The 57671-nt window shown below is 41.4% G+C and carries 47 protein-coding genes and 2 pseudogenes (1 of these 49 running past the window's edge); 6 read left to right on the top strand and 43 right to left on the bottom strand.

What is annotated here, in order from left to right; translation table 11 throughout:
* The 5 genes from QSE00_RS18685 to QSE00_RS18705 form a co-directional block, all read right to left on the bottom strand.
* Positions 1 to 404 (bottom strand): hypothetical protein (locus QSE00_RS18685; RefSeq protein WP_286107046.1); only part of this gene is annotated, 404 nt, incomplete at its 3' end.
* A gap of 154 nt (positions 405 to 558) precedes the next feature.
* Positions 559 to 1443, bottom strand: a complete 885-nt coding sequence (gene fabD / locus QSE00_RS18690) for an ACP S-malonyltransferase (protein WP_286107047.1) — start codon at positions 1441 to 1443, stop codon at positions 559 to 561.
* Between the two features lie 143 nt (positions 1444 to 1586).
* Positions 1587 to 2096, bottom strand: a complete 510-nt coding sequence (locus tag QSE00_RS18695; protein WP_110355557.1) for a gamma carbonic anhydrase family protein — start codon at positions 2094 to 2096, stop codon at positions 1587 to 1589.
* 100 nt (positions 2097 to 2196) lie between these two features.
* Entirely contained in the window at positions 2197 to 2928 is a 732-nt protein-coding gene (locus tag QSE00_RS18700; protein WP_286107048.1) for a LytR/AlgR family response regulator transcription factor, read from the bottom strand.
* Positions 2929 to 3001: 73 nt separating this feature from the next.
* Positions 3002 to 5203 carry a tetratricopeptide repeat protein gene (locus QSE00_RS18705; RefSeq protein WP_286107049.1) on the bottom strand — a complete coding sequence of 734 codons (2202 nt, stop codon included), beginning with the start codon at positions 5201 to 5203 and terminating at the stop codon, positions 3002 to 3004.
* Positions 5204 to 5523: 320 nt separating this feature from the next.
* On the opposite strand from QSE00_RS18705, the gene QSE00_RS18710 reads away from it, so the two are divergent.
* Entirely contained in the window at positions 5524 to 6702 is a 1179-nt protein-coding gene (locus tag QSE00_RS18710; RefSeq protein ID WP_286107050.1) for a vWA domain-containing protein, read from the top strand.
* A 192-nt stretch (positions 6703 to 6894) separates the two neighbouring features.
* Here QSE00_RS18710 and QSE00_RS18715 read toward each other — a convergent pair whose 3' ends face one another.
* Positions 6895 to 7887 carry a PorP/SprF family type IX secretion system membrane protein gene (locus QSE00_RS18715; RefSeq protein WP_110355552.1) on the bottom strand — a complete coding sequence of 331 codons (993 nt, stop codon included), beginning with the start codon at positions 7885 to 7887 and terminating at the stop codon, positions 6895 to 6897.
* Positions 7888 to 8005: 118 nt separating this feature from the next.
* Here QSE00_RS18715 and QSE00_RS18720 point away from each other — a divergent pair, with 118 nt between their 5' ends.
* The 3 genes from QSE00_RS18720 (at position 8006) to QSE00_RS18730 (ending at position 10182) form a co-directional block, all read left to right on the top strand.
* The gene (locus tag QSE00_RS18720; RefSeq protein ID WP_110355551.1) at positions 8006 to 8908 is read left to right on the top strand and encodes a NifU family protein; all 903 of its coding nucleotides are present in this window, start codon (positions 8006 to 8008) and stop codon (positions 8906 to 8908) included.
* Positions 8909 to 8977: 69 nt separating this feature from the next.
* Positions 8978 to 9178: a dodecin family protein gene (locus QSE00_RS18725; RefSeq protein ID WP_110355550.1), complete on the top strand. Its 201-nt coding sequence runs from the start codon at positions 8978 to 8980 to the stop codon at positions 9176 to 9178.
* Between the two features lie 185 nt (positions 9179 to 9363).
* The gene (locus tag QSE00_RS18730; RefSeq protein WP_110355549.1) at positions 9364 to 10182 is read left to right on the top strand and encodes a mechanosensitive ion channel family protein; all 819 of its coding nucleotides are present in this window, start codon (positions 9364 to 9366) and stop codon (positions 10180 to 10182) included.
* Here QSE00_RS18730 and tsaB read toward each other — a convergent pair.
* The 28 genes and pseudogenes from tsaB to ruvB all read right to left on the bottom strand — a co-directional run bounded on the left by tsaB (position 10179) and on the right by ruvB (position 42178).
* Entirely contained in the window at positions 10179 to 10850 is a 672-nt protein-coding gene (gene tsaB, locus QSE00_RS18735) for a tRNA (adenosine(37)-N6)-threonylcarbamoyltransferase complex dimerization subunit type 1 TsaB (RefSeq protein WP_286107051.1), read from the bottom strand. The two genes, QSE00_RS18730 and tsaB, sit on opposite strands and share 4 nt — an antisense overlap.
* 18 nt (positions 10851 to 10868) lie before the next feature.
* A complete protein-coding gene (locus QSE00_RS18740) occupies positions 10869 to 12209 on the bottom strand; it encodes a TolC family protein (protein WP_286107052.1) in 1341 nt (446 codons plus the stop codon).
* Positions 12210 to 12239: 30 nt separating this feature from the next.
* Entirely contained in the window at positions 12240 to 13388 is a 1149-nt protein-coding gene (locus QSE00_RS18745) for an efflux RND transporter periplasmic adaptor subunit (protein ID WP_110355546.1), read from the bottom strand.
* A gap of 30 nt (positions 13389 to 13418) precedes the next feature.
* Positions 13419 to 14681, bottom strand: a complete 1263-nt coding sequence (locus QSE00_RS18750; protein ID WP_286107053.1) for an ABC transporter permease — start codon at positions 14679 to 14681, stop codon at positions 13419 to 13421.
* 1 nt (position 14682) lies between these two features.
* Positions 14683 to 15912, bottom strand: coding sequence for an ABC transporter permease (locus tag QSE00_RS18755; RefSeq protein ID WP_110355544.1), 1230 nt, complete (start codon positions 15910 to 15912; stop codon positions 14683 to 14685).
* Entirely contained in the window at positions 15905 to 16606 is a 702-nt protein-coding gene (locus tag QSE00_RS18760; RefSeq protein ID WP_031442418.1) for an ABC transporter ATP-binding protein, read from the bottom strand. The genes QSE00_RS18755 and QSE00_RS18760 overlap by 8 nt, the downstream gene beginning before the upstream one ends.
* Before the next feature lie 99 nt (positions 16607 to 16705).
* Positions 16706 to 17818 (bottom strand): efflux RND transporter periplasmic adaptor subunit, encoded by a 1113-nt coding sequence (locus tag QSE00_RS18765; protein ID WP_286107054.1) that lies wholly within the window; start codon positions 17816 to 17818, stop codon positions 16706 to 16708.
* Positions 17819 to 17903: 85 nt separating this feature from the next.
* Complete coding sequence (locus QSE00_RS18770; protein ID WP_286107055.1) at positions 17904 to 19163, bottom strand: ABC transporter permease; 1260 nt, start codon at positions 19161 to 19163, stop codon at positions 17904 to 17906.
* Between the two features lie 28 nt (positions 19164 to 19191).
* Positions 19192 to 20439 carry an ABC transporter permease gene (locus QSE00_RS18775; RefSeq protein ID WP_286107056.1) on the bottom strand — a complete coding sequence of 416 codons (1248 nt, stop codon included), beginning with the start codon at positions 20437 to 20439 and terminating at the stop codon, positions 19192 to 19194.
* Positions 20440 to 20528: 89 nt separating this feature from the next.
* On the bottom strand, positions 20529 to 20789 hold the full coding sequence (locus QSE00_RS18780) for a hypothetical protein (protein ID WP_258364791.1): 261 nt from the start codon (positions 20787 to 20789) through the stop codon (positions 20529 to 20531).
* Positions 20779 to 21312, bottom strand: coding sequence for a DUF420 domain-containing protein (locus QSE00_RS18785; protein WP_110355540.1), 534 nt, complete (start codon positions 21310 to 21312; stop codon positions 20779 to 20781). Before QSE00_RS18785 ends, QSE00_RS18780 begins: the two co-directional genes overlap by 11 nt.
* Positions 21312 to 22040, bottom strand: a complete 729-nt coding sequence (locus QSE00_RS18790; RefSeq protein WP_286107057.1) for an SCO family protein — start codon at positions 22038 to 22040, stop codon at positions 21312 to 21314. Before QSE00_RS18790 ends, QSE00_RS18785 begins: the two co-directional genes overlap by 1 nt.
* Complete coding sequence (locus QSE00_RS18795) at positions 22040 to 22672, bottom strand: hypothetical protein (RefSeq protein WP_286107058.1); 633 nt, start codon at positions 22670 to 22672, stop codon at positions 22040 to 22042. The genes QSE00_RS18790 and QSE00_RS18795 overlap by 1 nt, the downstream gene beginning before the upstream one ends.
* A gap of 137 nt (positions 22673 to 22809) precedes the next feature.
* On the bottom strand, positions 22810 to 23193 hold the full coding sequence (locus tag QSE00_RS18800) for a cytochrome C oxidase subunit IV family protein (protein WP_110355538.1): 384 nt from the start codon (positions 23191 to 23193) through the stop codon (positions 22810 to 22812).
* Between the two features lie 57 nt (positions 23194 to 23250).
* Positions 23251 to 24225: a cytochrome c oxidase subunit 3 gene (locus QSE00_RS18805; RefSeq protein WP_286107059.1), complete on the bottom strand. Its 975-nt coding sequence runs from the start codon at positions 24223 to 24225 to the stop codon at positions 23251 to 23253.
* Positions 24226 to 24371: 146 nt separating this feature from the next.
* Positions 24372 to 24953 carry a cytochrome c oxidase subunit 3 gene (locus QSE00_RS18810; RefSeq protein ID WP_110355536.1) on the bottom strand — a complete coding sequence of 194 codons (582 nt, stop codon included), beginning with the start codon at positions 24951 to 24953 and terminating at the stop codon, positions 24372 to 24374.
* A 5-nt stretch (positions 24954 to 24958) separates the two neighbouring features.
* Positions 24959 to 25858 (bottom strand): heme o synthase, encoded by a 900-nt coding sequence (cyoE, locus tag QSE00_RS18815; RefSeq protein ID WP_110355822.1) that lies wholly within the window; start codon positions 25856 to 25858, stop codon positions 24959 to 24961.
* A gap of 216 nt (positions 25859 to 26074) precedes the next feature.
* The gene (locus QSE00_RS18820) at positions 26075 to 26785 is read right to left on the bottom strand and encodes an energy transducer TonB (protein ID WP_286107060.1); all 711 of its coding nucleotides are present in this window, start codon (positions 26783 to 26785) and stop codon (positions 26075 to 26077) included.
* A 255-nt stretch (positions 26786 to 27040) separates the two neighbouring features.
* Positions 27041 to 27454 carry a VanZ family protein gene (locus tag QSE00_RS18825; RefSeq protein ID WP_110355534.1) on the bottom strand — a complete coding sequence of 138 codons (414 nt, stop codon included), beginning with the start codon at positions 27452 to 27454 and terminating at the stop codon, positions 27041 to 27043.
* Complete coding sequence (gene gcvH / locus QSE00_RS18830; protein ID WP_110355533.1) at positions 27423 to 27803, bottom strand: glycine cleavage system protein GcvH; 381 nt, start codon at positions 27801 to 27803, stop codon at positions 27423 to 27425. The genes QSE00_RS18825 and gcvH overlap by 32 nt, the downstream gene beginning before the upstream one ends.
* A 123-nt stretch (positions 27804 to 27926) precedes the next feature.
* Entirely contained in the window at positions 27927 to 35108 is a 7182-nt protein-coding gene (gene sov, locus QSE00_RS18835; RefSeq protein ID WP_286107061.1) for a T9SS outer membrane translocon Sov/SprA, read from the bottom strand.
* Between the two features lie 5 nt (positions 35109 to 35113).
* Entirely contained in the window at positions 35114 to 35695 is a 582-nt protein-coding gene (gene ruvA / locus QSE00_RS18840) for a Holliday junction branch migration protein RuvA (protein ID WP_110355531.1), read from the bottom strand.
* Positions 35696 to 35760: 65 nt separating this feature from the next.
* The gene (locus QSE00_RS18845; RefSeq protein ID WP_286107062.1) at positions 35761 to 38055 is read right to left on the bottom strand and encodes an NADP-dependent malic enzyme; all 2295 of its coding nucleotides are present in this window, start codon (positions 38053 to 38055) and stop codon (positions 35761 to 35763) included.
* Positions 38056 to 38265: 210 nt separating this feature from the next.
* Positions 38266 to 38379 (bottom strand): annotated as a pseudogene (locus tag QSE00_RS18850) (tRNA epoxyqueuosine(34) reductase QueG); the annotation flags it as partial.
* A gap of 82 nt (positions 38380 to 38461) precedes the next feature.
* Positions 38462 to 38575: pseudogene (locus QSE00_RS18855) on the bottom strand (tRNA epoxyqueuosine(34) reductase QueG); the annotation flags it as partial.
* Positions 38576 to 38852: 277 nt separating this feature from the next.
* Entirely contained in the window at positions 38853 to 39773 is a 921-nt protein-coding gene (gene queG, locus QSE00_RS18865) for a tRNA epoxyqueuosine(34) reductase QueG (protein WP_286107063.1), read from the bottom strand.
* 4 nt (positions 39774 to 39777) lie between these two features.
* Positions 39778 to 41100, bottom strand: coding sequence for a cytochrome P450 (locus tag QSE00_RS18870; protein WP_286107064.1), 1323 nt, complete (start codon positions 41098 to 41100; stop codon positions 39778 to 39780).
* Between the two features lie 55 nt (positions 41101 to 41155).
* The gene (gene ruvB / locus QSE00_RS18875; RefSeq protein WP_031442397.1) at positions 41156 to 42178 is read right to left on the bottom strand and encodes a Holliday junction branch migration DNA helicase RuvB; all 1023 of its coding nucleotides are present in this window, start codon (positions 42176 to 42178) and stop codon (positions 41156 to 41158) included.
* Positions 42179 to 42435: 257 nt separating this feature from the next.
* Here ruvB and QSE00_RS18880 point away from each other — a divergent pair, with 257 nt between their 5' ends.
* Positions 42436 to 44700 (top strand): acyl-CoA dehydrogenase family protein, encoded by a 2265-nt coding sequence (locus QSE00_RS18880; protein WP_286107065.1) that lies wholly within the window; start codon positions 42436 to 42438, stop codon positions 44698 to 44700.
* Here QSE00_RS18880 and QSE00_RS18885 read toward each other — a convergent pair.
* The 9 genes from QSE00_RS18885 to QSE00_RS18925 form a co-directional block, all read right to left on the bottom strand.
* Positions 44697 to 45521, bottom strand: coding sequence for a GIN domain-containing protein (locus tag QSE00_RS18885; protein WP_181422838.1), 825 nt, complete (start codon positions 45519 to 45521; stop codon positions 44697 to 44699). The two genes, QSE00_RS18880 and QSE00_RS18885, sit on opposite strands and share 4 nt — an antisense overlap.
* 199 nt (positions 45522 to 45720) lie before the next feature.
* On the bottom strand, positions 45721 to 47541 hold the full coding sequence (locus tag QSE00_RS18890) for a cytochrome c oxidase subunit I (RefSeq protein ID WP_110355525.1): 1821 nt from the start codon (positions 47539 to 47541) through the stop codon (positions 45721 to 45723).
* Between the two features lie 46 nt (positions 47542 to 47587).
* Entirely contained in the window at positions 47588 to 48646 is a 1059-nt protein-coding gene (locus tag QSE00_RS18895) for a cytochrome c oxidase subunit II (RefSeq protein ID WP_110355524.1), read from the bottom strand.
* Between the two features lie 34 nt (positions 48647 to 48680).
* On the bottom strand, positions 48681 to 49994 hold the full coding sequence (locus QSE00_RS18900) for a quinol:cytochrome C oxidoreductase (RefSeq protein WP_286107066.1): 1314 nt from the start codon (positions 49992 to 49994) through the stop codon (positions 48681 to 48683).
* An 18-nt stretch (positions 49995 to 50012) separates the two neighbouring features.
* A complete protein-coding gene (locus QSE00_RS18905; RefSeq protein WP_286107067.1) occupies positions 50013 to 50573 on the bottom strand; it encodes a c-type cytochrome in 561 nt (186 codons plus the stop codon).
* Positions 50574 to 50584: 11 nt separating this feature from the next.
* On the bottom strand, positions 50585 to 51106 hold the full coding sequence (locus tag QSE00_RS18910; protein WP_110355521.1) for a DUF3341 domain-containing protein: 522 nt from the start codon (positions 51104 to 51106) through the stop codon (positions 50585 to 50587).
* Positions 51107 to 51108: 2 nt separating this feature from the next.
* Entirely contained in the window at positions 51109 to 52857 is a 1749-nt protein-coding gene (gene nrfD / locus QSE00_RS18915) for an NrfD/PsrC family molybdoenzyme membrane anchor subunit (RefSeq protein WP_286107068.1), read from the bottom strand.
* Between the two features lie 33 nt (positions 52858 to 52890).
* Complete coding sequence (locus tag QSE00_RS18920) at positions 52891 to 56010, bottom strand: TAT-variant-translocated molybdopterin oxidoreductase (RefSeq protein ID WP_286107069.1); 3120 nt, start codon at positions 56008 to 56010, stop codon at positions 52891 to 52893.
* Positions 56011 to 56045: 35 nt separating this feature from the next.
* Positions 56046 to 57374 carry a c-type cytochrome gene (locus QSE00_RS18925; RefSeq protein ID WP_286107070.1) on the bottom strand — a complete coding sequence of 443 codons (1329 nt, stop codon included), beginning with the start codon at positions 57372 to 57374 and terminating at the stop codon, positions 56046 to 56048.
* A gap of 229 nt (positions 57375 to 57603) precedes the next feature.
* Between QSE00_RS18925 and QSE00_RS18930 the strand changes: the two genes are divergently transcribed.
* Positions 57604 to 57671, top strand: the 5' portion of a protein-coding gene (locus QSE00_RS18930) for an SPOR domain-containing protein (RefSeq protein ID WP_110355517.1). It continues 304 nt past the right edge of the window; 68 of the gene's 372 nt are visible here — the first part of the coding sequence; its start codon is at positions 57604 to 57606; the stop codon falls past the right edge of the window.

Below are 57671 nucleotides of genomic sequence, written 5' to 3' on the forward strand. Positions count from 1 at the left end.
AGCGCATCATAGGCCCCGTCAGTAGAGCTAGGATCGCCCGTAACGATCGAATAGCCAATATTACCATCAACAAGGGCATCGTCAACCCCGGTGACCGTCACCGTCTGGGCTACGTTCCAGTTCAATGTGGTAAAGACCACTTCGGTTACTGAAATAGTGCCCTCGGATACATCACTACTGCTTAATGGTATCGTTACGTTGGCAGTAGGCGAACTGTCAAGTACTATGTCAAATTCAGCAGTACCACCAGCCTCCGTAGTATTCCCATCGATAGGCGATACCGTAACAGACTGCCCAAATCCATTAAATCCAAGCAACAAAAATGCACACAAAAATGCGACACTTCTCAGGTAGCGGATAATCAAAAGCTTGGAAAGTAGATTATGTAGGGTATTTATTTTCATAGCCGGTTATATCATTCAAAGATTTACAAGGGGAACGGCCAGGCCATATCCCCAAAATAGGGAATCAAATTAAGAAAAAATAGCCCATATGCCTAAGAATACGGGTTAAATATAAATTTATCAGATAAACGGCAAAAAACTAATGCAAAGCCTTTTATGAAAGCTCCGCAGACATGGTTTCTGCTGCAGGATGAATTTTTTTAACCAAGCCTTGAAGCACCTTCCCCGGTCCTACTTCAATGAACAGGCTTGCTCCATCGGCCACCATTTGCTGTACGCTTTGGGTCCATTTTACCGGGGCCGTCAACTGGGCAATTAAATTAGCTTTTATGGCCTCTGGGTCGGAAACCGCCGTAGTGGGCACATTTTGGTATATGGCACAGCTAGGCGCTTTAAAAACCGTATTTTCTATGGCTGCGGCCAATTCCTCCCTTGCAGGCTCCATTAAAGGGGAATGAAAGGCACCTCCTACCGGTAACACCAAGGCCCTTCGGGCGCCGGCTTCCTTCAACTTTTCACAGGCGGTATTTATGGCCTCCACCTCCCCGGAGATAACCAATTGGCCCGGACAGTTGTAATTGGCAGGCACTACTATCCCTGCAATTTCCGCGCAAACTTTTTCTACTATGGCATCATCCAACCCCAAAACAGCCGCCATAGTACTTGGCTGCAATTCACAGGCCTTTTGCATGGCCATGGCACGTTGGTACACCAATTTCAATCCATCTTCAAACCCCAAGGTCCCATTGGCCACCAAGGCAGAAAATTCTCCCAAGGAATGCCCCGCCACCATATCCGGTTTAAAACTGGGCCCCATAACCTTGCTCATAATTACCGAATGCAAAAAGATGGCTGGTTGGGTAACCTTTGTTTCCTTTAAGTCCTCAGCCGTACCTTCAAACATAAGATCGGTAATGGAAAATCCTAAAATTTCATTGGCTGTTTCAAACATTTTTTGGGCCAAGGGATACTTTTCATAAAGATCCAATCCCATTCCTACAAATTGTGCTCCCTGTCCCGGAAATATATATGCGTTCATACGTTTATTTTTAATCTGTTCAATATGGTGCAAAAATAAGATTATTTAATCAGGAGTATGGCCTGAATTTTAGGAATTAATGCCCTTTTTCAGTTTTCAAACCAAAGCCGCATCACAATCGGCCCCCTTCTTATTTCCAAAGATTATTCCTTAAACCAACCGGAATATTTTACGTAAGCATTGGCGATACGCTCTACCTCCCCCACACTTAAGTGGGTACTGATATCCTTTATTTTTTTGGCCGGCATACCCGCAAAAACCGTTCCCTCCGGAACACGGGTCCCTTTGGTGACCACGGCTCCAGCAGCAATTATACTATTGCTTTCCACAATACAATCATCCATAACTATACTGCCCATTCCTATTAACACATTATCATGAATGGTACAGCCATGAACAATGGCATTATGACCTATGGAAACATTATTCCCGATAGTGGTAGGCGACTTTAAATAAGTACAATGTATCACGGCACCGTCCTGCACATTTACCTTGTTACCCATTTTTATATAGTGCACATCCCCCCTTAAAACCGCATTGAACCAGATACTACACTGGTTTCCCATAACTACGTCCCCCACTATAGTGGCATTCTCGGCAATATAACAATCCTCCCCTATCTGTGGCGATTTACCATTTATGGTTTTGATCATGTCTCTTTATTTTTAAATTAATTGGCCGGTTCCTTACCCCAACCCTCTATTGAAATTGTTTTAACGAAAAGGAAAACCTGCCATTTTGGGCAAATCTACGCTATTCAAAAAACGACAGCAAATCCTTCTTTTTGGAAGCGGAAACAATAATTTCCTTCCCATTGGAAATTACCACGCTGCCACCCTTTCCTTTTTTATACTTGACAATCTCATTTACATTTACCAAATAGGATTTATGGACTCGGGCAAAAGTATAGTCGCACAAGGCTTCCTCAAAATATTTTAGTGTTTTACTCACCAGAATTTTTTGCTTTTCCAGATACAATTCCGTGTAGTTGTCATCTGCTTTGCAATACAGAATATCCGCCACATTCAGCACCTGGAAGCCATCTTGTTGTGGTAGGGTTATTTTCCCGTCCACCTTTTTGAATTTAGGGGTAAGAACCCCATCCCCAATTGCCTTTTCCTTTTCCCTTATTTCCACTACGTAGTCCACCGCCTTTATAAGTTCATCTATACTGATAGGTTTCATTAAATAATAGGCAGCGTGTGCATTTAGGGCATCTAGGGCGTACTGGTTATAGGCTGTGACAAAAACGGCCTCAAAATTACGGTCAGGCAACTGATCCAACAGATCAAAAGCATTTCCAAAAGGCATTTCCACATCCAGGAACACCACATCTAGGTCGTTGTTATTGATCAGGGCAAGCCCTTCCTTAATGGTTGCCGCCTCGCCTACCAAATGAACGGCTGGGCAATATTTGGCCAAATAATTACGCAGAATCTCCCTGCTATTTGCTTCATCTTCTACAATTAGGGCATTTAACTTCATTCTCAAATTTTGTGTTTATCAGCTCCCATTAGGCCACTTTGACCAACCAACAGGAAAGTCTCTGTTCTTGTTATCAATCCCTCTTAATAGTAAATAGCACCTTGGTACCACTACCATTCGCTTCCAGGTCCGAAATAAAAACATCTACCTTATCCTTGTACATGTCGTTCAATATTTCTATTCTCTTTTTAATATTGCCCATACCCTTGGATTTTTGTTTTTTCTGATTTTGGGTCTTTAAGGCCGCGGATTGCTTTCTGCCTATACCATTGTCGGTTATGCATATCTCCAAAGCAAACTTATCCTTTTGTTTGATTTCAATTTTTAAAAACCCCTTGTCCTCCCTATAGCGCAAGCCGTGCCAGATGGCATTCTCAATATAAGGTTGCAACAGCATGGGCGGTATCTGAAAGGCATCTATATCCATATCTTCATCTACTATTATTCCATAGTCGAATTTATCGGAAAAGCGGGAGTGTTCCAACTTGGTATATAGCTCCAACAATTCCAACTCCTTGGACAGGGGAATAAAATCCTCATCGGAATTTTCCAATACGGCCCGCATCAGGGTAGAAAAATCGCTCAAGTACCTGTTTGCGCTTCTCTCATCACTTTTAGCAATAAAATTATTTACCGAGTTTAGGGCGTTAAAAATAAAATGGGGATTCATTTGTGACCTGAGCGACTTAAGGGCCAATAAATTATTGGCCAACTTTTGCTGCTTATTGCTCCTGTAAAAAAAGTAGGCCGCCAACCCCATTAAAAGCATTCCAAAAATCAAGGAATAAATGATCCAATTTTGACGTTTTATACTTTCTGCCACCAATTGCTGTTCCGTCAGCGCCAGACTGTATTTACTTTGGGTAAGCTCCCGCTCCTTCTCCAGGCCGGATATCCTACTTTGTTTGGAGGCCAGCTCCCTATTAAACCGGGCCGCTCTGGCTATTTCCTGTTCCTTTTTAACATATAGGGTATCTACCACGGCTACATACTCTTGATAGGTCTCCAATGCTTTGGTGTAATCGCCCTTATATTTATAAACTTCGGATAATTTGCGTGTAGCATCCTTGCGGACCAACAAATCATTGTCAACATTGGCATCTTTAATACTCTCTTCCAAATAGGGTATGGCCTCGTCATATTTATCCTGGGCAATATAGGCATTGGCTATTTTATAGTTTATTCGTTGGGCCGTTATGGAATCATTTTCCACGGCCAACCCATCCCCCATCTCCTTCTTGGGTATCTTTTTTAAATCCTCCAAACTCTTTTTACGCAGTTGGATCTCCTGTCCATATTGATTTTTTTGATTATAAAAATCGGCCACTTTCTCTTTTTCCTGGACTGCACGTTGTGGCGCTTGTACGGAAGAAAGCTCCAAGGAGTTGTTAAAATAGGCATTTGCTTCCTGAAGCCTATTTCCCTTGGCATAGGCAGTGGCTATTTTTGAATTTAGGTCGATGGTTTTCGGGGCAATCTGATTCTTTTCAGCAATTCTGAGCCCCTCATTATAAAATGCCACCGCATTATCCACATCTCCCAAACCCACATAGGCATCCCCAAGGGTTTCGTACAATTCCACCCTTTGAAAGGGTACCATTTTGGTTATTTTGACCAGTGGCGACAACAACTTTCCGGCCTCCCCGTACTCCTTGTTCAAAACATAGGTCTTTCCCAATAGCAAGGATGTTTTTAACGTCTTGTGGGCCAAGAGGGCATCCTTGTAGCTAGAGATGGCCAAATCGTACTGCTTGTGATATTGGTACACTTCCCCCAGGGTGGAATACGCTATAGCCAATTGTTCCTTATTATTGCCCATCGCCAATTGGGAAAGTGATTGGGTAATAAAATCGATGCTTTTCCCAATATTGCTCTTCTTGTAATAATTGGCAGAATCGATATAACTGTTATACAAAGAAGTAGATCTTACCCCTCTCCTACTCTTACTTACGCCAACATTTTCCCTTTCGGCGCCCTCTACTTCAATTCGTAGATCGTCCTTGCTAATTACTTTATACCGAACAGTTTCCATATTGGGGCTCTCAAGGACAAGTTCCTGCCCCATGACCACCTTAATTTTAAATTCCCCCATGGCATTTGTCAATGTATACCCACCAGTAGAGGTCGACACGGCCACTCCGGGAAGACCTTGGTTACTTCCTTTTTCCTTGACCACGCCCCGAAGTTCAAATTGCGCCCCGGCCGGGGATATTTGGCAATGCCCCGCCGCCGTACCTAGCACCCATAATAAACATATGAAATAAAACTTGGTCATATCTATAAAATATATATGATAAACTTAATTGATTTAAACCATACTAAAAAATACCCCATTTCCATAAATAGCACAGTTATTGGGCGCAAATCAAGCCTGACGAATCCAAAACTCCCGTTGCCTCACCCAAAATGCCCGTTTACTCATTGCCCATTTTTTTAGAAAAATGTTGATCCTACTTTTACCCCATGTTATCACCGATTAAAATACACATACTCATATCCATGGTGATTCATAACAATCTGAACACAGTGGTTAACTATTCTGATTTTACCACTGCAAGTACATAAGAATCAATGTTTAACTAAAATAATACTCAAATGAAAAATGTAAAGCAAATAGTAGTTTTAGGGGCCCTTGTCCTAGGGATGGGCCAAAGTTTTGGCAACGCACTTGCCACAGGGGACATTCCAAAAAACCATGTTTCAGCCGAAGTGCTCCCGGAGGGGCCCAAAACGGCCAACAATATGGTCAAGATTGCACTTTTGTTGGATACCAGTAACAGTATGGACGGACTCATTAATCAGGCGAAGGCACAATTGTGGGATATCGTGAACAAATTTACCCATGCCAAATGTGGTAACGATGGCAGGCCCCAACTACAAATTGCACTATACCAATACGGAAACGATAATTTATCTTCCAGGGAGGGTTATATTCAACAGGTTTTGGGCTTTAGCGGTGATCTGGATGAGATTTCAGAAAAACTATTCTCCCTGTCTACCAATGGTGGGGAAGAATATTGCGGACAAGTAATACAAACATCCTTGAGCCGACTGGATTGGGGAAAAAATCCCGACCAGCTAAAGATGATCTTTATTGCCGGCAATGAACCCTTTACCCAAGGAAAATTAAATTATAAGGATGCCGTTGCCAATGCCAAGGATAAGGATGTAATTGTAAATACCATTTTTTGTGGCGCCTACGAACAAGGTATCAATACGGGATGGAAAAATGGGGCCCAACTAACGGGAGGGGAATATATGGCCATAGACCACAACCGTGAAGTAGTACATATTGCCACCCCTTATGATGATGTAATCATTAGGTTAAATTCCAAATTGAACAAGACCTATATCTCCTATGGAGCCTTGGGAGCTGCGAAAATGCAGCAACAGAGTGCCCAGGACAGCAATGCCATGGAAATGGAAGAGGTCGTTGCCGTAAAACGTGCGGTAAGTAAATCGTCCAGACTCTATACCAATTCCTCATGGGACTTGGTGGATGCCTCCAAGGAGGAAGATTTTGACATAGACGAGGTAGAAAAAGATCAATTGCCCATGGAATTAAAGGGAAAATCCAAAACTGAAATCGCCAGTTATATAGAAAAAAAGAAAAAGGAGCGTAGGGATATCCAAAAAGAGATCCAAGACCTTAACAGTAAAAGGGAAGCCTATATTGTCTCACAGAGAAAGGAAAATGAAAAAGGTGAGTTGGAGAATGCCATGCTTAGCGCGATACAAAAACAGGCGGCCAAGAAGAATTATCGTTGGGAATAAAATGGAACAAATCCAAGTTTGTCTCAGCTATCCTTATGGAACCGATCAGAACAAAGGGTCGGAATACGAAAGAACCCTGTCTAATGGCAGGGTTCTTTTATTATGTTTTTTTGATTCGCTTATGGCCTTTCAAACATAGGTGCAATGGCCAAAAAAGTCAATTTACCTTATATACCGGAAATAGTTGTGAGATTAGTAATTAACGGCCGGACATTTACAATCGTATCTTTTCTCTGACTGTCCAAAATCGTACCCCAGGGTAATTTGATGAAAACCGCCATTGTCAAACCTAACATCGCCCATTTGGTAGGAATAGTTGTAAGAAACCAAAAAATTCTTATAGTTGACCCCTACGATAGGAGTTATAAGTTGCAAACGCTGTTCCCCAAAATCGTTGGTGGTTTGGTATTGGGCACCATCAAAACTTCTTCGGTAGGAAATTCCGCCCCAAACAGTTCCAAAATCCACGCTTTTATAGACTTTGGCATTGATATCGATCGCCTTTTCCCTTGTAAACTCTGTGAACTGAAAAAGCACGGAAGGCTCTACCTGCCATTCGCTCCTACCGAACACATAACCCGATGATACAAGATATTTTCTTAAGTTATTGGATTCAATGGCCGAATATAGATCCCTTCCCCTCCCCATTATATTGTGAACGGCCGCATGGGCATAGAATTCCATAAAGTTATAGGACATTCCCAAATCCATATTAAAATAACCTACACTGTTTCTTGAGCCGGTGATAATGGGATCTGGAATAACAGAAACAAACTCGGACTCGTCCAAATTACTTTGCTGAATCCCTGCACTAAGTCCGAAAGAGAGCTGATTTAAGCTTCTAAAATCCCCGCCCAATCTCAAATGATGAGCATAGGTAAGTTTAAATCCCGTTTGGGAGTGATATCCGTTGGCGTCGTTAAAGACGGTTGCTCCATAACCACTATTTTCACCAACCCTAAAATGTGCGTTCAAGGTCTGCATATTGGGGGCCTCATCTACGCTAAACCATTGCTTTCTTATAGTAGCCCTAATTTTCCCTCCTTCACCAATTCCGGCCATAGATGGATATACCAAATAGTAATTATCTGCCAAATAATCAAAATAGACAGGAACACCTTCTTGAGCAATAGACTGATAGCCTATCGCAAAAAAAGAAAGTAAAATCAATAAATGTTGTTTCATTTAAGAAGAGTGGTGTGTTAGTAACATCGTCCAAATATAAAATATAACGGTTGAAATACTACATTATTATATATGCCATTACTTAGAAAACCTTCGTACTTTTGTAAAAAATATTTAAATGGAGGAGTTTATCATTACAGTGGTACCCACGAAGAATCCGGCGATACTAAAATTTGAAACCAATCATTTCATTACAAAGAATAACAACTACGAATTTAAAAACATAGACGAAGCCAAAATTTCGCCTTTGGCCCAGCAGTTATTCTATCTACCATTTATAAAAACGGTATATATCTCGGGCAACTTTATAGGCTTGGAACGTTATGACATTGTGGAATGGGAGGATGTTAAGGATAGCGTGGCACAGCAGTTGGTGGATTATCTCAATTCTGGCGAGCCTGTTGTCAAGGAGGATGAAAATCAGAAGAAGGTGGCCGTAACAGTCTATGCAGAAGTTACCCCCAATCCGTCCGTGATGAAATTTGTGACCAATAAAAGAATTGTTCCAACCACCTTTGAATTTAAGAACATAGATGAGGCCAAAGATTCTGAATTGGCCAAACAACTATTTATGCTGCCCTTTGTAAAAGAGGTGTTTTTTGATGTAAATTATGTTTCCATAAATAAGTACGACCTTGCGGAATGGGATGATATTACCTTGGAACTTAGAGAGAAAATCAGGGATTTTATTGCCGATGGCAAGGAAGTGGTATCGGCCAAGAGTCTTCAGCAACAAAAAACAGTTGCTCCGGAGGCCCAGTTGAAGGACACCGATTTGGATGACATTTCCAAGCAGATCATCGATATTCTGGAAGAATATGTTAAACCCGCCGTAGCGAGTGATGGGGGCAATATCCTATTTAAATCCTATGAAGGCGACACGAAGACCGTAAACGTTATTTTACAGGGGGCCTGCAGTGGCTGCCCCTCGTCTACCTTTACCTTAAAAAATGGTATTGAAACCATGCTCAAAAATATGATGGGCGATATGGTAAATGAGGTAGTTGCCTTAAATGGTTGATTTTCAATATTAAAAGTACGAATTCTAGCTTTTATTTGTTAACTTTAAGAGAATCTAAAACTTAATATTATGGCTATCTTAAAAGTTATCGAAGTTCTTGCAAATTCTAACAAAGGATGGGAGGATGCTGCTAAAAAGGCAGTGGAACAAGCTTCCAAATCCGTTAAGAATATTCGTTCGGTATATGTCAATGAACAGAGTGCAACGGTTAAAGACGGAAAACTGGACGATTTTCGCGTTAATGTTAAAATCACTTTTGAAGTGAATTAATATTTTTCCCATTTCAATCAACAAGCGCCGTTAAAAGGCGCTTTTTTTGTAGTATCCTTTTATTGAAATTTCAGCAATATTTAAACCATTTATATATTTGCATTAGCTTAAAAATGGTTCAATACCCTTATTTTATAAGGGAGTTGGATTTTTAATGTATTAAACCAAAAAAAATTATTTTTTTTATGAATTTCATTTCTGATTATCAAGAACATATAGACCAGGCCATCAAATTTCTTTGGGAAGCACTTCCTAGTTTAATTATGGCTATTATTATTTATGTTTTGGGGCTCTGGATTATAAAATTTATTAATCGCATGGTCCGTAAATTTTTTGATAAGGCAGACTACGACCCTTCCTTAGAGTCCTTTTTGCAAAGCTTTATAAGCATTGGGCTTAAAATAATGCTTTTTGTAATAGTAATTACCCAGCTCGGAGTGCAGTCGTCTTCCCTGGTGGCCATTATTGGTGCCGCTGGTCTGGCCATTGGTCTGGCCTTACAGGGTTCCTTGGCCAATTTTGCAGGCGGTGTCTTATTATTACTGTTCAAACCCTTTAAGGTAGGTGATTTTATTTCCGCACAAGGTGTGGACGGTACTGTAAAGGAAATATCCATCTTTACCACAAAAATAAGCACCTTTGGAAATCAGATCGCCATAGTTCCCAATGGCCAATTATCCAACAACAATATCATCAACTACAATGCACAAAACACCCGAAGGGATAAGATTTCCGTAGGCATAGGGTACAGCTCCAATATTAAATTGGCCAAAGAAATTTTACTGGAAATCTGTGCAGAAAATTCAAATATTCTAAAAGATCCTGCCCCTGAGGTCTATGTTGCAGAATTAGGGGATAGCTCCGTGAACCTTTCCTTGCGCTTTTGGGCCAATAATGATGTATTCTGGGCGGCCCACTTCCACGTTTTGGAAGAACTAAAGAACAGGTTTGATGCTGCGGAAATAGAGATTCCGTTTCCACAAAGGGTGGTTCACCAATACTAAGACTTTTTGGTCGGCAACATAAAATCCTTTAAATAATACGGTTCAAAGTAAGCGACATTTTCAAAATCGTTTGCTTTGAACTTTTTATAGGACAACTCTCCCATCCCACTAACTGTGGGCCATGCAGAATGGTAACTAAAATTTGGATGGTCCAATAGTTCCCTGCATTTTTCCGCTCCGTCCCCAATTAATAAAACACTGCCATTTTGTGCATATTCCAAGAAGCTGTCCTCGTTGATTATTTCCGCCCTGGTCTCCCTAATATTGCTTCCCTCTGCATTAAAGACTGCCGAATACACTTCCATTCTCCTGGCATCCAACAACGGAATTATAAAATCATATCCTTTGGCATATCCTTGCTTGGCCAAACTTTCCAGGGTTGAAACCGATATCAGCGGGAGATCCAATGAAAAGCAAAGTCCCTTCGCCGCCGACACCCCTATACGCAGACCGGTATAGGAGCCCGGCCCCTTGCTAACTGCAATGGCGGATATATCCTTAAAAGTTAAGGAAGCCCCTTTCAAAGCTTCCTCTATAAAAATGTGCAACTGTTCCGAATGTGAATAATTGGGACTATTGTCTTCCCTCATAGAAATTATTTCCCCATTCTTGGCAATACCCACGGAACAATTGGTGGTTGCAGTCTCTAAATTTAATATCATAGCCATATAGACCGCAAATATAACTTAATCCAATGTTATAGGTAAGCCAAAATAAAACTCCAACACTTTTAACCTAAATATATAATCGTATTTTGTCCTTATTAATTCGGCCTCCGCATTATCCACCCTGGATTGCGACTGACTAAAATCGAAGGCATTCATAAGTCCAACATCAAATCGCTCCTTGGAATAATTATAGGCCAACCTACGTGCATCCAATGTTTTTTGTGCAGCTTCATAAGCCTTGGAGAAACTCTTAACATCCACATAGGCCTGATTAATATTGGATTCCAAATCCAATTTATCCTGTTCCAATTGCAAACGTGACCTCTCTACCCCAATTTGGGCCCTTTTAATGTTGTTCTTAACACTAAACCCATTAAATACCGGAATATTCAACTGCAGACCATAGGCAATACCATCCGTTAAATATAACTGGTCTGTAAAAGAGATTCTATTAAAAGTGACCGGATCCCTAAATTCGCTTGAATATCGCGTACCATAATTAAAGAAAGCTCCCAAGGTTGGGTAAACCGCCCCTTTGGCTATTTGTAAATCCTTTTGTGCCAATTCCACATTGGACAGCGAGAATTTGATATCATTCCTAAAGGTAAGGGCTTTGTCGAAAATTGTTTTGGGCGAATTGTCCAATATATTGGAGGGAGGAATATCAAATTCCTCATCTGCAATATCAAAATTTTCATAATCCCGGATCTGGAGCAGTTGTGCCAAGTTTATCCGGGAGATCAGTACTTGATTCTCCCCATTTACGATTTGTTGTTCCTGATTGGCCGCAGTTGCTTCTATTTCCAATAAATCCCCTTTTGGGACCACACCGGCATCTACCAACTCCTTGGTCTTTACCAGATCCTGTTCTGTAACGGCATATTGGGCCCTAAAAACTTTAAGCGACTCCTTGTTGGACAAAACTTGTAGGTAGGCATTGGCCACCGCCAGCATAATATCGTCCTTTAAGTTATCCAACCTATACTGATTGGCCAAAGCATTCAATTTTGCCCTGTTCAACCGGTGGATATTCCTTAATCCATCAAATAGATTTACCGAGGAACTAAAGCCTCCCGAGGCCGTAGTTACGGTCCCGGTAACCTGTTGGTTCCTGGATTGATCCAAAACGAGCCCTGAATTGCCGGAGAGACTTGCGTTTGCATTAAAATTGGGCAACATATCACCCACGGCATCCGATTTATCTATTTTGGCGTTTTCAAGATCGAGTTCATATTGCTCTATGGTCAAATTATTCTCCACGGCATAGTAAACACATTCTTCCAAGGTCCATTTTTTTTCTTGGGCGGATAGTATGCCACAACAGAAAAAAAACAGGCCTACAATTATCTTAATTCTCATGTTTTGATTGTTTTTTGATTGATATTCCCCTTAATTTCCTTCTTCAGATTCACCATCTTCCTCCGTACCTTTCTTAATTGGTTCTGTCTTGTTCCAAATCTTAACCTTGTCTTCCTTGGTTATACCCGAAACAATTTCCACATTTACCCCATCCGAAATTCCTACCTCAACATCCTTTCTTTCAAATTTTTGTTCTTCCACAGTACCTACGGCCACTTCAACAAAAGGTTTATCCGTTACTTTATCAAATTGTAGAAGAGCTTCAGGAATTACCATTACACTGTCTTTCTTTTCCAACACCAAAGAGGCATTGGCACTATACCCAGCACGGATCAAAAAGTCGTCTTCAACGCTAACATCACCCTCAATCTTAAACTGTACTGCTCCAGATTCCTCAATACCCTTGGGAGCGATAAATCTAAGTTTGGCATCAAATTTTTTATCGTTAATAGCGCCCAAGCTAATCTCCAAGGGCATTCCCAATTCCAATTTTCCAACCTCGCCTTCATCTACTTTCCCTTCAAAAATCATGATGCTCAAATCGGCAATAGTAGCTATGGTAGTTCCATCGTTAAAGTTGTTACTTTGAATAACCTGATCTCCTTCCTTTACGGGAATCTCCAGAATTGTACCCGAAACGGTCGCCCTTATATTGGTGTTGGCGGTAGCACTACCCCCTGCCGACCCATCACGGATAATCTGATAATCGGATTGGGCATTCTGCAGCTCCAATTTCGCCTGATCATAGCGCAATTGTAGGCTATTAAAATCTTGGGAAGAAATAACCCCTTTGTCAAATATGGCCTTATTCCGGTCATATTCAATCTTGGTATTGTTCAATGCTATTTCGGCATTCTTTACCCTACCTCTTGCCTGGTTCAGGGATTGTTCATTGGGAACCACCTTTATTTTGGCAATTAAGTCGCCCGCATTTACCTTGGCCCCCTCTTTCAGTAAGATCTCCTCTATGATACCCGAAATCTGAGGTTTTATCTCCACTTCATCCTCTGGCACTACCTTACCGGTTGCCACGGTTTTCTTTTGAATATTGGCCGTAAAAGGGTTCTTTGTCTCGTAAGTGATAGCGGACTTGCTATTGGATTTTATAAAAAAAGCTGCCGCCCAAAGGGCTCCAAGCACCAAAACTCCTATTAGCACATATTTTACAATCTTGTTCATTTTACTTTTATTTATTTGTATTGGTTTGTTTTATTCTTCTCGTAAAGCATCTATTGGTTTTATACTTACGGCTCGTTGTGCAGGTATCAGACCTATTAAAGTGCCTAGAACTACCATTAGGGCCAAGGCACCCAAAACATAGGGTATAGGTACGGTTGGATTGGAGTAGGGGAAATCCATGCCCTGGGTCAGTTTATTGATCATACTCAACACTCCCGCCCCAAGAATAATTCCCATAACACCGGCAAGCATGGTCAAAAATACCGACTCTAGGATAATAAGGGATCTAACTTCCCTAGGGGTGGCTCCAAGGGCCCGTCTAACCCCCAATTCCTTGGTCCTTTCCTTTACGGATATGAGCAAAATATTTCCGATGCCTATGACTCCTGCCAAAATGGTGGCAATCCCAACGACCAGAGACATAAAGGTCAAACCTTTTGCAAAACCCACAATCCTGTTAAAAATTACACCCAGATTAAACGAGCCTATGGCCCGTTCATCCTTGGGATTTACGTTGTGAATATTCTTAAGAACCGACTTCACATTTTCCTCTACCTTTACAACATCTGCGTCATCAAACGCTGCGATTGCGAACCAACCTACGTTTTCACCGGTATTATATAGTTTTTTGAAGGTAGTAAAAGGTATATAAATATCGGAATCACTTTCAAATCCACCCCCTGGAGTATACTTATGCACTCCCACTACCTGGAAAAACACATTGTCTATCCTAATGTACGAGCCTATGGGATTCTCATCATTTTCAAATAACTCTTTTTGGGTGCGTTCCCCAATGACACATACTTTTCTGGCTCCGTCAATATCCTCGTCATTTATAAATCTACCGCCATCATAGATCTTCTTGGTAGCGATTTTTGTGGAAATTGGATAATCGCCATAAACTGCATAATTCCCCGACTTACCACTCCTAATAATCTGGGCCGGATTACCACCAAAAATGCCTTTCACATTTCTTGGGGCTATATACTGAATCTCGGGAATCCTATTTTTCAATAGGACCCCATCACTTAGTTTTAATTGTAACTGTCTTCCCGTTTTAAATCCCTTATAAGGCATACTTGTGCTTTGTGCCCAGGTAAACATGCTGTTCATGGCTACATTCTGAAATTGCTTCTCGAACCCATTGTCCAACCCTTTAGCGGCTCCTGAAAGTACGATGTATATTAAAATTCCCCACAATACACCTATCACGGTAATAATGGTCCTGGTCCTATTTTTACCAATAGAACCAAAAATCTCTTGCCAGGTATTACCATCAAATAAAAATCGCATATTATTCGTCTCTTAAGGCTTCAATTGGTTTTATATCCGCTGCCCTTTTAGCCGGAATATATCCTGCAATGGCCCCAAACAGGATTAAAACCAAAGTGGCACTGATAGCCATAGTTATATCTATATAGGGATTGGTTATAAAGTAGTCCTTCAATTTTTCACCTAGTGAATTCAAGATGAAAACACCCAAAAGCATCCCGAAAAATCCTGAAATGGTCGTAATAAAAACCGATTCCAATAAAATGGAACCGATGACCGACTTAGGGGTGGCTCCCAATGCTTTTCTGATCCCAAGTTCCTTTGTACGTTCCTTGACCACAAAAACCATAATATTACTGATCCCTATTATGCCGGCAATTATGGTCCCAAAGGCCACAAAACCTACAATAATTTGCAATACTCTCGCAAATTGCTGATTTTGCTTTAACTGGTCTGCCACATTCCTGATAAACACTCCGTTCTGATCATTTGGACTGATGTACTTCTTTTCTCTAAAAAATTTGTCCAAGCTCCTATCCAAAGCCATGGCCCCGGCATAGCCGATCTCAGGCTTAAAGGCCACTATTATCTGATCTATTTTGTCGTTGTTTTTCTCAATGAGCTGTCTTGTGGTGTAGGGCATATAGATCAATCTTTCCTCATTATCACCACCGTCATCCTGGAAAACACCAATCACCATAAAAGCACTCCCTGCCACATCTATGTATTCACCTACGGCATTCTTATTGCCAAATAGATCCTTCTCTACCAACCGTCCAATGACCACATATTTGGTTTTGTTTTTTATATCCTTTTCGTTTATAAAACGACCCTTCATCATAATGGTCTTTTCTGCGTATTGATGTGACGGGCCAACCGCTCTGGTAGTATAATTATTGGATTCATTCCTGTATTTAACCAAACCACCTCTTGAAATTCTGGGGGTAGTATAATCAACAAACATGGCAAGGTTCTTTTTTATATCCTCCAAATCGCTATTATCAAATTCTATTACCCTGTTGGATTTATAGCCTTTGTACGGAACGGTAGTTCTTCCTGGGAATATATAAAGTACGTTGGTGGCATCATCCCCAAAAAACTCATTGAAGGTGTTCACCAGCCCGTTCCCCATCCCAAACAGCACAACAAAAATTAGAATACCCAAAGCCACCGTAAACCCTGAGAGAAAGGTCCTTAGTTTATTCTTGTGGATAGTTTCAAATATTTCCTTCCAATTATCCCTACTAAACATACTGGGAAGCTCTAACCTGGGTTATTTTTTTATCCTCTACAATGACCCCATCCTTTAAATGTACAATTCTCTTGCACATATCCGCAATGTCCGGCTCATGTGTAACGATCAGTATGGTGTTGCCTGCATCGTTTATTTTTTGGATAAGATCCATTACCTCATAGGAGGTGGTACTATCCAAGGCACCCGTGGGTTCATCCGCCAACAATACTTTTGGTTCAGCTGCCATGGCCCTTGCTATGGCAACCCTTTGCTTTTGACCCCCGGACAATTCACTTGGCAAATGGTCCGCCCATTCACGCAAACCCACCTGTTCCAAGTATTTCAAAGCCTTTTCCTGTCTTTCCTTTCTTCCTACTTTCTGGTAATATAGTGGCAGTGCCACATTTTCCATGGCACTTTTGTAATTGATCAAATTAAAGGATTGGAAAACAAAACCCAAAAACTTGTTCCTATATTGGGCCGCCTTCGTCTCATTTAAGTCCTTAATAGGCACCCCGTCCAAGGTGTAGGACCCTTCATCCAACACGTCCAACATACCCAATATATTAAGCAGGGTAGACTTACCGGAGCCCGAGGAACCCATAATGGCCACAAGCTCGCCTTCTTCAACAGAAAAATTAATGCCTTTTAATACATGCAGGGAATTGCTTCCCATTTTATAGGATTTATGAAGATCTTTAATTTCTATCATGATTTATTGGATTAGGTAAGCGTGCTTCAAATTACGAATATAAGACCGACTATGGATAAAGTCGTTACAATTGGATGTGTTAAAGCTGTGTTAAAAAAATTAAGCCCCGAGGGATGCCGGTTTGATTTCGTTCCATACTTTTATTTCATCATCGGGTTCTATTCCCTTTAGAATTTGGATGTAGATTCCATCACTTACCCCTAATTGAATCTCCCTACGTTCAAATTTTTGCCCCCCGGTAGCAATTTCCACAAAAGGTTTTTTGGTATCCGGATCAAATTGGATCAAGGCTTCCTTTACAGCCAATACACTATCGGCCTTGGCCAAGATTATAGATGCATTGGCACTGAGTCCCGCCCTGATAAAAATGGTATCGCGCTTCTTCAAAGTACCTTTGATCTCGAACTGAATGGCGCCGTTCTCCACTTTCCCCTTAGGGGCTATATAGTCCAGCACCGCATCGAACACCTTATTCTCAATGGCCCCCACAGTAATTTCCAGGGGTAGGTTTTCCTTGATCTTACCAACTTCAGATTCGTCTACCTTGCCTTCAAAAATCATCTTTTCCACATCTGCAATGGCGGCGATGGTTGTACCCTCATTAAAATTATTGGACTCTATAACCTGATTGCCCACCTCTACCGGCACTTCCAACACCATTCCGCTCACAGTGGCCCTGATCATGGTATTTGCCTCATTACCGTAACCTTTGGTGGTCCCTGTCTTTACAATATCGAAGCGTTTATTGGCTGCAACATAAGCTTGTTTGGCCTGGTCATAGGCGACCTCTGCCCTCTCTAAATCCACTTTGGAAATTACCCCCTTATCGAACAAGGTTCTTTGCCGTTCCAAATTGCGCTTTTGATCGTCCAGGGAAATCTTGGATTCCTCTATAGTGTTCTTCGCCTCGTTCAAGGAGGAAAGATTGGGGACCACCTTTATTTTCGCTATTAAATCGCCCGACTTAACATTGTCGCCCCCTTCCACAAAAACTTCCTCTATAACCCCTGAAATATTCGGTTTTATCAACACCTCTTCCAAAGGCAAGATACTGCCCGTAGCGACCGTTTTCTTTATTATGGTTTGTGTGGACGGCTTTTCAGTTGCATAGACCACGGGGTCTTCGGCATTCTTTTGATACAGATAATACAAGGCTCCACAGCAGCTAAAAACAATGAATATTAATATTATAACAGTGACCGACTTTTTCATTTTATGATTTGATTTTGATTGATTTACTCCTTTTAATATTGTTCTACAAATTCCAAAAAACGTCATCTTATCAGTATAAAGACAACTACTCCGTTCTAAGTGCTTCTATAGGTCTAACTTTTATGGCACTTTGGGCGGGTATAAATCCGGCCAACAGGCCTGACACAACCAAGATATTCAAAGCCGTAAGTACAACCCCTAGTCCTACACTGGGATTAAGAAACATTTCCACTGGCCCATTGTTTTCCAAAAAGTAATTGATAAGATAAATGATTAAGGCCCCAAAGCTTATCCCTGCCATCCCCGAAATCATGGTCAAAAAGATAGATTCCATTATAATCTGAAGTTGAATGGACCAAGGATTTTCCCCCAAAGCCCGTCGAATCCCTATTTCCTTGGTTCTTTCCTTGACCACTATCAGCATAATATTGCTAACACCGATGACACCCGACAACAAAACAAGGATACCCACAAAATAAGCTATCCAACGCATGGCTTTAAACAGGCCCAGCACTTTGTTGAACTCTTCAAACAAATCAAAATGTCCTATGGCCCTTAAATCTTGGGGATGAATCTTTTGATTTTCCCGTACCACGGTAAAAATTCCCTCCTTTAATTGGGTTATGGATGAATTGTCGTTTGCGGTGATTGCCATCCAACCCACATTGTTACCCTGGTTAAACGCCTGGGAAAAAGAGGTAAAGGGAATAAATATCTCTTTTTGAACCTCCTCGCCATTGCCGTCATTGGAATTTTTTTTATAGGTTCCGATCACCATAAAATTTACACCTTGAATCTTAATATAGGTACCCAACACCTCTTCCCCTACATCATACAAACTGGCCCTGACACCTTCACCAATAACAGCAACTTTTCTTTTCTCCCCAATATCCAACTCATTAATGAACCTACCAGAAGTGATGCCCATGGGATCTTGATTTATTATATCCGGATAATCCCCGTAAACATTAAATGCCCCCGTTTTTATTCCCCTCACCACATTATTGGCACCATTAAAACCTCCCAATTGATTTCTGGGGGACACAAACCTGAGCTCGGGCACTTTTTGCCTTATGGCGGCCACGTCCTCCAATTTAAAAGTAAAACGCCTCCCCTTTGGCAGACCTTTGTAGGCCATGGACGTTCCCTGGGTCCACATAAACATAGTATTGGTTGCAATATCCCCAAAATTGGACCGTATACCGTTCTCCAGGCCCTTGCCTGCTGCCAATAGGACAATCAATATCAAGATGCCCCAAAAAACGCCAAAGGCGGTTAACAAGGTCCTGAACCAGTTACTGGTCAGCACTTCAAGAATTTCTTTCCAACGATCCTTATTAAACATATCTATTCCTTACTTATCAACTATGTTCCTATTCATCCCTCAAGGCTTCAATGGGTCTAATGGTAGCAGCACGCCAAGCTGGAAAAAAACCTGCCAAGGCCCCGGCTATTATCAATAAAAAAACCGTGCTGAGCGCGACCTTAAAATTAATGGAAGGATTAAGGACGTAATCTACTTGAAGGTTGGGGCCCACAAATTCCAATAATCCCATGCTAAAAATTAGCCCGGCCAATCCGGCTACACTGGTAACAAAGATTGCCTCGTGCAAGATCATGCCCACAATGGCCCTTGGCCTTGCACCCAAAGCCTTCCTTACCCCTATTTCCCGGGTCCTTTCTTTAACAATGATCATCATTATATTGCTTACACCTACCACCCCAGCTACAATGGTACATATCCCTACAAACCAAAAGAAGGATTTTATACCACCTGTTAAATTTTGAAATCGCTTTACACCTTCCAGCGTATTAAAGGTGTTGATGGCACTCGGATCGGTAGGTGCTACCGTATGCACCTGTCTTAAGTAGGCTTTTAAATCTTCAGTAAATTGCACGGACTTCGCAAGCGTTGCCTCAAAGTTATCGGATGGCTTTAAGGTAAAGAACATCATATTTAAATTATCGCTTCCATTAAAAACACGTTGTGCCGTGCTTGTAGGTATCAAAAGTCGATCTTCTTCCCTATCGCCTCCCTTATCGCCGTATACTCCAACTATCTGAAAATTAATACCGGATATTTTCAAGAATGAACCAATGGGATCTTCCACCCCTTTAAGCAGCTCCCGCTTTATCTTATTACTGATCACCACCACCTTGGCCACACTTTCTTCATCACCATAATTTAAATAACGACCCTGGGAAATAAATTGATTTTCTATATTTTGAAATAAGGGCGACACGCCTTGAACGGAATAGGATCCAGATTCATTCATAAAATCCACCGTTACACTTCTCAACCTAAAGAAAGGGGATTTATGTTCAAGATCCTTTGCAAATTTGGTGTTGATAGCTTCGTAATTGTTATTTCTTAGCTGTATGGGCCTACCTGGGTTCAAACCCATGTATTCCTCTGTAGTAACCTGTGTCCATACCCCTATCCTATTGCTGGCGTCCGCTTCAAATTCTTTGGCAATGCCATTTTGCATACCCTGTCCAAATGCCAATAAAACCACCAAAATAAAGATACCAGAGGCCACAGAAACACCGGTAAGAATAGTACGGAGTTTATTTTTTCGTATGGCATCAAAAATTTCCTGCCATCTCTCAATATCGAACATAGGCCCAAAAGTGTTTATTGAATAAGACCTTTGTAAAATAAAATTGTTACAGGTGTAACTCTAAATAAATGTTAAAATTGAAATCGATTTTAAGCTTTCATCTTTTTGTAGATAAAGAAAAAGAGCCCTGCCACCAATAGATAGGGAACAGCCATTAGATATACAATACCATTGTTTATACCCTTTGCCGCAGCTTCGCTCCCTTCACTTTCCAATACTGCCCTACACATGGCACACTGGGCTTCCGAGATATTAGGCACCAACAAAAATGATATGGTTAAAATCCATACCAGGTATTGAATTTTGAAACTGCCACGTCTTGAAAAAAAGGAAGATGATTTAGTGTACATAATAAGGAGATATCATTAAATAGACCACGACCCCGGTTATTGCCACATACAACCACAGTGGAAATGTAATCCGGGCAAGTTTCCTATGCGCTGCAAAATCCTTAAGGTATGCCTTTGCATAGGTACGCAGTACCAAGGGTATTATTACTATGGATAGTATAATATGGGTAATCAGAATAAAGAAATAAATATATTTAACAATCCCTTCCCCTCCAAACGAGGTAGAATCGGAGGTCATGTGATAGGCCACATACATCACTAGAAATGCCAAAGACAACAAAATACAACTGGTCATTAATTTCTGGTGAAGCTCGAGCTTCCCATTTTTAACGGCAATGACCGCAATGACCAACAATATGGCGGTGAAACCGTTTACAGTGGCATATATGGGAGGCAAAAAACTTAAAGGCTCCACGTTTGGCAATTTTACCCCAAAAAGCAGAACTACAACAAGCGGTATAACTATGGATACCAAATTGATTATCTTATTTATTTTCTTTTCTTTCAAGGTATTTGCATCCATTATTCTTTCAATAATTTTTTAATGTCCTCTTTAAGGATCGATATTTGCTCCTCTTCCCCATGATCATTCTCCCCGTCCTGTTCGCTAATGGTTCCCCTGTAATACACGATTGGATTTCCAAACTTATCCACCCTGGAACGTATATAACCATTTTTATCTACCAATGCAAAAAGGCCCGAATGTTCAAACCCACCTTCCGCCTCTGGAACTTCAGCCGCAAAAATACTAAATCCGGTATTGGCCAAGGTATATATATCGTTTATATTGCCCGTTAGCAAATGCCAATCCATGTTGGTTATCCCGTAATCCTGAGCATATTCCTTCAATACCCCGGGGGTGTCATAATCCGGGTTTATGGTAAATGAAGCCACCCCAAAATTTTCAAAATCCTTAAATTCATTTTGAATCTGAACCAAATTTTTGTTCATGACAGGGCAGATGGTAGGGCAGGTGGTAAAGAAGAACTCTACCAAATACACCTTGCCCTTATAATCGTCATTGGTAATCAACAAACTGTCCTGGTCCAAGAAAGCAAAGGGAGGTACTTTACGCCTTTGCCCGTTCATTTCTATAAACGCCAGTTTTTCATTAGCCCCTTTTAGGTTTAACCTATCATTCTGAATAATGGAGCCACCTTGCACCCTTTCCACAATTTTTGGAACAAAAATGATTCCAAACACAAGGATTACAAAGGAAACCCACACATATGTATAATTGTTTTTCTGCATTATTTCGGCCTATCTGCGTAATTCTTTTTTAGGGCCATTCGATATTCGGCCAATATAATTTTTACATCATCCTCCATCTTATTGTTTAAATCCGCCACAGAGGAAGTATCAAAACCATATTTAATTCCTTCTTCCCCATCATCGTCCCTTCCCCTTAGCACTCTGTTCTTATCAATAATAAAAACATAGGGTGTACCCAAGTTCCCATCCAATACCAGGTTTGTCTTTAGGCTCTTAAAAAGGTCATTGATTTCATCATCATCCCCAAAGACAAAATTCCATTTGCCTATATCCGCCAATTGCAGCAGTTCCTTTTTCAATTCTTCCACATCCTGCTCCGTACCTTTGGGCATGACCATAACAAATTGAAAATCGTTAAACTCGTAAAAACGCTTGTATATTTTCTGGTTCAAATTAAAGGCATTGCCTTTTTTACTTTCCACATCCTTCCCAAGAAATCCCAGTACGGTAATTTTGCCCCCTAGGGCAACAGCCTTGTCCGCAAAATCAATTTCAGGAACATTCTCTGTTAAAGTTGCCAATTTGCCAAAGTTTGTTATCCCTGAAGCAAAAAACAGATATATCACTATAGGCAGGATAAATAAGGTAACCAGTACTAATGTTTTCTTCATCCTATAAATATTAATTTCCAACATTACAGTTTGGACGAAAAAGAACATTCCTCCCCTGTATATTCAGTACAAACCGAATAAGTACAAAAATAAAAAAGACGGTTGTTATACCGTCTTTTTATGCTGTTAATTATTCGTTAGAAATTCCACTTAACGAAGCCATCGGTATACACATGGTATATATAATCCGCTTCAAAGAGGAGAATAAAAATAAGGTAGGCCACAAGGAATATAGGGGTCCAAACAATAGCTCTTCTCAAAGAACTCTTCTCATCCCTAAGGTGCATAAAATCCCAGGCAATATAATAAGCCTTGACCAAAGTCAATATGATGAAAATCCAGTTCAAGACCTTCATTCCCAAAAAATAGGAATGGGTCAAAGACTCTGGCTTTGCAATCCCCAATCCAACTTCAACTATGGTCACCAAAGTAAGGAATGTTAATACACCCCATATTTTTTGTGTGTTGGACTTAAACTTCAACAGACCTCTAAATATTTCGAGTTTATGTTCGTGTGCCATTTCTAATCTTATTTTTTTATATATTCTTTAAAAGGATGAATTTTTTATTTAAACAAATTATACCAAGTAGAAGAAGGTAAATACAAATACCCATACCAAATCCACAAAGTGCCAGTACAACCCAACTTTTTCCACCATCTCATAATGCCCCCTTCTTTCGTAAGTACCAAGAATAACATTAAAAAAGATAATACAGTTGATGACTACCCCGGAAAATACGTGAAAACCATGAAACCCGGTGATAAAGAAAAAGAAATCGGCAAACAACCTACTGCCGTACTCATTCCGCACCAGATTGGCCCCTTCAACAACAAGTGTCGCGTCCTTTAATTTTTTCAAAGTTTCATCCCTTGTCAAAACTGTTTTATGGCCATCCTCGTTTATTAATTCCGTACGTATTAAAACATTGGGGTTCGATTTCACTCCTTCAACTACTTCATTCAGGGAGTAACTGGGCAAAGCATCTCCCTTGTAGTACCAAATTCCATTCTTCTTTTCATGATCAACCCTGTCTTCATGTAGGGTCTCGGCAAAATCCCTTAAAGCAAGACGACCCCCTGAATCAGCGCTAACAAATTGCAGCACCCTACCACCTTTGGTTTCCAAAGCTCCAAAATCGCCCTTTATAAAAGTAGCCCATTCCCAGGCCTGTGAACCTACGAATATTGCCCCTCCAATAATAGTTAGGAACATATACCAGATTACCTTTGTCTTTTGCAATTTATGTCCGGCATCAACAGCCAACACCATAGTTACGGAAGACATAATTAAAATAAAGGTCATGAACGCTACGTAGTACATGGGATAGTTTCCATGAAAAAAAGGAACGTGGGTAAAAACCTCATCGGCAATTGGCCAAGTTTCTATAAACTTAAACCTAGAAAAACCGTATGCAGCAAGAAAGCCAGAAAACGTCAATGCATCGGACACAAGAAAGAACCACATCATCAACTTTCCGTAACTAGCGCCTAGAGGTTGATTTCCTCCACCCCAGACATTTTCTTCTGTACCCGTAGTAACCGTAGAATCCATATAAAAATTATAGCGTTAATAAAATTTTCACAAATTTACATTTTTTTCGGCTAAACAAAATTTTTGCCTTTTAAAATTGGCAAAAAAAACCCATTCTAAATAAGCCCTGTCAAAATACCTTCCATTTAGCAAAGGATTAACCCCTTCTAGTTTACGAAATACATGAAAAGAATTAAATATATCCAAAGAATATCCAAAAAATGCCAAAATGTAGCTCCTAGTTCCAAACCTAGCATTTCCTTTGAGGAATACCTTTTCCGCAAGTGATTGGCAATGACCACCAATAATGAAATAATACCGGCCACAACATGAACAATATGTACTGCTGCTATTAGAAAAACATAGGACATCTTAATATTACTCGTAGGCCCGGTAAAATAGTAACCGTTAGCCACCATCTGTGAAAATCCGTTGAATTGCAATATTATAAAGGCAATTCCCAGCGCAAGGGTCAACAATAACCAAATGGTACATTGTTTTACCCTATCCTGCTTTATGGCTTTCTTGGCCATAAGGTAAGTTATACTGCTTATAATGATCACCATGGTACTGAACAGGAACGACGACGGCAAAGTCAGATCCTTTATCCAATCTTCGCGAGAACTGCTCACAATATAGGCACTGGTCCAACCAGCAAACCCCATTAGCAAACTAACAATCCCGAACCAGAGCATCATTTTCTTGGCCCTAGCGTTTTTTTCCTTTCCCGTACCCTGCGTTAAGTCCATCCTTATTATATAAATTTATCCATTACATATACTACTTGCATCAATGTAATATAACTTACACTGGCCAACATTAATTTCCTTGCGGAAGCATTATCCCTTTTTTCATATAATCGAAAAGCGAAAAACAACATTACGGTTCCCATTAAAAAAACGATAATAGCGGCTACAATTGACAATTGCAGCCTTCCTGTAAAACCAAATACCGGAATTACCGAAATAATTATCATCCAAATGGTGTACATAATGATCTGCAAAGCAGTGCCCTTATCTTTCTTACCAGTAGGAAGCATTTTAAAACCACCTTTCCTGTAATCATCATCCAACATCCAACCCAAAGCCCAGAAGTGTGGAAATTGCCAAAAGAACTGTATCATGAACAGGGTACCGGGCTCAATACCAAAATTATCGGTAGCGGCCACCCATCCCAACATAAAGGGAATAGCACCAGGAAAGGCACCTACAAAGACGGCCAAGGGTGTTTTAGTCTTTAAGGGCGTATATACACTTGTGTACAAAAAAATGGAGATAGCGCCAAACATGGCCGTTTTGGGGTTTAGAAAATACAGCGCCACAATTCCCACAATGGTCATTAGAACGGCAATGGCCATGGCCGTGGCCACAGACATTCTACCCGCTGGTATAGGCCTGTTTTTGGTGCGGCTCATCAAAGCATCCAGGTCCTTTTCAATAATTTGATTGAAAGCGTTGGAAGCCCCTACCATACAATACCCACCGAAAGCCAAAAGTAGCACCGAGGAGAAATTAATTTCAACAGCACCCAGAAAATACCCCGCTATGGAAGAAAAGACCACACTTACAGCGAGCCTAGCTTTGGTAATTTCTTTAAAGTCAGCAAAATATACCGATAAAGAGGTGTTTTTAACTGAACCGACCGCCGTTTTCATTTGCATTTTTTAAATGGACCGCAAAGATACACCGCAAAGGAATTTTTTGCAACCAAATAAACATGTTTATATGAATTAACTATTAAAGGAGTGGCTGAAGCCTGAACGAATCCAGGAAATACCATAAGGTCATATTTGCCCACGACCGCCATATCATTATGGAACAAAAAAAATCCCGAGCCGTGGCTCGGGATTTCAATATATTGTAAATTTCAACTATTGCAGCTTAAAAGTAATTGGAATACTGAACGGTACACGAACTGCTCTACCTCTTTGCTTCCCTGGGGTCATTTTAGGCAACTTACTGATAATCCTTGCTGCTTCTTCCTCCAAGTTTTTATCCGGACCTCTCATCCTTACGTTCCCGATGCTTCCATCCTTTTGGATAACAAACATTACGTTCACCCTACCTTGCACTCCCATTTCCTGGGCAATTTCCGGATAGCGGAAGTTTTTTCCAATGTGCTTTTGCATCATGGAGTTGAAACAATCCCTCAATTTACTTTTTGGTTCATTTTCACAGCCGGGAAAAATAGGAACATCCTCGATAACGGCGAAAGGTATATCTAAATCTTCCTCAACTTCTTCAACCTCCACATCGGCTACTTCTATTACTTCTTCCTCTTGACTGGTTTCTGTAGATTCAATTACGGTCTCTTCCACTTCCTCCTCATCTTCAACTACCTCAATAATTTCCGGGGCAGCTGGTGGCGGTGGTGGTGGCGGTGTCTTAATTTGTTCGGTCATTGGAACCTCTTCGTCCAAAGTATCCTCCACATTCATGGTGTAATCAAAATTATTATCATCGTCATAGGTCTTCCATTCAAAAGCTATATACGTCAATAGCATGACCAAAACAAGACCAATAACGAAATAAAGCCCGCTATTTCTTGTTAAATCTGCCTTCGGATTCTTTTTAAGTTCCATAATTCTTAATTTTTAATGTTCGCTAATTTATATATTTATTTTATCTGTTTAAAACTTTTTGTTAAAAAAAAATACAAATAAATTTAAACAGGTCCGTGGGCTTCAAAGCATCCTTTTATATGTAACCAAAGGCCTTGAACGTTATTGATCGGAAAAATTCCATTCCTACACATCCATTGCGCTAAGAACCAGCAGGTTGCCCTCCTTTGTCCCGAACACACCCCAAATTACTCAAAAAAAACACCATTTCACCCATTATAAAGGAGTTTTTCCGGAGAAAATGAATTTTACCGCAAAACTTCCGAACAATGCCCCCAAACTATTTGCCAGAACATCCAGCAAATCGGGCTCCCTATCTACCGTGGCCACACCTTGAAGCATCTCAATAATTATACCATAAACCACAGCGTAGAAAATTATTTTCAAAATAACTTTTTTCGGCGGTGTATTTTTGCGATCGATCTCCCTAAATGACAAGCATCCCAAAACGGTAAATACAAAGTAAAAAGAAAAATGTACCAACTTGTCTAAATGGGGGATATTTATGGAAGGTAGACTATCATCCTCAAAAGAAAATAAGCTGAGCGATGTTATGAACACCACCCAGCTTATAAACAAGATTGTAAAAAAATATTTTTTAGGCACCCACAAGTTCTTTGTACTCTGCATCCCCTAGCAAGCCATCTATTTCGGAGGAATCACTAATTTTCACTTTAATGATCCAACCATCGCCATAAGGATCGGTATTTACCTTTTCCGGTTCGTCTTCAAGCGATTCATTAAAAGCAATTATTTCCCCACTTAAGGGCAGAAAAAGATCAGAAACCGTCTTTACGGCCTCAACCGTTCCAAAAACTTCATCCTTGTCCAAGGTCTCGTCCAAGGTCTCCACTTCCACATAAACGATATCCCCAAGTTCCCCTTGGGCAAAATCAGTAATCCCGACAATAGCGGTATCGCCCTCTATTCTGACCCATTCATGGTCTTTTGTGTACTTTAAATCTGAAGGTATATTCATTATCTAAAATTTGTTAAGGCAACAAATGTAAAAGAATATCTCATGTTAATCAAAAAACTCATTTAAACTTTTTGCCCCCTTGTAAAAATAAATTCCTTAATGGCCAAACCCCCCTAGTTTAAACTAGTTTCCAAAATTATACCTCAAGGTAAAGCCGGTATTGATGGAAGTTTGGGGAAAAGCCGTAGACACGGCAAATTTTGAAAACGAATGATCGTAAAAAAACAGGGCGTTCAAGCTTTTGCTCAAAGCGTAATCAGCTACAAATTTTACGGACATTAAGTTTTGTCCGGAAGTAATTTGATTGTTGTCTATGTCCAAGTTTCGTATAATGGTAATATTATCCCTAAGGGTAACGTCCGCCTTTAGATTCAAATCTCCTTTTAAACGCTGTTGTTCACCGCCAATATTGGTAACAAATTTAACGTCCTTAAAACGATACCCGAGTCCAACAGTGTATTCCTTTCCATTGATCTCTGTCATTAGACTATTGTCAAAACTCAGGGACAATGCCCTATTTGTTCTAATCTCCGCAAGTACACTGAGGGAGTTCTGCATTTCAAAATCTACCCTCATCAATGGGTTGAACTCATCGGTAAGGACCACATTGTTCATAATATTGACCGGTAAAAAATCCTGGGTCTCTGTATTTATTGGCTCCATGCCCTCATTGATCAATTGTGTACGGGTCAAATTGGTCTGATACGAATTTACACTGTAGGCCGATCTATACCCATGACTAAGGGAAAAACGCTTAAATTTCTTCTTAAACCAAGGATTGCGCATTAATCCGGTATACTTAATGTTCCAATTGGGAATTGGTATATTTCTAAAAGCGTCCAAACTAACCTTATTGGGATCCTTCCCAGTATAAGCAGCAAAAAAAGCGGGCAACAAAACATCCTGGCTCGTCTTACCGTATCTCTCCGGAAAACCATCCTCATCCACCACACCGGTATCGTGGTTTCTTTCGGAAACAATCCTATTGGCTATAGTGATCCTATTTTCCTTAAAGGTTTCAAAATTGGCAGAATCAAATTCGTCACTATTGTTAAAAACAGTGCCGATCATTAAAGTGGAAATACTGAAATTACCGTAGTTGTTCCCCAAAAGATTCACATATTCAAATGCGTTATTTCCCAGATCCTCTACGTTAAATGTCTCCTGATAACTTTCGGACATCTGTCTATCGGCCACAAGGTCTATGGTTAAATCCCTGGTGGGCTGTGCCGTAGCGGTGATATTCAACTGCTTATTGGTATTCTGAATATATTGCTGGTTGAATTCCGGAAAGGTGGTCAACCAGCCGTTTCTGGCCGCCTCATACCTAACATCGGCCTGACTACCAAAGATAAATCCTATGGTTGGTTTTGCAGTACCAATAAAGCCTACAGACCTGGTATACCCAGGCAGCACCTTACCATCATTCTGACTATAGGTAACATTTACACGTTTCACCATGGTAAGTACATCTATAAAAGCATTGTACCCTGCACCTGAAGCTTTTTTAACCTCTTTATCATCGGCATTTGATGCCGGGTTGCCTGCCTTATCCAAACGCGTCGGTTTTGCTACGGCCCCTTTGGTATTCTTTCTTCCCAAACCAAGGAAATCATAGAATTTTTGCATGGTCAGGGATGCTGTTAAATTATGGGTACTGGCATTCTGTACGGTATTAATATCCTCCCCGGCCACTTTGTTCAGAGCATCCCCTCCCCTTTGCCAGTCAAAATTACTGGTATAGGTGTACTGGGCATTTATAAAATCGAAAGCAGGAATTTTGTTCAAGGGCAATTCATAGTTCAATTGCATTTCCTGGGAATGTCTGTTGGGCTCCCCAAGATCAAAAAATCCATCCCACAATCCCAAGGCCTGATTGATCTCGGAATCCGGATTGCCATCTTCAGAAAAATAATTCCTTACAATATTGTTGTTGGAAGCGGTAAGGTTTAAACGCAAGGATTTTGTGAGGCTATAATTAATGGCATATTGCCAATTGAAAAGATAATTCCTTTGTTGTAGAAATGGCAGGTCCAACTTTTCTACCCCAGGTTCAAAAACATCCCTGAACTTTTGCTGATTAAATGATCGGTTGATATTGGATTGAAGCGAAACACTGGCAGGTAAAACATTCAGATTTAAATCCTTCAACCATTTCCAATATTTCCCGGTAAACAAGGAATCCTTCTTGGCAAATGGCTCAATTGGAGCAGGCTTAAAATTATGGTTGTAAACAAAACCTGTTACCACATTCTGGTCCCTGAGCTCATCGATCTCAAAATCCCTATGGTTCACCTCATTATAGGAATAATTGAAGGTAAAATTCTCAATATCATAGAAATTGGCCTCGGCCTCTTCGCCCCTGTCCTTTCCTACCCCAATAAAATTAACACTGGTCCTCTTGGTATAATCCTCTCCCTGCTGTTTAATTGCCTCGGCGTCTTCAGGAGTTTCGGCAGCTGCGATACGATCATCCAATTTTAAATCATCATAGACAGGGTCGAATTCCGGAGTGATCATCTGCTCGGAAATACCGTAATTGAAGGGTAGTTGCAAGCCCCAATTTTTGGGAAACAATTGACCAATATTTACATTGGTGACCACATCATAGGAAATGGCATCCTCCCGTGCACGTTCATTGGGCATTTGATCTATGGCCCCGAAACCCGAAGTACTTTTACTACCGGTGGCGGATACATTGGCAAAATCTGCCATATTCATATCCATGGCGGCTATAGCGGCCCATCCCCCGTTATTATCCAAACCTGATAGGCGAAGTTCATTGAACCAAACCTCTCCCCTAGCCGGTAGATTATCATCGTTCTTAACCCCAACCATCATACTCCGTATACCGCCCAAGGAAGGATTTCCCCGGATACCGATACGCAGTTTGCCCAGTGTTCTAGGGTCAAATTCATTTACCTGGACCACTTCACCATTGTTTATTTCATAATAATTAATGGTACTCAACGTTTGGGCTGCAATGCCTGCAGATTTTACTTTGGACAAATCATCCAATGAAAGGTCCAGTTCATTAACATCCGGCCAAATTTCGCTATCCGAACTTGCCCCGTGGGGCGTTAGCTGTAAGGGCAATTCTATCTGATAAAAATTCTGTGTAAAATCCGAACCTATCCTTACAAAGCCCACCAAAGGCGTCTCGTCATTGGCATAATCCGATTCTACAATTTCTTCGGCATGCATAAACATTTTTAAACGTTTATATTGCCTTATATCTATATCCAAATTTTTAAAGACCCCTCTGGAATCTTGGGATTCCAAGTTCTCGACAACAAATGACAAGGATTGTTCATTTTGCCTTATTATAGTATTATTGTTATTCAATCTTTCTCGTTGTACACCTGGAGGCAAAACATAGGGTATAGGGGTCCGGGCTGCATTTTCCTCAATGTTTACGGCGTTAACATCCACCAAAGTTCCATCATCGGTGGGATCCCCATCTACATCTGGCTGCAAGGATTTGGCATAAGTACGCCAATCTCCACGGACAAGATCCAAGGTAGCGAAACGCAATACCACATTACTTGAAAACCCTGTTAGGTACATCCGCATAAAGCTTATAGACCTAAAATCGCTTATCCCGCCAACCGCATCCGTAAAGTCGGACAAAGGTATTTTGTACTGGATCCAACGTTCGTTCAAGGTATTGCCATTGGGCAAAGACCTGGTAACCCCCTCCTTAATATCGGTTACATATTTATCATTGACCGTTGTCCCTGGTTTAATATTTATACGATACTCATAATAACTGTTTACCGTATTCATGGTTCCATCCCTATCTATGTCTTCCACATCCGGTAAGGTGGTGGACCCCCTGTTGGAATTGCTCAACTGCACTGGAGAGTTTCCGTCAGGGTTATTGTAATTAAGATAACGTTCCAAAATACTGCCTTCCCTGTTCAGGAAGTACTCGTAATTATCCAGGGCCGGATCTTCCGCCGGGCCATTATAGGTTATACCTCCTTCAAAAGTATAGGTAGCCTCCTCGGCATCGGTTAATCCGTCAAAACCAATATCCTGCAAGCCCCTATTGTTCTGGTCCGCATCAAAAGCGTACACTAGGGATTGGGTTGCGGGAACCTTTCCCCAAGATGTTTTATAGGTAAGATCGTTGGAAACCGGATCTACAGGTAATCCGTTTTCATATTGTTTCCTTCCATCGGGAAGAACATCCTCTGAAATATTACCAAGGTTGATCACCAAATCCCCGGAACTTGTAGCAATACCATCCACATAAGGATCCAATACCCAAAATTGGACGTATTCTACGTTGGACTGTTCAAAATTGGTACTGCTCAAGGATCGCATTATCCCTGCCCATTTGTCCTGTGGTTGTTCCGCGGTAAAATTTGGATTTGCATTATAGGGACCTTTCATACTAGGATAATATGCTATATCCAAGGTGTTTTGCGCCAAAGTTTGCCCCTGGGCAACATCCTGGTTAAAAACATCCTGTATATAGATTCTTCTGGTCTCGTTGGTAGAAATGTCATCATCACTCAATTCTGTAGGCCGCTGATTGGAATAAAAAATGGGATCTACGGTATACCAGGCCATTTTTGCCCTTCCATATCCAGACTCCACACTATTGGTGGTAGTGGCGAATTCAACTGGCGGACTCGCCATGGACCATCCCAAAAAGGAACGGATATCGATCAGCGATTGCGCCCCCTCAAAATCGTCCAGATAGGTGGTAGTTTCCCCTTCAAAATCCGCATTCTTGGGAGAACTTGGGCTTAAGAAGGCTACTTCGCCACGAACTGATAAGTTGGAAGGAACATCTGTATCTATATTTGGCAATTTATTGGCCAACCTGGTCAAAAATGGAACTTCCGTGGAAAAATTACTGTTCAGTCCAAATATAGTATTGTTTACAGGTTCTATCCCATAGTTGGATTTTTGCGTCAATGGTTTTTCATTCAGGTTCAACAAAGTACCCCCGAGCACAAAATTCTTATTAAATTGATGCTCCACATTTACACCTGTAAAACGTCTGGTCTGCTGTCCAAAAACCGCATTGTTCTCCACCGAAATATTGATGGGCGTATTGGAAGCTTCCAAACTTGGATCCAAAATCTGCACGGTGCCCGACTGATAATTTACGGTGTAATCTATACCTTCCTGTAACTGCCTTCCCCCGGCCGTAACCCTTACGGATCCCTGAGGAACATTAAAGGCCCCAATAGGAATTCCATTTGTTCCCTGTGACTTATAGGTCCCTTTTAGAATAAACCTATTTTTATCCGCATCCTGTTGGGCAGCCGCCGTAGGAAGCGAGTACATATTCCTAAAGACATACTTTCTTTGATTGGCATTATAGCCTTGATCATTATCCACATCATAGGTACCGCCGCCCAGAAGGTTGAACAAGTATTCTCCAAAAGGTTCAACTTTGGTAAATATAATGCTCCCTGTTTGCGAGTTTATGGTAATACCTTCCACATAATCAAAAAAACCATCCCCTCCACTCTGAAGATCATTATATGCATTTAACCTATCCAGGTTAAACACATCCAACAATATCCTATCTTCCAAGGGCTTGGGACTTGTTGGCCAGCCCGAACCAACACCTGATTCCGCTGGCGTAATATAATTTCTTGGAGTGGTTTCTGCATATAAAATGTTCAACTTAAAATCTTCCTGACTCAATTGATAGGCACCAGTGGCGTAAATATTCTTCATCATCAAATCCCATATGGGATCTACAACATTGGTGATATTACTTTTTAACAACTTAAGGATCAAGGTATTGTTATTTACTGGAATCTCAGCACCCGGCGACACGGTAGTAGCATCCACACCGCCATTGGCGAACTCTCCTACCTGATACACCTGCCCATTATAGGTATATTGAAAGGCGACCCCAAGGACTTCATCATTGCTCAATCTTTGGTTTAGGGATATATAGCCCAATTGTGAGTTAAAGGTAAAATCCCTGCCCTGTTCCAGTTTTCTAGCATTCTCCAAAATAGCATAATCAAACCCTTGATTTACGGTATAGCCAGGCACATTAAACCCTGATTGAACAGTGGCTATATCGCGAATGCTATTTGTAAGCGCTCCTCCCGATCCAATTTGGAGGGGATCAAAATCGTTGGCAGCATTCCTTGGTAAATTTCCGGCAGTAGAGCTATTAAAGAATCCAGCAGGATCCCCATTGTTCCTCCCTATTCTGGTTTTTTCCGGTTGCACTTCCCCCAAATCCTGAATAGCGACAACATTTCTAATATTCACGGTTTGCTGGCTCCTATTGGTAATCCACACCTCCAACCTTGTTATTTGGACCTGGCTCCTTATATAAGGATAGTCTGCAAGGGCTGCATCATAATTATCCCTAAAATAATGGGCCAAGAAAAAGTGTTTGTCGGCATCGTAATCCTGGGCCCTAAGCTCAAAGTCGTTCACCGTACCCCCACCTTGTGCCACCACTGTATTGCTCTGGGACCTTTGTTCCGAAAATACGGCAGTAACCCTAGTCTTCCCAAATTGCAATTCTGTCTTTACCCCAAAGAGGCTTTGAGCCCCGGTAATCAAGGAGCTATTAAGGGGCATACTAACATTACCCACTTCAATTTTTTGAAGTATATCATCCTCGGATGGCGTGTAGTCCAACTTTACCAAATTCTGGAAATCGAAGGTTGCCTCGGTATCGTAATTAGCGGTAACCTGTAGTCGCTCCCCAATTTTACCCAACATACTTAAGCTTATACGCTGGTCAAAATCAAAGGAAAGATTGGTCCTGTTACGTGGGGACAGGGAGGGGTTATCGTTTTTTTGCCAAATGACACCTAAATCCATTGCCACCGATCCTTGTGGAATTACCTCAATGGTATTGCCGCCAAAGACACTTTCAAAAAAACTATTATTTACATAAAAATTGGGAAGTAAATTTTTACGGGCCGCCTCACTACCCTCTTTTTTGCCTGAAAAAGCATCAATTTTTTCTTTAAAATAAGACTTCATACCCTCCCGGCGCACAAGTTCCAAGTATTGGTCGGGAGTAAGGATAACGGGGTAATTGATATCATAATCCCCTACACTTACAGTATAGATATATCTGTCCAGATCGGGATCATACGTATATTTTGAAACAATGCTGTCCGGGTTTTCCATTTTCAATCTCCCCAGAGCAACACCAGTTTTTAGCGAGTCCGCTTCTTGCCCAATTGCATCTTCCCCTTCTATTTCCTGTGCCACGGAAGTACCCGTTGAGCCCAAGAAAATAAATAGTAGGATGGTAAGCTTAAATGATGATTTAAGATAAAATTTTGCCCCTTTTTTCAAACTTGTTATAAATTTTTAAGCGCAAGTTTTATAATGTCCTCTACGCTTAGTCCAGGGTCTTGGCCAACTATTTTATCCACAACCTTTTCAGCATGCTTGCGGACAAAACCAAGAACCTCTAATGCAGATAACGCTTCATCTTTATTTGTATTGTTTGATGGGGCGGAAAGTTCATCAATATCGTAGACTTTTAAAACCTTATCCTTTAGGTCCAGAATTACCCGTTGTGCCGTTTTGGCACCGATGCCTTTGATTCCCTGAATAGTAGGCACATCCCCTGTTGCAATGGCATCCCTAATTTGACTAGGGGACAGGGAAGACAACATGGTTCTGGCCGTACTGGATCCTATACCTGACACGGACAACAACAATCTGAATATCTCCCTTTCGGACTTTTCAGAGAACCCGAACAAAGTATGTGAATCTTCCTTTACTTGTAGATGGGTGTACAGTTGAATACTTTCCGAATCCCCAATTTTTGAAAACGTGTGCAAAGAAATATTTACAAAATATCCTACTCCCGCACATTCAATTACAATATGGGTTGGATTTTTTTCAACAAGTTTTCCTTTTAAATGGGTAATCATTTGTTATTGGGGATTTCAGAACCCAGCTTTCCAATATCTCGAAACCTGAATTTATTTCAACTATTCTACTTTTGTTTTTTTGCCAATTTTCTCTTTTCACGCTCTTGGGCGTCAATAACCGCAACAGCGGTCATATTGACCATCTCGTCCACACTGGCCCCTAATTGAAGGATATGAACGGAACGTCTCAAACCTACCATGATAGGACCAATGGAATCTGCCTGGTTCAATTCTTTCAGCAGCTTATAGGTAATGTTGGCCGACTCCAAATTGGGAAAAATAAGTGTATTTACTTTTTTACCGGACAATTTGGAAAAGGGAAATTTACCCTGATGCAGTTCCTTGTTCAAAGCAAAGTCGATTTGCAGTTCACCATCTACCACTAATTCCGGGTTGGTGGCATGCAATATTTTTACAGCTTCCTTGACTTTGGTAGCACGGGGATGTGTAGAAGATCCAAAATTGGCATAGGACAATAGGGCCATTACGGGGCTAAAGCCAAAAGTAACGGCTACATTGGCCGTCATCTTTGCAATTTCGGCGATTTCCTCGGCACTGGGATCGATGTTGATGGAAGTATCGGCCAAAAACAAGGGGCCTCTTTCGGTAATCATAATGTTCACCGTAGATACTTTCTTAACGTTGGCAGCCCTTCCTATTACTTCGAACACTGGTTTTACCACGGTTGGGTATGCTCTGGAGTATCCGGAAATCATACCATCGGCATCTCCCTCCAAAACCATCATTGCCGCAAAATAGTTACGCTCCCTCATCTTAGCACGGGCACTGAAAAGACTTACCCCGCTACGCTGTCTATTTTCAAAATACTTGGAAGCATATTGATTTCTTTTGTCATTGGCTTCATCGGCATGGGAATCTATAACGAGAATATCGGCGTCAAATTCCAATTCTTTCATCAATTCTGCAATAACTGCTTTATTCCCCAATAAAATTGGAATTGCCATCCCTTCTTCATAGGCAATTTGGGCAGCCTTTAGAACGTCCAGATGATCGGCCTCGGCGTATACAATTTTTTTAGGGTTCATTCTGGCACGGTCGTGAAGCAAACGGACTATTTTATTGTCATTCCCGGAGCGCTGTAATAATTCCTCCCTATACTTATCCCAATCATCAATAGGCATTTTGGCCACTCCACTCTCCATAGCCGCCTTTGCAACGGCAGGGGGTATCTCAGAAATCAATCTGGGATCAAAAGGTTTTGGAATTATATACTCCCGCCCAAAGGTCAACCTTGTTTGTCCGTAGGCGATATTCACCTGTTCCGGAACAGGCTCCTTGGTAAGTTCTGCCAAAGCCTTCACTGCCGCCATTTTCATAGCTTCGTTTATCTTGGTGGCCCTTACATCCAATGCCCCCCTAAAAATAAAAGGGAATCCCAAAACATTGTTCACTTGATTCGGATGATCGGACCTACCTGTGGCCATGATGATATCCTTTCTGGTTTTTATGGCCAGGTTATAATCTATTTCCGGATCGGGATTGGCCATGGCAAACACAATGGGATCTTTAGCCATGGACAATAACATTTTTTCTGAAACGATATCCTTTACGGAAAGACCAATAAAAACATCGGCATCTTTCATGGCCTCTTCTAAGGTATCGATTTTCCTATCCGTAGCAAACTCCAATTTCTCGGCAGACAAGTTATCCCGATCGCTCCGGATAACCCCTTTGCTATCCAACATTACAATATTTTTGTTTTTGGCCCCGAAAGCTTTGTACAGGCGGGTACATGAAACGGCAGCAGCACCTGCCCCACTGATTACGATACGGACATCACTAATTTTTTTGTTGGTAAGCACCAAAGCGTTCAAAAGTGCCGCGGCCGAAATTATAGCCGTTCCGTGTTGGTCATCGTGCATTACGGGAATATCCAGCTCCTCTTTTAAACGTCTTTCAATTTCAAAAGCTTCAGGAGCCTTAATGTCCTCCAAATTTATACCTCCAAACGTTGGAGCAATTATCTTTACGGTTTCAATGAATTTTTCAACATCGGTAGTGTCCAATTCAATGTCTATTCCATCTATATCTGCGAAAATCTTAAATAACAAGCACTTACCTTCCATCACCGGCTTTGAAGCCTCGGGACCAATATCGCCCAATCCTAGGACTGCGGTTCCATTGGATATTACGGCTACAATATTGCCTTTGGCCGTATACTTGTACACGTTGTCCTTGTCCTTGGCAATTTCCAGACAGGGCTCTGCCACACCGGGCGAATAGGCAAGACCTAAATCCCTTTGGGTGGCATAGGGTTTGGTAGGAACTATTTTTATCTTTCCAGGTTGTGGTTTGGCGTGGTACACCAGTGCTTCCCTTCTTGTCTTTTGCTTGCTCATATAGTGTGATATTAGAAAAACAAAGTTAAGAGTATTCTTTAAATTAAAAGGATTTAAAAAAGTAATCTACCATCGCTTCAAAAGAAGTAGTGTAATTCAATTTTTAATTACCCGGTCCAAAACTCCCACCAAATACGCAAAAATGGCACTCTCCAAGAAGGGAGCCGTTTCTTTTACAGTGGTGGGCCTACACTTAAGGAAACCTGTTCCCTACTTCAGAAATTCCAAATTCCTTTTTAAACCGGAAAATTTAGTACGTTTTACGGCAGATTTCTGGAACACCTTCTTAAAGACATCTTCTGTAATTTCCTCCCAATCCTTTTTGGCTGACCTCCCCTGACCCCTCCCAAGGAGGGGGATAGGTTCCGATAACGATAATGGGTCCTTAAAAAAATTAACTACCGTCCTACTTCAAAAACTCAATGTTTCGTTTTAAACCGGAGAATTTGGTGCGCTTTACGGCAGACTTCTGGAACACCTTCTTAAAGACATCTTCTGTAATTTCCTCCCAATCCTTTTTGGCTGACCTCCCCTGACCCCTCCCAAGGAGGGGGATAGGTTCCGATAACGATAATGGGTCCTGAAAATTTAACTTCCGTCCTACTTCAAAAACTCAATGTTTCGTTTTAAACCAGTGAATTTAGTATGTTTTACGGGAGATTTTTGAAACACCTTCTTAAAGACATCTTCTGTAATTTCTTCCCAATCCTTTTTGGCTGACCTCCCCTGACCCCTCCCAAGGAGGGGGATAGGTTCCGATAACGATAATGGGTCCTAAAAAAAAATTAACTTCCGTCCTACTTCAAAAACTCAATGTTTCGTTTTAAACCGGAGAATTTGGTGCGCTTTACGGCAGACTTCTGGAACACCTTCTTAAAGACATCGTCCGTAATTTCTTCCCAATCCTTTTTGGTCATTGAAAGTAAATCGGGATGGGGATGGAACAATGGTTCACGATGTGGTTTGGAGAAACGGTTCCAGGGGCATACATCTTGGCAAACATCGCAACCAAACATCCAATCATCCATTTTGTCCTTAAAGTCTGTGGGGATTTCATTCTTTAATTCGATGGTAAGGTACGAAATACACTTGCTTCCATCTACCACATAGGGTTCTACAATGGCCTGGGTAGGACAGGCATCGATACAGGCGGTACAGGTACCGCAATGATCGGTTACCCTATGGTCGTACTCCAATTCCAAGTCCACTATCAATTCTGCTATAAAATAAAAAGACCCCACTTGCTGGGTCAACAAATTACTGTGCTTCCCTATCCAGCCCAAACCGCTCTTTGCAGCCCAAGCCTTGTCCAAGACAGGAGCAGAATCCACAAAGGCCCTGCCGTTGACCTCTCCTATCTCTTGACCAATAAATTCTTGGAGTTGCCTTAATTTACTCTTAATGACATGGTGGTAATCCTGTCCGTAGGCATATTTGGATAGCTTAAAGGTATTTTCTTTTTGAGCTTCTCCTGGAAAGTAATTAAGCAAAAGGGATATGACCGATTTAGACCCTTCCACTAATTTGGTAGGATCCAAACGCTTATCGAAATGGTTTTCCATATAGCCCATTTCCCCCTGCATGTTCTTATTGAGCCACTTTTCCAACCTAGGGGCTTCCTCCTCCAAAAATTCGGCCCTGGAGATACCGCAAGATAAAAAGCCGAGGCGTTTGGCTTCGGTTTTTATTAGCTGTGTATGTTTAAGAATGTTCTTCAAAAAATTATCGTTCTGTAAAAAGTAAAGGTACGCTCTTTGGTTTAAGCGAAATCAAAGGATTGATCCCTATGTTTTTTAAAGTGCTGGATATGTTATATTTCTTCACAATTTCCGCTATGGCAATGATCATTTCATACATGGCAAAATTATTGCCCACGCACATTCTGGGGCCGGCCCCAAACGGATAGTAATGGTCCCCATAATCCTTTTTGTCCGCTTCCTTAAATCTATTGGGGTCATATTCCAATGGCCTGTTCCAAAAATGGCCATAGCGGTGTAATTCGTAAATGGACATAAGTACCATTGTACCTTTTGGGAGCGAAATATCTTCAAAGGTATCATCTTCTGTGGCCACCCTATCTATTACATAAACTGGCGGATACAGTCGCAATGCCTCCTCTATGCATTGCTTAACAAATTGAAGCTGCATCACTTCTTGCACCAAATCAACTCTGCCATCCTCCAGATCTACCTTGGACACCTCTTCATAAACCTGATCCTGAATTGCCGGATTTTTGGCCAAAAGAAACAGGGTAAAACTAAGTGCATTGGCCGTGGTTTCATGCCCTGCTGTAAAAAGAATCATCACTTCATCCAACAATTGCCCGTCCGGCATTGGGGAGCCATCCTCATATCGTGCCTTAAGCAGCATATCCAGCAAATCATCCTTTTCCAATCCCGAGCTCCTCCGCTCTTCAACAATTTCCAACAGTAGCCTCTTGCCTTCCCCGGCCATTTTCAAGTGCTTATCAATTTTACCACTGAGCCTATACCACCATTTTAGATATGGTTGCCGCATTTCTTTGATCAACATACGCTGATTGGCCTCGGTAATATACTGGAGCCGTGACATCTTTTCACGAATATCCGAACTACCGAAAAGGGATTTGGCAACCACCTGAAATGCAAGATCGCCCATAAGGGGAAAAACGTTCTGCACCTTACCAGGTTCTATTCGTTCCAGTTCCTGCAGTATGGCCTCCCTCATGACCCCCATTAAATTATGGAGCTTTTTCTTGTGAAAAGCGGGCTGCACCAATCTTCTATGTGTGCGCCAATGTTCACCACTGGAGGTTAGAATACCATGACCAACGTACTTGGCCAAATCCACTGTTTGCAAAGAGGATTTTTCGTATTTCTTATGTTGTTTTTGAAGAATATGCTTTATTAGTCCAGGGCTTCTGGTAAAAAGGACTATTTCCTTGGAACTTAATTGTACTTTAAAACAATCCCCATATGCCTCAAAATTTTCATGATGAAAGGGCAAGGGGTTTTTTAGGATTCTCCCCGCATTTTTTAAGACCTGAAATCTTGATACTAACTTCAAATTGAATATTTAAAAGTGGGGTTCTTCCGCCATAAAATACAAGTGGGCAACAACATCAAAAAAGACCTCCCTGAATATTGCCCTTGATCCTGCCCAGATGTCTATAGGCCAATTCCGTAACCTCCCTACCTCTTGGGGTCCTCATGATAAATCCTTGTTGGATCAAGAAAGGTTCATAAACCTCCTCTATGGTTTCTGCACTTTCAGAAACGGCTGTAGCCAAGGTAGTAATCCCCACAGGGCCTCCTTTAAACTTGTCTATAATGGTTGTCAATATCTTGTTGTCCATTTCGTCCAATCCGTGGGCATCCACATTCAAGGCCTTTAGTCCAAACTGTGAAATCTCTATGTCTATCTTTCCATTCCCTTTTATTTGGGCAAAGTCACGGACCCGTCTTAATAGGGCATTACATATTCTAGGAGTCCCCCGGCTTCTACCGGCTATTTCAATAGCGGCCTGTTGTGTAATAGGTGTCTTTAATATTTCGGCGCTACGTTCCACTATGGTGGAGAGCAATTCCGTGGAATAATATTGCAATCTGCTCTGTATCCCAAATCGTGCCCGCATAGGAGCTGTTAACAAACCCGAACGGGTCGTAGCCCCGATCAAGGTAAAGGGATTTAAATTGATCTGTACCGATCGGGCGTTGGGGCCCGATTCTATCATTATATCTATCTTATAATCTTCCATGGCAGAATATAAATATTCTTCCACTATTGGACTCAATCTATGAATCTCATCTATGAACAACACATCCCGTTCATCCAGATTGGTGAGCAACCCGGCCAAATCCCCTGGTTTATCCAACACAGGGCCCGAAGTCATTTTGATACCGACTCCCAATTCATTGGCCAAAATATGGGCCAAAGTAGTCTTGCCAAGACCCGGAGGACCATGGAACAAGGTGTGATCTAGGGCTTCCCCCCTTAAATTTGCGGCCTGAACAAAAATTTTCAGGTTTTCCAATACTTGTTCCTGCCCTGTAAAATCGTCAAAGGAAATAGGGCGCAATGCCCTTTCTATATCGAATTCCTCGTTGGAAAAATTACTGGCCGTAGGATCTAAATTCTCATTCATACTCCTACAAAGATAAAGGAAATTGGAATAGTTTTCCACGAAACAATTTTAAGGGCAGGGACATTTCCTTCTTTTAATTATGATTCCCATTCCTTTGTTCCCAAGAGCGGAAGAAAACAAATTAAAATACCTGTCCCAGACCCTACATATTTAAACGGGGGACCCCACCATGAAAACAGGGTGCATTGGCTGCGATATTTCATAGGACTACTGCCTTAAAATACTGTTTTTACTAAAAAATAATGTAAATTCATATTATGATAAAGACAACATATCCACCCAGTATCCTACAGTACATCCCCTTCTTTTTTGTTATTTGGTCCGATGACCTTTTGACCATTTCAGAGATTGCCGTTGTGAAAAAGATAATCGACAATGATCAAAACCTTTCTAAAAATGACAGGGAAATACTGAACGATTGGCTCAACACGGACCAGCCACCTTTGGATACGGAAATAAGATCTTGGCAACGGGCCATCTCCAATTCCGGTATCAAATTAGTGGAAGGCGACAACCACCCATTGACCTCCTTTAGCAGAAAATTAATTTCGCAAAACAGTTCGGAACATTTATTCAATGAAGGTCTATCGGCCATTGAAATAAACCTGGGCATACAACCCAACCATTACCACCATTTGTTCGAGGTGGAAGTTGTGTTGGAAAAAGCGTCCCATTTTTACGACCCAAAGGAAATTGACCAAATCTTTAAAGGTACTTACCATCGAGAAATAGATGAATTTAGAAACACTTTAAGCGATTCTGTTTTCTCTTGGGAAATAATACAGAACAAGGAGAATTTTAGGAAAAAAGTGTTGTCCCAGGTAAAACATTTGGCCAAGGCAGGATATGGTGCCATGGCCTACCCGGCAGCTTACGGGGGAACGGGCAATATGTCTTTATATGCCACCATTTTTGAAAATCTGATGTATGTGGATGGAAGCCTCACGGTGAAATTTGGGGTGCAATTTGGGCTTTTTGGAGGCAGTATACAGAAGTTGGGCACCAAAAAGCACCATGACCGTTATTTGACCGCTGTTGGAAAAGCCGAATTACTTGGTTGTTTTGCCATGACCGAAACGGGTCATGGGTCCAACGTAAGAGGTATTAAAACAACTGCCACCTATAATAAGGAAGATGACAGTATTACCATTCATACCCCAGGAAAGAACGACAACAAGGAATATATAGGAAATGCACTGCACGGTACAATGGCATCGGTATTTGCCCAACTCATCGTTGATGGAAAAAATCATGGTGTACATGCCATTTTAGTGCCTTTAAGGGACAGTGAAAATCGACTTATGCCGGGCGTACGCATTGAGGACAATGGCTACAAATTAGGGCTCAATGGCGTGGACAATGGTAAAATATGGTTCAACCAAGTGAAGGTACCTCGGGAAAATCTATTGAATAAATACGGAGACATAAAATCTGATGGCACATATTATTCCGACATAAAAAATCCGAACAAACGCTTTTTCACCATGCTCGGCACCTTGGTGGGAGGACGAATCTGTGTGGCCAAGGGAGCTTTGAGCGGTGCCAAAATGGCCCTGGCCATTGCCGTGAAATATGCCCTACATAGAAGGCAATTCAACGATAACCTAAAAATCCAAGAGGATTTGATCATGGATTACCCATCGCACCAACTAAGGCTTACCCCCGCCATTGCCAAATCATACGTTTATCATGTAACATTGGATTCTTTGATGAAAACCTATAGCGATGACAGCATTACGGATAAACGAAAAATAGAGACCCAGGTAGCCGGGCTAAAGGCTATGATTACCTGGTTTGCAAACCAAACTATTCAGGAATGCCGCGAAGCTTGCGGAGGCAAGGGCTATCTATTGGAAAATAGAATTGCCGACCTAAAGGCCGATGTGGATATATTTACCACCTTTGAAGGGGATAATACGGTACTATTGCAATTGGCCGCCAAAGGAGTTATGTCCGATTTTAGCGCCGAGTTCAACAGTGCAGGGTTTTCGGCCGTATTTAAACTATTGGGCACCCAAATAAGCGACAAATTGGTCACCATAAATCCACTATATGCCAACAAGGTAGACAAGGAGCATTTATACAATCCCAAGTTCCACCAACATGCCTTTGACTACAGAACCAGAAGGCTCACCTATTCCGCAGCTATGCGGATTAGGGATTATATTAAAAAAGGGGTACCTGCATATCAGGCCTTCCTAAAAGTACAGACCCATTTAATAGCTTTGGGAAAAGCCTATAGTTGTGAATTGGCCTATAATACGTATCTACAGTTTACAGAAAAGATAGAAGACAGGAAGAACCGGCAACTCTTTCAAAAACTTGGATGCCTATTTGCCCTATCCGAAATTCGGGAAGATGCCTCATGGTATTTGGAACAGGGCTATTTGGGAGGAACCAAGTCCAAGGCCATACGCCAGCGCGTAGAGCGTTTAAGCACGGAATTTAGACCACATATAGAGGTTTTGGTAGATGGTTTTGGTATTCCGGACCATTGTTTAACAGCACCAATAAGTAGTTAATTTTTACGCCGATATAGCTCTGAAGTGTCCAAAAATTCCTGCAGATTAATTTTGCTGTCACCATACACATATGTTTTGGATGAACCTTTGGAATTGAGATCCACTGTTGCGGTTGACAAGACTTCAGCGGAAGAACTTCCCTCCAAAATGGCTTCGACCGAATTGGCTTCCAATCTTTTTGCCTTCAAATCCGAACCGTCCAATAAATGGAACTGAAACACATTGGTAAAACCTTCCAAATCGGCCTTGGAATTGCGTTGCATATCCAATACAGTACTTTCCATAACCCCGAATAATCTTAAATCCGCTTTTTCTGCCAAGCGAATATTTAGGGTATCGCTGTCCACCTTAAAATTACCCCTACTATCATCGTTCATTGTTATTTGCATTGCATCGGCATCCACATCTATTTCCACCCTACCGGTTCCCCTGGTATTCACTTCCAGGAATTCGGTAGAAAAACGGTTATCAACCACAATATTTCCTTCATTGGCGTTGATAAGGAACAATTCATTAAAATTGACGGTAATATTCAATCTTTTCTTAGAGGTCACCTTATAATAGGAACTAATGAAAAGCGTTTCATTCTCAACCTTAAATTTTAAAATGTCGATTAAATTATCATCGGCCTCAATTATATATTCACCGGTAGCGGCCGCCTGAAGGTGGATATCCAGGTCATCATCCAATTGAATGGCATTAAAAGGTGCCAGAGCCTCCCTCACCTCTATAACATTCCTATTCCCTTTTATTTTTGGTTTACGCTGGGAATAGACCATACAACCAACCAATAACAAGAAAAACAAAAGTATATGTTTCACTTCCAATGTTTTACAATACATAATAAATCTTTATCTAAAAAAACTGCAATATCCATTGACCTTGGATTACCACAAATATCCAATTAATAAATAAGGCCAACAATACCGAATGGTTCAACGGACCTCGAATACGTAAATGGAAGGTACAAAAAAAGTCCATCTTAGGGATGGACTTTTAAAATTTGTTGAATTCCTATCGTTAGTGCTGCATCTCCTCCTCACCTTCGTAGAGTGGCATAATTTGAGGTACATAATCCTGACCTGGAATTATATACTCCCCATTATCATCGGTTTTGCTATAATCATATGGCCATCTATGTACTTCTGGAATTGCCCCAGGCCAGTTACCGTGAATATGCTCCACCGGGGTAGTCCATTCCAAGCTAGTTGCTTTCCATGGATTCTGAACCGCTTTTTTCCCATAGAAAATACTTCTTATAAAATTGAAGGCAAATATTAATTGAGCTCCAGCTGCAATAAGGGCAAATACTGTCATTAATACCTGTATATCGGTTAAGTCATCAAACATTGGGAAAGCTGTATTCTCGTAATACCTACGTGGTACCCCGGCCATTCCAACAAAATGCATGGGAAAGAAAACCCCATAGGAACAGACAGCCGTAATCCAAAAATGCACATAACCCATGTTCTTATCCATCATTTTTCCAAACATCTTAGGGAACCAATGGTAAACACCGGCAAACAATCCGTAAAGTGCAGATATTCCCATTACCAAGTGGAAGTGGGCAATAACGAAATATGTATCGTGTACGTTAATATCCAAGGTACTATCCCCAAGAATAATTCCGGTTAGTCCGCCAGAAATAAAAGTTGAAACCATACCAATGGAAAATAGCATTCCCGGGTTTAATTGCAGATTACCTTTCCATAATGTTGTAATCCAGTTAAATGCCTTCACCGCCGATGGTATAGCGATCAATAATGTTGTGAAGGTAAAAACAGAACCTAAGAAAGGGTTCATACCTGAAATAAACATATGGTGACCCCAAACTATGGTAGACAAGAATGCAATGGCCAAAATGGAGGCAATCATAGCCCTATATCCAAAAATAGGTTTACGGGAGTTTACGGCCATAATCTCCGATACCATACCCATGGCAGGCAAGATTACGATATACACCTCAGGGTGCCCTAAAAACCAGAATAAATGTTCGTATAAGACGGGAGAACCACCTTGATAATGCAATACCTCGCCCTGTATAAAAATATCAGACAAAAAGAAAGACGTACCAAAGCTTCTATCCATGATCAGAAGCAAAGCAGCTGATAATAATACCGGGAAAGAAACAACCCCTATAATCGCTGTAACAAAGAACGCCCAAATGGTCAAAGGCAGTCTCGTCATAGACATTCCCTTGGTCCTAAGGTTAATTACCGTAACAATATAATTTAACGAGCCCAATAAAGAAGATGCAATAAATATTGCCATCGCCACCAACCAGAGTGTCATACCCATACCTGAACCAGGTTGGGCCATTGGCAACGCGCTAAGTGGGGGATAAACCGTCCATCCGGCAGCCGCAGGTCCTGCCTCCAAAAACAAAGAAGAAAGCATAATTACAGAGGACAAAAAGAACAACCAGTACGAAATCATGTTCAAGAACCCTGATGCCATATCCCTAGCTCCAATTTGAAGCGGAATCAACAGGTTACTGAAGGTACCACTTAATCCTGCCGTTAGTACAAAGAATACCATGATAGTACCATGGATGGTAACCAATGCCAAGTAAACATCTGCATCCATCACCCCTCCCGGTGCCCATTTACCCAATATAAATTCAAATATTGCAAAAGATTCACCTGGCCAAGCCAATTGCATTCTAAACAATAATGACATCAAAATACCAATGAATCCCATTATAAGTCCAGTAATTAAATACTGCTTGGAAATCATTTTATGATCTTGACTAAAAATATACTTCGTCACAAAGGTTTCCTTGTGATGATGTCCGTGGTCATCTGAATGGTCTTCTACGTGTGCGTGAGCTGTTACAGACATAGTTCTATTTTTAAATTTTTTATAAAGTTATATATTAAGACTGAAATTATTGTGCAGAAGCCATCGACTTTCCAAAAGTCTTCTGACTTGCTATCCAAGCATTGTATTCCTCCTCGGTTTCAACAATAATTTTCATTTGCATATTGTAATGGGATTTTCCGCATATCTTGTTACACAACAGGACATAATCAAATTCCCATGGATCGGAATTGTCCAATCCCTTAGCTGCTTTTTCAGCCCTAATACCATTGATACGTTTTACCTTGTCCACAACATCAGGATTTTGTCTCATTTCCGCGGTGGTAATGGTAGGAGTAAAAGAGAATTGTGTAATCATACCTGGCACACAGTTCATTTGAGCCCTAAAATGAGGCATATAAGCAGAATGAAGCACATCTTGCGAACGCATCTTAAAATTGACCTTGCGCCCTACTGGCAAGTGCAATTCCTTTACGATAATATCATCGGCCGCATTTGGATCTGCACTGTCCAGCCCTAGAATGTTGGCATTATCAATATCGATCATCCTAACATTGGCATCACCCAAAACATTATCATTACCTGCATATCTGGCGGTCCAGTTAAATTGTTGGGCATAAAGCTCAATGGTCAAAGGATCGTCCTCATCATTGATATCCATAATATTGGTCCAAGCATACAATCCCCACAAAATTAATCCTGCCAGCACGATAACCGGGATAATGGTCCATATGAATTCCAAACGGTCGTTATCGGCATAGAACAATGCCTTCCTTTCCCTGTCACCCCTGTACTTAAATGCAAAGTAGTGCAATAGAAACTGGGTAAGGGTTTGTACTATGAAGATAATCACAAAAGACAACACCATTAACGAATCATACCCCCCACCATGCTCGGAAGCAGCTTCGGGCAAAAGCACTTTAGAATATTTCCAAAAGCTAAAAATGGTAATTCCATAAAGGAATATTAAAAAAGCGAACATCAAATACCCATTGTACTTATTATCCGTTTCGCTTGCTACTTGGGAATTGTTAGCTCTAATTTGTGACAATTCGAAGATCTTGGTCATTTGCCAGATTGCAATTGCCACTAATACTAAAACAACTATGGTCAATAATGGAGTCATCGTATGATTTGAAATTATACTTATATACTAAATACTAATAATGAAAATGCTTACTCTCTTCTATAAACGGATTGCGTTTTGGCTGCAATGGAGCCTTGGTCAACGCCCTGAACACAAAAAAGATAAACAATCCTGCAAAGAACAAAATAGACCCAATTTCAGGGATACCAATAAACCACTGATCTCCAACCGTAGCAGGCATTATGGCGTTAAATATATCCAAATAATGCCCGGCCAAAATTACTATCCCGGTCATGATAACAAACCAATTGACCCTTTTAAAATCACTGTTCATCAACAAGAGTACTGGGAACAAAAAGTTCATGGCCACCATTCCAAAAAATGGCAGATTGAAATCCGCTATCCTGGTTACGTAATACGTTACTTCTTCCGGAATATTGGAATACCAGATCAACATAAATTGGGAGAACCATAAATAGGTCCAAAAAATACTGATTCCGAACATGAACTTGGCCAAATCATGAATGTGGCTATCATTAACATCGGGCAAATACCCCCTAGACTTAAGATAAATCGTAACCATTGCAATAACGGTAATCCCAGAAACAAACATACTTGCAAAGATGTACCAACCAAATAAGGTACTGAACCAGTGCGGATCCACACTCATGACCCAATCCCAGGACATCATGGATTCCGATATTAAATAGAATACCAAAAATGCCGCCGAAATCCTAAAATTCAGCTTAAAATTGGAGTCATCATTGGATTCATCCTGAGCCAAGGACAACTTACGGGAATACTCCCTATATAAGATCCAGCCTCCCAAGAAGACGGCTGCCCTGATCAAGAAAAAAGTGCCATTAAGAAAACCTGCCTTCCCTTGCAAAAGGGCATCATGTGCAACCACTTCAGGGTCCATCCATACGAACAAATGATTCATATGGGCTACAGACATGGCCAATATTACAAATACCACAATACCTCCTGGTACCAGATAGGCCGTAATCCCTTCCATTACCCTGAAAAGCAATGGGGACCAACCAGCCTGGGCCGCACGCTGAATAGCGTAAAATGCCAATACACCCAATGCAATCATAAAAAAGAAAAAAGCTGCCACGTATAATGCCGCCCATGGTTTATTCTGCAATTGATGCAATAAATGCTCATCATGGGATGCATCGTGCGTATCCCCATGTCCCATTTCGTCACCATGACTCTCCACAACCGCATGGGCATCCCCATGACCGTCCCCGTGTGCGGCAACAATTGCCTTTGCCTCCTCTACAGTACTTGGCGCAGCCATAAAACCGATACCAATTCCCAAAACGCCCACAGCCATTAAAATGAAGGAAGCAATTTTTAATCTATTTGAAAAAGTGTACATATTGCTAATATCTAGGTCTTATTTTGTTAAATCTTCTTTCAATTTCATTACGTATTCAGAAACCTTCCAACGCTCTTCAGTATCCAATTGTCCTGCATAGGAACCCATTGAGTTCAAACCGTAGTAGATGGTATGATAGGAGGTCCCGACAGTTATGTTCCTAGCTACATCCGCATAGCTGGGCACGCCCAATATCTTTTCCCTTTTCACCAAGTTCCCTTGTCCATCACCTTTATCTCCGTGACAAATTGCACAATAAATGGTATATAATTCTTTACCTACAGCTAGATTGTCCTCTTTATTTAGAGAATCCAAGGGACTTGGATTAAGTCTTGCCAATTCCTTCCCTTCCATGGTATTTTCAATTCCGTAAGGTATCCATCCCCTTGCTACGGTATTCTCGGCCGGAAGTCCGGCTTCCATCCCATCTGGTAGAAAATCCACTTTCTGGTAGGTCTCATAACCTACGGACTCATACATATTGGGCATGTATTGATAGTTTCTGCTATTTGTGTTTGCACAAGAAGCAACTAATAATACCAAACCAAACAAGACTCCTATTTTGCTAAAACTGTTCATAATATCTATGACTACTTTTCTGTAATATTAATTTCGACTGCTCCCGTATCCATCAACAAATCCTTCAATTCCTGTTCGTTGCCGTGAATCTCGATTTCCATTAAAAAATGATCATCTGTGGTTCTTACGTCCGGATTTTCAGCTTCTTTAAAAGGCCATAACCTACTTCTTAGATAAAAAGTAATTACCATTAAATGCGCCGCAAAAAATACAGTCAACTCAAACATAATAGGCACAAAAGCCGGCATGTTTTCCAGATAGCTAAAACTAGGCTTGCCCCCAATATCCTGAGGCCAATCCTGGATCATAATGTAATTCATCATTACAATGGCCACCGTAAGACCAACACAACCATACATAAAGGACGTAATTGCGATCCTAGTTGGGGCCAGCCCCATTGCTTTGTCCAAACCATGCACCGGAAAAGGACAATAAACTTCTTCAATATGATGCTTTGCCGCTTTTACCTTTTTAACAGCATGCATTAGCACATCGTCATCATTATAAAAAGCATGTATAACTTTCGACGCCATAATTATTTCTTATTATTTAAAATCTTTGCTTGTCCTGCCCAATCGTCTCTTTGTGCCCTACCCGGGAACGATTCCGTAATGGAATCCAACAGATCATACTCTTTATCGGTCATACGACCAACCTGTGCAAATGTGTATATTCCAATTTGATTCAAGGTCGCTTCCATTTGTGGCCCAATACCTTTGATCTTCTTAAGATCATCGGCGGTCTCCTTGGTAGGATCAAAGGTACCTATGGTACCCAAGAGTTCAGATACCCCAACTTTATCACCAGCTTTTGGAACAACTTCCCCCATCAAAACATCATCCGTTATTGGTTCTTTTTCCTTCACCTCCGTTTTACTTGTGGTTATCTCATATAAAGGCTTGCCTGCATCCCTCAATTTCTTATACTTCTCCCCTGAGGATTTTAATATGGACTTCACCTCTGCCTGTGCAATAACCGGGAAAGTTCTGGCATACAATAGAAACAGTACGAAAAAGAAGCCAATTGTTCCAATGAATATCCCTATATCCACAAATGTTGGAGAGAACATGGTCCATGAAGACGGAAGGTAATCCCTATGTAAAGAAGTTACGATAATTACAAAACGCTCAAACCACATCCCTATGTTTACTACAATTGAGATAAAGAAAGAGAACATGATACTTGTCCTAAGCTTTTTGAACCACATAAACTGCGGAGAGAACACGTTACAGGTCATCATTGCCCAATACGCCCACCAATAAGGTCCGGTAGCCCTGTTCAAGAATGCATACTGTTCGTACTCCACACCGGAATACCAAGCCATAAACAACTCCGTAATATAGGCACAACCTACAATGGAACCGGTCAACATAATTACGATGTTCATCAATTCTATATGCTGTACGGTTATATAGGCCTCCAAATGACACACTTTTCTCATAATGATCAACAAAGTGTTCACCATGGCGAAACCGGAGAAAATAGCCCCTGCAACGAAGTATGGTGGAAAGATGGTAGTATGCCATCCCGGTATTACCGAGGTAGCAAAGTCAAAGGATACAATGGTATGCACCGAAAGTACCAATGGTGTGGCCAAACCTGCCAAGACCAAGGAAACTTCCTCAAAACGCTGCCAATCTTTGGCGCGCCCCGACCATCCAAAACTTATTAAACTGTATATTTTCTTTTGGAAAGGCCTAACCGCCCTATCACGTATCATAGCAAAATCCGGTAGCAAGCCTGTCCACCAGAATACCAAGGACACCGATAGGTAGGTTGAAATAGCAAATACATCCCAAAGCAACGGTGAATTGAAGTTAACCCATAGCGATCCAAATTGGTTCGGGATAGGCAATACCCAATAAGCCAACCAAGGGCGACCCATGTGGATAATGGGAAATAATCCCGCCTGTACCACCGAGAAAATGGTCATCGCCTCCGCCGAACGGTTAATAGCCATTCTCCATTTCTGCCTAAACAGCAATAGTACCGCAGAGATCAAGGTTCCAGCATGACCGATACCTACCCACCAAACGAAGTTGGTAATATCCCAGGCCCAGCCTACTGTTTTATTTAATCCCCATGTACCGATACCTGTAGATACCGTGTAAATTATACAGCCAACACCCCATAGGAATGCCGCTAATGCAATGGAAAATACAATCCACCAATGCTTATTGGCTTTCCCTTCAACCGGAGCTGCAATGTCCACGGTTACATCGTGGTATCCTTTATCTCCAAGAACTAAGGGTTTTCGTATAGGTGCTTCGTAATGCGACGCCATAATTTAATATATAGTTACGTTCCTTTAATTTGATTAAGCTTCGTTCGTATTCCTCACTTTCACGTGATAAAAAACATTTGGTTTGGTTCCAACATGCTCCAACAAGTGATACATGCGGTTACTCTCCTTTAATTTTACAATTTCGCTTTCGGCATCATTTACATCCCCAAACTTCATAGCACCACTACTACATGCTGCAGAACAAGCGGTTTGAAACTCCCCGTCCTTAACAACACGACCATCACGCTTGGCGTCTAAAATAGTCTTCTGTGTCTTCTGGATACACATAGAGCATTTTTCCATAACACCTCTAGACCTAACGGTAACATCCGGATTGATCACCATCTTACCTAGATCATTGTTCATATGATAATCAAACTCATCGTTCTCATTGTACAGGAACCAGTTGAATCGTCTTACTTTATACGGACAGTTGTTGGCGCAATACCTAGTTCCAACACATCTGTTATAAGCCATGTGGTTTTGGCCCTGACGTCCGTGTGAAGTTGCCGCAACCGGACAAACCGTCTCACAGGGTGCATGGTTACAATGCTGACACATTACAGGCTGGAATGCCACTTGAGGATTGGCTGATGGATCTTCCATTTCACCAAATCCACCCAAGGATCCCTTATCCCCGAACAGGCCATCGAATTCTTCTTTCTTGGTATCATCTTGCGCAAAAGTGTCTTCCGAACTATAATACCTATCGATACGCAACCAGTGCATATCCCTTGATTTTCTTACTTCAGCCTTTCCTACTACCGGAACGTTGTTCTCGGCATGACAGGCAATAACACAGGCCCCACACCCAGTACAGGCATTCAGATCTATGGACAAATTAAAATGATGTCCTATTGATCTATCAAAGCTATCCCACAAATCTACCGATGTAGCCGGAACCTCCTGATGATCCAATGACACCACAGGAACAACATTCCACTCCTTGGCATCTTTGGTATTAAATATCTCTAAGGTAGTTTCCTTAATAATATCTCCCCTACCCATTAATGTCTTATGCAATTGCACACAGGCAAACTCGTGCATCCCTGCGGACTTTTCTATGGTCACATTCTGAGTATTGGAGAAATCCTTGTATAATGCATAGGCATTCACTCCAGTTTGCATTTCGCTTTTCATCCCCACGGTTTTCCCGTATCCAAAAGAAAGCCCTAAAGAACCTGGAGCCTGACCTGGCTGAACGATCACAGGAACACCATCCAGAGCAACCCCGTCAACCGTAAGTTTTACATAGCTACCGTTTAAACCACCATCGGCCACATTTTCATTGATCAAGTTTAACTTCTCCGCATCAGCCTTGGAAACAGTTACGTAGTTATCCCACGAAACCCTGGTTATTGGATCCGGAAACTCTTGCAACCAAGGATTGCTCGCTTGCTGTCCGTCACCCATTCCAACCTTGGAATACAAAGTAAGCTCCATTCCATCTGCGGTAGCAGTGGACAAACTTCTGATTGCGGAAGCCAATGGTACCTCGGTGGTCATCTCCTCCTCTTCCGCTACCTTAGGGGCAACAGCCGCCACAACATCTTCACCCATCGCTGGAACCGACACCAAAACACCGTCGTGCAATGCCTGATTCCAGTCATTACCCGCCAATATACCTGCGCTCCAAGTTTCCTTTATGTAATCGTAATATGTTTTATCACTGTCCATCCACTGCAACATAGCCGTTTGGAACTGTCTTGTATCAAACAATTCCTTTATGGTAGGCTGCATAAGACTGTAATGTCCTTTCTTTAATTGAGCGTCGCCCCAAGATTCCAAATAATGGTTTGAAGCGGCAACGTACTGCACCAATTCAGTGGTCTCATTTCTATTGGTAGAGAAGGCCACTGTTAAATCGACACTCTTGATTCCTTCCACAAAATCCGTGGCATTTGGCAACGAATAGACTGGATTAACCCCGTCCATCAACAAAGCACCCACCTTACCGGATTTCATATCGGCCAATAAAGTTTTCACAGCCTGAACATTACCCTGTCTCACATATTTGGGAGCCGCAGCATCAAACGCCTTGCTCCCCAACATTTCATTAATGGCCAGGACAACCGCCTGGGCATTCACATCCTCTATTCCCGTTACAACAACGGCATTGGATTTATTCTTCAACACTTGAGCGGCTACTGCATCCAACGCAGCCTTTGCGCTTTCAGGAAGATTACCACCACCGGCAGTACCATTTAATTTTCCATAGAAATAAGCCAAAGCCACCTTTTGCTCCGAAGGAGTCAAGGGCACCCTTTTGTCCGCATTGGCTCCGGTCAAGGACATATTGGCCTCGAACTGTACATGCCTGGACATTTTTCCATTTTTAGGAACCCTGCCCTTGGAATACCCGGCATCATATCCACCACCTTGCCAGTCCCCTAAGAAATCGGCACCGAAGGAAACAATGATATCCGCATTTGCAAAATTGTAATCTGCCAATGCCCTCTCGCCATACTTGGCCTCAAAAGCCGTAAGCGCGGCATCTTCGGATATGGCATCATAGGTAATATGATCCACATTTCCGTAGGCTTCCCGGAATTCAGCAATCAATCTAGTAGTAGAAGGACTTGCATATGTCTGCGATAATATCGCTATTTTTTTTGTTGAATTTTTTAAAGAAGCCAATTTAGACTTAACCGCCGCATCCAATTCGCTCCAAGCAATTGCCTCACCATTAAAGGTAGGCCCTTGCAAACGTGTACTGTCATACAAGGACAATACCGAAGCCTGAACACGCGCATTGGCACTACCGCCAATTTTTGCATCCGTATTATTTTCTATTTTAATTGGTCTTCCCTCACGGGTCTTCACCAAAATACTGGCAAAATCAAAACCATCTGCTATAGTCGTAGCGTAAAAATTAGCCACCCCGGGAATGATATTATCCGGTTTCACCACATAAGGAATAGATTTGGTCACAGGACCCTCACATGCCGCCAATGAAGCCGCAGCCGTACTAAATCCGACATACTTTAGAAAATCCCTTCTGTTGGTCGAAGATGCCGCCAATGTTTCCTTATCACCCAAGAAATCATCTACAGGAATCTCTTGAACAAATTCATTTTGTCTTAGCGTCTCAACAATGGAATCGTTGGGGTTTAATTCCGCCTCGCTTTTCCAGTATTTTTTGTTTGATGACATATTATATATCTGAAATTATCTTCTAGTTAGTTTGATTAATAGTGACACTTACCACATTCCAATCCACCCATTTGAGCGGCAGTAAGTTTATCTACCCCATATTTTTGGGAAAGTTCAGCATGAATCTTTTCATAATACTCATTACCCTCCACCTTAACATTGGTTTCACGGTGACAGTTTATACACCATCCCATGGTCAAAGGAGAATACTGATACATAATTTCCATCTCCTCAACAGGACCATGACAAGTCTGACATTCAATTCCCGCAACAGATACGTGCTGGGAGTGATTGAAGTAGGCAAAATCCGGAAGATTATGGATCCTCACCCATTCAACCGGTTTGGATTCCCCTGTATATTTTTGATTTTCCTCATCCCATCCCACAGCTTTGTACAATTTCTTGATTTCACCGGTATAGAACTCATTGGTATATCCATTTGCCAAATCTTCCGCACTTGGCCCTTCTGGATTACCTTTGTATTCATAAATAGATTTATGACAATTCATACACACATTTAAGGATGGAATTCCAGAAGTTTTGGAAACCCTTGCTGAAGAGTGGCAATATTTACACTCTATAGCATTATCACCAGCGTGAATTTTATGGGAATAATGAATAGGCTGAATCGGGGCATACCCTTGATCCACACCAACCTGCATCATCCAACCATACGCAAAATAGGCCGCGCTCAATAACAGAAAAATAGAAAAGACCAAAACCAAAAATTGATTTTGCGCAAAAGCCTTCCAAATTGGCAGCCTTTTCTCCGCCAACTCTTTTTCCAAGACCACTCCATTAGCCTCCGCAATACGCCTTAAGGTTTTGTTCACCAAAACCAGCATCATTACCAACAAGGCAAAAACCAATGCCAGCGCACCCAGTATAATCTCATTGGAGATGCCAGAGGAACTTCCTCCACCCGGCACACTTTCAGCCGCACCAACAGGAGCCGCTGCCACCACAGGGGGAGCATCCGTATAAGCCAAAATATCATCGATATCCTGATTGGACAAAGTAGGAAAGGGCGTCATGGCCGCCTGATTGTACTCATTGTAAATCTTTACAGCAGCAGCATCCCCGGCCTTGACCATGGCTGAACTGTTCTTGATCCACTGATACAGCCACTCCTTATCATGCCTCTCGGTTACCCCGGCCAATGCCGGACCGGTCATTTTCTTGTTCAAAGAGTGACAAGCTGCACAATTCTGGTTAAACAACTGCTTACCCTTAACAGCATCACCCTCACCTGATGGGGCCGCTGCAGCTTCTTGGGCAAGAAGTGAATTTGAAAGCAGCAATACTACTACCAGACTGACACCTAAAACTTTAGAAATTAGATTGCGGTATGGAACCTTTTTCATATTAAAAATATTTCTATCGAAAGTTTGGCATGATATTTATACATTCACAATAATAAATATATTGACCATGCTCAAATTGATGGCAAAAATACACATTAGACTTTATTTGGGAAATGTTAAGGTATTGATAATTGACAATTTATACCAATTCTAAATAAGAATAAAATCTTTTGATTGATTCTGAATAATTTACATTTGTATTGTCTAAATTTCATAATATAATTACCCTATGAAAACCATTTCTTTTACCCTTATTTTAGCCTGTTCCGTTTTTTATTGCCACGGACAACAAGGCAA

Source organism: Arenibacter flavimaris (genome assembly GCF_030291335.1).
Lineage (GTDB): Bacteria > Bacteroidota > Bacteroidia > Flavobacteriales > Flavobacteriaceae > Arenibacter.

Bases quoted from the DNA above. Each gene is read 5' to 3' on its own strand.
- fabD (WP_286107047.1), bottom strand. From the start codon at position 1,443: ATGAACGCATATATATTTCCGGGACAGGGAGCACAATTTGTAGGAATG.
- QSE00_RS18755 (WP_110355544.1), bottom strand. From the start codon at position 15,912: ATGTTTAGTAGGGATAATTGGAAGGAAATATTTGAAACTATCCACAAG.
- QSE00_RS18745 (WP_110355546.1), bottom strand. From the start codon at position 13,388: ATGAACAAGATTGTAAAATATGTGCTAATAGGAGTTTTGGTGCTTGGA.
- gcvH (WP_110355533.1), bottom strand. From the start codon at position 27,803: ATGAATATACCTTCAGATTTAAAGTACACAAAAGACCATGAATGGGTC.
- tsaB (WP_286107051.1), bottom strand. From the start codon at position 10,850: ATGGCTATGATATTAAATTTAGAGACTGCAACCACCAATTGTTCCGTG.
- QSE00_RS18845 (WP_286107062.1), bottom strand. From the start codon at position 38,055: ATGAGCAAGCAAAAGACAAGAAGGGAAGCACTGGTGTACCACGCCAAA.
- QSE00_RS18715 (WP_110355552.1), bottom strand. From the start codon at position 7,887: ATGAAACAACATTTATTGATTTTACTTTCTTTTTTTGCGATAGGCTAT.
- QSE00_RS18895 (WP_110355524.1), bottom strand. From the start codon at position 48,646: ATGACTCCATTATTGACCATAGTTGTTTTAGTATTAGTGGCAATTGCA.
- QSE00_RS18785 (WP_110355540.1), bottom strand. From the start codon at position 21,312: ATGGATGCAAATACCTTGAAAGAAAAGAAAATAAATAAGATAATCAAT.
- QSE00_RS18780 (WP_258364791.1), bottom strand. From the start codon at position 20,789: ATGTACACTAAATCATCTTCCTTTTTTTCAAGACGTGGCAGTTTCAAA.
- nrfD (WP_286107068.1), bottom strand. From the start codon at position 52,857: ATGGCGTCGCATTACGAAGCACCTATACGAAAACCCTTAGTTCTTGGA.
- QSE00_RS18775 (WP_286107056.1), bottom strand. From the start codon at position 20,439: ATGTTCGATATTGAGAGATGGCAGGAAATTTTTGATGCCATACGAAAA.
- QSE00_RS18825 (WP_110355534.1), bottom strand. From the start codon at position 27,454: ATGCAGAGTACAAAGAACTTGTGGGTGCCTAAAAAATATTTTTTTACA.
- QSE00_RS18905 (WP_286107067.1), bottom strand. From the start codon at position 50,573: ATGAACAGTTTTAGCAAAATAGGAGTCTTGTTTGGTTTGGTATTATTA.
- QSE00_RS18810 (WP_110355536.1), bottom strand. From the start codon at position 24,953: ATGGACTTAACGCAGGGTACGGGAAAGGAAAAAAACGCTAGGGCCAAG.
- cyoE (WP_110355822.1), bottom strand. From the start codon at position 25,858: ATGAAAACGGCGGTCGGTTCAGTTAAAAACACCTCTTTATCGGTATAT.
- QSE00_RS18710 (WP_286107050.1), top strand. From the start codon at position 5,524: ATGAAAAATGTAAAGCAAATAGTAGTTTTAGGGGCCCTTGTCCTAGGG.
- QSE00_RS18805 (WP_286107059.1), bottom strand. From the start codon at position 24,225: ATGGATTCTACGGTTACTACGGGTACAGAAGAAAATGTCTGGGGTGGA.
- QSE00_RS18740 (WP_286107052.1), bottom strand. From the start codon at position 12,209: ATGAGAATTAAGATAATTGTAGGCCTGTTTTTTTTCTGTTGTGGCATA.
- QSE00_RS18795 (WP_286107058.1), bottom strand. From the start codon at position 22,672: ATGAAGAAAACATTAGTACTGGTTACCTTATTTATCCTGCCTATAGTG.
- QSE00_RS18920 (WP_286107069.1), bottom strand. From the start codon at position 56,010: ATGTCATCAAACAAAAAATACTGGAAAAGCGAGGCGGAATTAAACCCC.
- QSE00_RS18880 (WP_286107065.1), top strand. From the start codon at position 42,436: ATGATAAAGACAACATATCCACCCAGTATCCTACAGTACATCCCCTTC.
- QSE00_RS18720 (WP_110355551.1), top strand. From the start codon at position 8,006: ATGGAGGAGTTTATCATTACAGTGGTACCCACGAAGAATCCGGCGATA.
- QSE00_RS18925 (WP_286107070.1), bottom strand. From the start codon at position 57,374: ATGAAAAAGGTTCCATACCGCAATCTAATTTCTAAAGTTTTAGGTGTC.
- QSE00_RS18725 (WP_110355550.1), top strand. From the start codon at position 8,978: ATGGCTATCTTAAAAGTTATCGAAGTTCTTGCAAATTCTAACAAAGGA.
- ruvB (WP_031442397.1), bottom strand. From the start codon at position 42,178: ATGAATGAGAATTTAGATCCTACGGCCAGTAATTTTTCCAACGAGGAA.
- QSE00_RS18695 (WP_110355557.1), bottom strand. From the start codon at position 2,096: ATGATCAAAACCATAAATGGTAAATCGCCACAGATAGGGGAGGATTGT.
- QSE00_RS18705 (WP_286107049.1), bottom strand. From the start codon at position 5,203: ATGACCAAGTTTTATTTCATATGTTTATTATGGGTGCTAGGTACGGCG.
- QSE00_RS18760 (WP_031442418.1), bottom strand. From the start codon at position 16,606: ATGATAGAAATTAAAGATCTTCATAAATCCTATAAAATGGGAAGCAAT.
- ruvA (WP_110355531.1), bottom strand. From the start codon at position 35,695: ATGATTACCCATTTAAAAGGAAAACTTGTTGAAAAAAATCCAACCCAT.
- QSE00_RS18890 (WP_110355525.1), bottom strand. From the start codon at position 47,541: ATGTCTGTAACAGCTCACGCACACGTAGAAGACCATTCAGATGACCAC.
- QSE00_RS18730 (WP_110355549.1), top strand. From the start codon at position 9,364: ATGAATTTCATTTCTGATTATCAAGAACATATAGACCAGGCCATCAAA.
- QSE00_RS18800 (WP_110355538.1), bottom strand. From the start codon at position 23,193: ATGGCACACGAACATAAACTCGAAATATTTAGAGGTCTGTTGAAGTTT.
- QSE00_RS18770 (WP_286107055.1), bottom strand. From the start codon at position 19,163: ATGTTTAATAAGGATCGTTGGAAAGAAATTCTTGAAGTGCTGACCAGT.
- QSE00_RS18900 (WP_286107066.1), bottom strand. From the start codon at position 49,994: ATGTACACTTTTTCAAATAGATTAAAAATTGCTTCCTTCATTTTAATG.
- QSE00_RS18910 (WP_110355521.1), bottom strand. From the start codon at position 51,106: ATGGCGTCGAAAGTTATACATGCTTTTTATAATGATGACGATGTGCTA.
- QSE00_RS18765 (WP_286107054.1), bottom strand. From the start codon at position 17,818: ATGAAAAAGTCGGTCACTGTTATAATATTAATATTCATTGTTTTTAGC.
- QSE00_RS18820 (WP_286107060.1), bottom strand. From the start codon at position 26,785: ATGGAACTTAAAAAGAATCCGAAGGCAGATTTAACAAGAAATAGCGGG.
- QSE00_RS18750 (WP_286107053.1), bottom strand. From the start codon at position 14,681: ATGCGATTTTTATTTGATGGTAATACCTGGCAAGAGATTTTTGGTTCT.
- QSE00_RS18790 (WP_286107057.1), bottom strand. From the start codon at position 22,040: ATGCAGAAAAACAATTATACATATGTGTGGGTTTCCTTTGTAATCCTT.
- QSE00_RS18700 (WP_286107048.1), bottom strand. From the start codon at position 2,928: ATGAAGTTAAATGCCCTAATTGTAGAAGATGAAGCAAATAGCAGGGAG.